Origin of the sequence: Pseudoalteromonas sp. SR45-6 (genome assembly GCF_014163545.1) — a bacterium.
GTDB classification, from domain to species: Bacteria; Pseudomonadota; Gammaproteobacteria; order Enterobacterales; family Alteromonadaceae; genus Pseudoalteromonas; species Pseudoalteromonas rhizosphaerae.
Window position 1 is genome coordinate 10,125 of record NZ_JACJDM010000035.1, and the last position, 41,582, is coordinate 51,706.

Consider the following 41,582-nt stretch of genomic DNA (forward strand, 5'->3'; position numbering starts at 1 on the left):
TCACTGGTTCAAGTCCAGTATCACCCACCACATATAAAACCTCACGTTTAATTAATAATTAGCTCAGTTGAAAAAAAGAGCATCGCCACCCTTCACAAATAATGGCGAGGATCACTGGTTCAAGTCCAGTATCACCCACCACATATAAAACCTCACGTTTAATTAATAATTAGCTCAGTTGAAAAAAAGAGCATCGCCACCCTTCACAAATAATGGCGAGGATCACTGGTTCAAGTTCAGTATCACCCACCACATATACAACCTTTTAATATCATCAATCAAACCTTACGTTATATTCTTTAATCGATAATTAGCTCAGTTTAAAAAAAAGCATCGCCACCCTTCACAAATAATGGCGAGGATCACTGGTTCAAGTCCAGTATCACCCACCACATATAAAACCTCTTAATATCATCAATCAAACCTTACGTTATATTCTTTAATCGATAATTAGCTCAGTTGAAAAAAAGAGCATCGCCACCCTTCACAAATAATGGCGAGGATCACTGGTTCAAGTCCAGAATCACCCACCACATATAAAACCTTTTAATACCCTCAATCAAACCTTACGTTATATTCTTTAATCGATAATTAGCTCAGTTTAAAAAAAAAGCATCGCCACCCTTCACAAATAATGGCGAGGATCACTGGTACAAGTCCAGTATCACCCACCACATATAAAACCTCTTAGTAATTCTGTTAAAAATAAAATTCAAAAAGCCTCTAAATACGCTAATTCTTTTCCAAACCTGAAACTCTTTTAATGTGTTCCTTGATGGATAATTAAGTTTGAAAAGCATCAACCTAGGCGCTTTACAAAGCTAGGGTCTCCTATCTCTATAAAAATCCTCAAGCAATAACTAGCGCTACCTAAATTTGGATAATCAAGCTGCTTGAAAATTCATAACTGATCAAATAAACGAAGTCTGCGGTATTAAATTTTAAATTCCCTTGTCAGCGACTAGACTGTTTATTATAGTCTCTGATACGTTCATGTGGTCACAAGTCTAATGCCAGCAAAGATTTTTTCTAATGCAAAAATACTTATAGTTGAAGAGCAACCTCTTGCTCAAAGCTATATGAAACAGTCGCTCGAAAAACTTGGCTTTCGACAGCTGCGCTTTGCTGAACATGCAAATTCGGCTAAAGAGCAGTGCACCAGTGAACAGTTTGATCTGATTGTTTGCTCTTTTAATTTAAGTAAGCAGCAAGACGGCTATCAGCTATATGAAGAGTTACGCGTTAAGCGTTTAATAAAAAACTCTACTGGGTTCATTTTTATTTCAGCTGAAACCAGTGGTTCTTTGGTACACAGCGTGCTTGAACTGCAACCCGATGACTTTTTAGTCAAGCCATTCACCATATATGATCTTAAAACACGTATAGAACGAATTTTGCTGCGTAAAAATCATTTACAAGCAATATATAATTTCATTGACGATGGGAATGACTCTAAAGCGCTAAAAGCAATCAATACTGCGCTTGATGAAAAAGGCAATGCTTATAGTGCAATATTATTGCGTTTAAAAGGTGACGCCCTACTTCGCTTAAAACGAGCAGATACCGCAAAAGCTTTCTTTAAATCAGTTCTTGATATTCAAAAATTTACATGGGCAAAGGTAGGTTTAGTTGAAGCATTAATTGCGAATAACGAGCATATTCTTGCGCAAAGAATGCTAAAAACGATGCTGCTACGTCATGAAACACGATTAGTCGCACTCGATTTACTTGGTAAGCTGGAGATTAAATTAAACCAATTTGAATTAGCGCAAGATTTTTTAAGCCAAGCCGTTGATATAGCTCCACGCAATATCGAGCGCCAAAAATCACTTAGCCATGTATCGCTGGTAAATCATGATTATGAAAAAAATTACCTTACACAAAAAGACATCGCCAACTTTGCCAAACATTCGATTCACGATCACCCTGACGTATATTTAAATGCAGCACGGGCGGGTATTGATTTTGCATTAACAACAGATCAAAGCGATCAAATTCAACGTATTTCAAGACAAACCAATAAATACTTAGCTGATTTAAAAAGCCAATTTCCAAATAGTCACAATCAGGCGCAAATAGATGTTTTAAATGCCCGTTTACACTATTTGAAAGATGAGCATCAAAAAGCGAAAATGTTGATTGAGCAGCTCGACGATGACGATAGCCACATTCGCTCTGTAGACGGCGCACTTGATAAAGCAAAGGCATTTCATGAACTGGGGTTTCACCACAAAGCACAGTCATTATTTAACCAAATTATTAGTCATTGTGAACGTCATCCAACAGTGAGTGATGCTGTTTATTTACGTTATATTCAACAACAACAAAGTGAACGCCGTGATATAAAAATGGGCCCTAAAGAGCTGAATAACCATGCAGTTACACAGTTTAACCGTGGTCAATTAAATACCGCTCTTGAAGCATTCACACAAGCATTTAGAGTAATGCCTCGTAATCCAAGTATTGCTTTAAATTTATTGCAGTGTCTATTTGATAGTTCCAAGCAAAATGGCCAAACGTTAAACCTAATGATGGCAAAAAAATGCTATGCGTTACTCAATACGACAACATTAGACAACGAGCAGCAACAACGCTTTAATAAAATAGTACAACAAGCAACGAGTATGGGGCTAACACTTGCTAATCTAGAAGAGCCAGGTAAAACCAAATAGAATAATAAATAGTTTAGATAAGGTGTTGTTTATAAGAATGAGGAATTCAAAATATCGCTGATAAGCGGTGATATGACTTTTAAAATCCAGCCTTACTGGAATCGGATCATGTAAATTCAGTAAGGCATTGGTTATTGTCAATTACGAGCTAATAAATTACACCTTCTTCAATGAGACCGCATTTATACAATAACGCAGACCACTTGGCATTGGTCCATCTGGGAATACATGACCTAAGTGCGCATCACATACATTACATACAGTTTCTATTCTTTGCATACCATGGGTCTTGTCACCATTGTAAGCAATCGAGTTTAGTTGCGCGGGTTGAGTAAATGATGGCCAGCCAGTGCCGCTATCAAATTTTTCATCACCATCAAATAATAAGTTATCACAACATACACAGGCGTACTTACCAGGTTCAAACAAGGTGCAGCTATCTGAGCTATGTGGGCGCTCTGTGCCTTTATTACGAGTCACATAAAAGGCTTCTTCGGTTAATTGTTCACGCCATTGCTGCTCGGTTTTTACTACTTTACGGCTCGGCTCTGGATTGCCTTTATTGGCAAAGTTTAGAATATCATTCCAATTCAACATAACTGACCTCATTGAGTAAGATGGGTTAATTTACTGCTATCCACATTATCATGGTATCGCGCTAATAACATTGTCAGCTTGGATTTATCCGCACTGCACAAAATGGTTTTGTAGGGGGTGAAAAATAATAATTTTGATACTGGCTACGGGAATGTTTAAACTCACTAGCTACGTTTATCTGCACTGTTAAACCAGCCATCTCAACAGACTCAACGCCTATTAGTGAGCTAAATAGCTTCAGTACACCAATGACAGCTTCTTACTAAGCCTATTTGCTGTTGCATACTATATATACCCTGTTGATCACTATTTAGTTTCATACAATGGTAATTAATTTTTTTTCATTTTCAGTCAATAGTGTATTAAAGTATTGTGTTAGCTCTGCTTTAGTTGCCGGTAAGCCTATTGAGCATTGACGCTGTTCGCTGGAGAGAATTAAAAATTGGTCATCATGGCACTGTATTTCCTTGATACTATCAATAAGTAGCCATTGTGGGCCGTGAGTACGGTCAAAAAAACCTGAAAGGGTAAATACCAAAAGGTGCTGTTGTTCGCGTCGAATAAACTTATCTATCCCATTACGTGCTTTAAATAGTGGTGTTAGCCGATAACAGCATGAGCTAAATACAAATAGCCATACAGCTATTAACAATACAAACCACGCTTGCTGAAATAACATGGTAAATACACTCAACAATAATAACACGATACCGAAACAGCCGACGATCAGCGCCAGTAATTGATTAATTTTACGCATCAAAGACTCCTTGCAACGTTAACCTAAATTACTTACTTGCACTTTTTTCATCGGTTTCAGGATCGGGCCAATCATTAAAAAACACCGTTAAATAACGACTTTTTGCTAAATATAATAATACCCACAATACCGTCACCATTTGCAGCGCTAAAAACATCGAAAACTGATAATAACTATGAGCGGCTTGAATAATCAGCCAGCTTAAATCTATCGCTGCACATGCTAATAATGGCCACCGCATAAAACGCCACACTCGCGCTAACCATGCTGCACTGTCTGCGCTTTTTTGTGGCCTGCGCAAACAAAAAATTACGGCAGGAATAATGGCTATTGCACCAATAGCCAACGCACTGAAAAAGTCAGCTTTAGATCTAAACACTAATGACATTAAATCAAGCTCAGGACGCCTGCTCAGTGCCGCAATGATCCAAATAAAGTAGGCACGAAGTAATACCAGTAAACTCAAATGAAACGCGATTGGAGTGCGATAGGTGCCATATTTGTCCCAATACTCTGGTCCATAACGCTTCATAACTGGTTTTTCCTCTCGGCTACTACGCCAAGTAATATGAATGCAGCCACGGCTGTAACACCTAACCAGCGCACACCAAAGAACATCAGTAACTGGCTTAGTAATGGAGTGACAAATACTACTAACAAGCCAAAACCAAACCCGGTTACCAGTACAAATGCACATACTCTGAGTATAAAGTGGCGCCTTGCTACAAAGCGTTTCGTGGTTTTGATAATCTCATTTGCATACAAAGACACCAAACACACCACCAGTAACAATGCGATATTATATAAGTAAGGCTTTAGCCACTGACCAAAGGTCAGTGCTAAATCCTGAAAAAGCGTAATAATGCTATCCATTATGTTGCGCCAGTAATGCAATTAAATCATCTTCGGTCAGTATTTCAATGCCTAAATCTTGTGCTTTCGTGAGCTTAGAACCGGCTTTTTCACCCGCTATTAACGCATCGGTTTTAGCTGATACACTACCTGAAACTTTCGCCCCTAACTGCTGCAAGCGTGCTTTTGCATCATTTCGATTAAGCTCGTTCAAAGTACCCGTTAACACATAGGTTAAGCCTGCTAACGGTTGTGAGTCTTCACTTGGCGGCGTGAGTTCTGGCCAATGAATACCCTGCTCCAGCAAGGCAGTTACGACATCTAAATTATGTTGCTCAGCAAAAAAACCACGCACATGCTTGGCTACAATTTCCCCAACATCACTAACTTCGACTAACGCTTCGGTTGTTGCCGCAGTTACTTTATCTAGCGTTAAAAAGTGATTAGCTAAATTTTGCGCCGTCGCTTCACCGACTTCACGAATACCTAATGAGTATAAAAACTTAGCCAACGTCGTTTGTTTTGCATCATCAAGTGCTGCTACTAGGTTTTTCGCCGATTTTGGCCCCATGCGCTCAAGCGATTCAAAATGTCCTTGTTTAAGTATGAATAAGTCTGCTGGCGTTTTAATGAGCTCTCTGTCCACCAGCTGTTCAACAATTTTATCGCCAAGGCCATCGATATCGAGTGCTTTGCGTGAAGCAAAGTGTTTGATCGCTTCTTTACGCTGTGCTTGGCACACCAGGCCTCCTGTACAGCGCGCTACGGCTTCGCCTTCAATGCGTTCAATATGGGAGTCACAAATTGGACAAGTAGCCGGAAACTCAATCTCTTTGGCATCTGTTGGACGGCGCTCTAATACCACTTGAGTAATTTGTGGGATCACATCACCAGCACGGCGAATGATCACAGTATCGCCAATTTTTACCCCCAAACGCTCTATTTCATCACGATTGTGTAACGTTGCATTTGAAACCGTGACACCACCAACAAATACCGGCTCTAAACGAGCCACAGGGGTAATTGCGCCAGTGCGCCCTACCTGAAATTCAACATCCAGTAGCTGAGTGATTTCTTCTTGCGCAGGAAACTTATACGCAATCGCCCAACGCGGAGCTCGCGCTACAAAACCTAACCGCTCTTGTAGTGCTTTGTTATTTATTTTGATCACCACACCATCAATTTCATACTTTAAGCTGCTGCGGCGCTCAAGTATATCTTGATAGTAATCCAAAGCAGCTTGCTGGCCTTCGACTAATTTTGTTTCCGGGCAAAGTGGTAACCCCCAGTCAGTTAGCTTAGCCAATTGCTGGTAATGATCACTTGGTAATTCACCATTTGTTACTACGCCAATACTGTAGGCATAAAACATCAAAGGTCGCTTGGCGGTGATTTTTGAATCGAGTTGACGCAAGCTGCCTGCGGCTGCATTACGTGGATTAACAAATACTTTGTCGCCACGCTTTTCGGCTTCAGCATTAAGTTTGTCAAATCCGGCGCTATCCATGAACACTTCACCACGAATTTCAATTTCCTCGGGAAAGTCATCGCCACGTAATTTTAGCGGTACATTACGAATCGTTTTAACGTTAGTGGTAATATTTTCGCCGGTGTGCCCGTCGCCACGCGTTGCCGCCTGCACTAACACACCATTACGGTATAAAATCGATACCGCTAAACCGTCAAGTTTTGGTTCACAGCAAAAGGTCAGCTCATTGTTATCCATCAAACGTTCTTTAATGCGGCGATTAAAAGCGCTGAACTCTTCTTCACTAAAGGCGTTATCAAGTGACAACATCGGCACTTGATGAGTGACTTGCTCAAACTTAGCAAGCGCCGCACCGCCTACTTTCTGGGTCGGTGAATCAGTACTCAAGTACTCAGGATTTGCTACCTCAAGCGCACTTAATTGTTGTAATAAACGATCATACTCTGCATCAGGAATGCTTGGGTTATCAAGTACATAATAATTATGATTGTGATCTTCTAACTGCTGACGAAGTTGCGTTATTTGCGCTAACACTAAAGTGGACATACTGACCTCAAAAAACATAAAAAAGCCACTTAAACGAGTTATCGCCAAGTGGCTTATAAAATTCTTAATTAATTAACTGTATATTGCAGGTGATTAAGCTGAAAAGCGTCTCACTTTTTCAACATAATTGCGCACACTATCAACGGTCATTTCTTCTCGTTGTGAGTCTAAAATAACGGCGCCAAATTCATCTGCTAACTTTTTAGCCGCACTGTGCAACATATTAAATGCAGCAAGCCCGTCACCATCACACGGCAAGGTCATAAACAAGCTAATTCCAGCGGTGCTAAATTGTTCCATATTATCTATATCAAAAGTACCAGGGTTGTACATGTTCACTAACCGAAACAGCACTGGACCATGACCAGCAGGATCTAAATGGCGATTAAAAAAGCCTTCTTCAGAGTACTTAAAGCCAAGTGTGTTTACTGCTGGCAATAATTTGCTGCCTTCCATACTCAAGCCTTCAGGCATTTGAATATGCACAATGATAAAATCACTTGCAGCCGGTTGCTCAGCTTCATCCTCGACGCTTGCATCTGTTGCAGTAGTCACATCATCAACCTCAGCGGCAGGTTCGTCATCTGACGCTGTAAAAGAGTGTGGTTGCTTTTCATCAGCACTGAAACTTAAATCCCCAAACTGCGGTTCATCACGCTCAGTATGAGATGCTGGCTCAGCTACGCTTTGACGCTCAGTAGGCGCTTGATCTGCAGGCTCAACCCGCTCATCATTAGTCGCAACGGGTGCATCTTTTTTACGAACTGACCATAGGCCATGTATTAATAATCCACCAATGACAATTACACTGATAATGATTAAAACCCATCTTAATTGTTCGGCCATCCCCTCACCTTTTATTATTTATCTACTCAAATATTAATATTTATGCATGTGCCATTTGCACCGCTTGTTCAATATCTACAGCGACCACACGCGAAACGCCCGGTTCAGCCATTGTTACACCCGTCAACCTGCCAGCCATTTCCATGGCAATTTTATTATGACTGATATAAATAAATTGCACCGATTGTGACATTTCTTCCACTAATCGGCAAAATCGTCCAACATTCGCATCATCCAATGGTGCATCAACTTCATCCAGCATACAGAACGGAGCTGGATTGAGCCTGAATATTGAAAATACCAATGATAATGCGGTCAGCGCTTTTTCTCCACCACTTAAAAGGTGAATTGTTGAATTTTTCTTGCCCGGTGGGCGTGCCATTATACTAACACCACTTTCCAGTAAGTCATCACTGGTTAATTCAAGATATGCACTGCCGCCGCCAAATACTTTAGGAAATAACTGACCAAAATCGTGATTTACTTGATCAAAAGTCATTTTAAAACGCGTTTTGGTTTCGCGATCAATTTTTCCAATTGCACCTTCAAGTGTCGTCAATGCTTTGCTTAAATCCTCGACTTGACGATCTAAATACTGGCTACGCTGCTGCGCTTGTTCAAACTCATCAATCGCCGCTAAGTTCACCGCGCCCAAGTCACTTAAACTTTGTCCTACTTTATTAAGCTGTCCTTGATAAGTGTTTATACTGGCGTTTTCAGGGAGCTGTGCTAATACTTCTTTCAAGTTTTGCTGTAACTCACCCAGAGGTTCAAGAGCTGCCTGTGCTTTAATTAATAAGCTCTGCTCTTCGAGGGCAAGTTGTTGTAATTGTTCTTGTAAAAGTACCAGCTCCCCCTGCGACGCTTTAAGCGTTGTTTGTTTATCTACAAGAGCTGTTTTAGCTTCCGTCAATGCACTTTGCAAATTTTTGAGTTCAATGTCACTTTGTTGATGTTGCTCCAACAATAATATTATTTGCTCTGCGACCTCTTCTAATGGGATCACCAACTCTTCAATTTGCGCGGTTAACTCACTGACAGCTTCACTGGCGGTTTCGCTGGCGGTCGTTGCATGCTGTAATTTAGTGTCACTGAGTTGGCATTCACTGCGCGCTTTTTGCTCACTTAGTGTCGCCTGATGGGCAAGCGTTTTATAGTGTTCAAGCTGAGCGTTTGCCTGTTTATATTGCTCATCAGTGTGTTGCTGCTGCACTTGAGCATCATTAAGCGCAACACTTATTTCATCACGCTGTTTTGCCACACTTGCTATATGTTGCTGTTGTTCAAAAACTTTATTCTCTATGCTCGTGTGTTCAACGTTTAACTGCTGTAGCTTCGCTTGTAATTTATGTTGTTGATTCTGAAACTGCTGTAATTGCTCTTTGAGCATATCGCGACGAGTGCTTCCTGAGGCCACTTGTTGAGCAAGCTGATGTACCGCTGCTTTTAACTCTTCGCTTTGTGCCTTCAATTGCTCACAGACTCGCTGTTGTTCTGTAAGCTTATTGCTTTGTATAGCTAGTTCGTCACTGAGTTGAGATGCTAACTGGGTTGCTTCGGCCAACTGTTTATGTTTGATCAGCAACGAATTTTCTGCACTTTTACTGGCTTGTTGATACCAATTGCGACCCTGAATATTACCTTGGCGATCTATCACTGCAAGCCAATACTCATCCGCTAAATCATTATATTCAAAATCATTTTTATACTTAATACGATGTAATAAATCAGGGTAAACCCCTTGCTCTATAAACACCGCTAATGAGCTTTGCGGTGCGGTGTCGGTAGTTGGCCATACTCCGTTAGGTGTTGCTATAGATGACACATTTAATTGTTCAAGCCCTTGTAATGCTTGTTCAACCACATGCTCAAATCCAGTACGTACAACTAACTGTGCCAAAACATCGCCACTACCTTGCGCTGGAGTATCTGCGAGTATTGTATTCAAGCCTGCTATTTTGGCTTTATTCTCGTTTTGTTGTTGTGCTAGTGTTTGATGTGCATCTTGGCAGGTGCGTAACACGGTTTGAGCTTGTTGATGATTACTATTTACTTTGTTTAAGGCAGTTTGTTTTGCTGCTAACTCTTGCGTTAGTGACTGCATTAACTGCTGCTGCTGCGCTACTTGTTCAGCAATTGGGTTTTCTGCCAGCTCTATTAATTCGCTTTCTAATGCCGTTTGCTGGTTTTTAATATAGTGCAAATTTTGCAGCTGTTGATCTGCTATATTTTGTTGCTTGCTATATTGCGTATTAATAGCCTGAAACTGTTCATTAACTCGTTGCCAATCAGTAGCACTGCGCTGCTTGGCACTGTGCAACTGTGCCACCGCGTCGGCCATCTCAGTGACTTGTTCTGTACATATTAAAGTATGTTCAATTGCCTCTTGTAACGCATTTTGTAGCTCATCAGTATGGTCTTTTTGTTGTTGTTGCAGCTGCTGATTTTGTAACTGCAACTGTTGCTGTTTGATCAGATTGTGACTAAACGCTTGTTGTTGTTGTTTTAAGTTTATTTGCTGTTGCTCAGCACGAGTCAATTCAGTGTGCGTTTGGTGCTGGGCTTGCTGCGCATCATTGAGTTTTTCAAGTTGCAATTGCACTTGGTTTTCAAGGCTTGCTAGTACATCGTCATGACCTGAATGAGCAGTTTTAAAAAAGCTAATTTGCTCATTCAGCTTGGCCATTGTGTCGGCTTTAGTCACTTGTTGCTGATGTAGCTTTTGCCATTTTAAGACCGCTAGTTGCCCTTTTAAAGTGCGCTCTTGGGTTTTTAACTCGCGGTATTTTTTTGCTTCAACTGACTGTACTGCCAGTTTATCAACTTGTGCTTGCAGCTCTTGGCGAACATCGAGTAAGCGTTCAAGGTTTTCGCGGGTACTTTTGATCCGGGTTTGCGTTTCACGACGGCGCTCTTTGTATTTTGAAACGCCTGCTGCTTCTTCTAAAAACACCCGTAAATCTGCCGGTTTACTCTCAATTAAACGCGAGATCATGCCCTGCTCGATAATCGCATAACTACGCGGACCAAGACCTGTGCCTAAAAATATATCGGTAATATCTCGTTTGCGGCATTTACTGCCATTGAGAAAATACAGCGATTGCCCGTCGCGTGTTACCAAACGTTTAATCGCCACTTGATTTCGATCAGCAAAAGTATTCGGTAAGTGCCCTTGGGTATTATCAAAAATCAACTCAACCGACGCTTGAGAAATAGGTTTGCGATTGGTTGAGCCATTAAAAATAACATCGGTCATGGCATCGCCACGCAGATTTTTAGCAGAGCTTTCGCCAAGCACCCAACGCACAGCATCGATGACATTAGACTTGCCGCAGCCGTTTGGGCCAACGACACAGGTCATTTGATCTGGGAATGGAATTTTAGTGGGCTCTACAAAAGATTTAAAACCCGCTAATTTTATGGTGCTCAAACGCATCTAATTGGTTTACCGATTGTTATTGTTATAGCTTGAGTATTTAATTTAACCGTTCTTGACGATAAAAGTAAGTACAGGGATTAAGCTTGGCGTTTAAAATTATCTAAAATAATACCCGTTGCCATGGCTACATTGAGAGATTCTGCACCACCAAAAGCGGGGATGGTTATTTTATCTGTTACCAATGCTGCGCAAGCTTGACGTATTCCATGAGACTCACTACCCATTAACAAAACACCTTGGCCTGTAAATTGAGTTTTATGCACGCTTTTTCCATCTAAAAAAGCGCCATAAATAGGTAAGTTTAAACCACTTAAGTACGCAGGCAACTCAACTTGACTCACTGAGACTCTAACAAACGAGCCCATAGTGGCGCTAATAGTTTTAGGGTTATAAGCATCGGCACTATCTGTGCTGGTGACAATATGCTTGATCCCATACCAATCAGCTACTCTGATAATGGTACCTAAATTGCCTGGATCAGATACGCCATCAAGGGCTAAGATTAAACCGCTTGCCTGCGGTGCACTCGCTGTTGGCATGTCAACTATCGCAATAGCTGCATTATTACTCACTAAAGTACTTGCTTTAGTTAACACATCTTCATCGGCTTCAATCATGTTTACGTGAGTAAACTGCTGCTGGAACTGCGCAATAAAGGCTGCTGTCGCAAATATATCAATAATTGTTAAACCACTTGCCAATAACTCAAGTACGTTTTTTTCACCTTGCACAAGGTATTGATTATGTTGCTTTCGGTACTTTTTTTGACCTAATGCACGAATTAACTTGAGTTGGTTTTTTGAAATCATAACAGCCCCATAAAATGATGGGCACAGTATAGCAGATTTAACATCGAGTTCTGAACTTGAAAAAACCTCACAGGATCAATTAATGCTGTTTGCGCTGCGTTCAAAAGTCATATTAATACGGATAAACATACCTTTAATGGCTTCAAGCTGATATGTATCACTCACATGTATCATCAGTTCGTTGTAAAGCTCATCACAAGCCATTGTAAACGTATCATCGCACTGGCCTTTTGTAGCCAGCAAAAAGGCTCTAGCCAGTGAGCTTTGCCACCGTTGTAAATATTTAAGCTGATTATCACCCACTGCCTGTTGGCAAATTGAGTGTAAACGCACCGACGCATGACCTAGATTAAGCCCAGTTAAAGCAAGATCGGTAATAGCACGTGATTCTGAGCCTTGATCATAATTGGTTAAACGCAGTAACCGATCAGCCATACGTCGGTTATACCAAAGAGCGGGTGAGCTATGTTGATGAATTTCTGATAAATCTTTATAGGTTGCTTTAAACACGCGATGCACTAACAACTGCACACTCGGACCTGTAAATAGTTGGAAAATCCAAAATAAAATACATACTCCAAGAAAAATAGCCAAAGCTGAGCTGAGCGTATAATTGATTGAAAACGCAAGGCTCATGTCAGTACTGGGCTTAACTAAAATCGTAAATGGAATACAGAACCCTAGCCCGTAAGGTAACGTTTGCTGATCGCCTAGTAGCAATAAGCCAATAAAATATGGCCCAGCTAACACCAACAATAATATTTCAAGTTGCCCACCACTTTGTGATAATAAGTTTAAAGCATAAAAAATAGCCACAAACGAGGCTACCACAACACCAACTAACAATCGCTTCATAACTATTTGTAAAATTGCCAGCGGGATACGGGCCAACATAATCGAAAAAATAACGGGTAAAATCATGATCAATAATGCAGCGGATGATCCAGTATTAACCCAAATAAATGCCCCGATTGAAAATACCAAGCTGGTTCGAAAACCAACAATAATACCTGCTAATGGATCTCGGTATGTCAACATGCTCGGAGCATTAAGCAGTGTTTTATCTCGTTGCTCTAATGCTTTATATGCCCGCAATAAAATTGTTAATTCATTCGCGATATCTAAACTGACATTTAAAATATGTGATTCAAATGGCAGCTCACAGGTTTGTTGCGCCCGGTGATCAGTTAATGCGCGCCGCAACTGTTTTACTTCTTTAGCACAGTATTCAAAACAGTCTGATTTTTCTATTAGCGTAAACATATCTTTTAATTGCTTGATTAACTGAGTAATCTTTGGTGTGATTTGCTCAGGATGATTACGCTGTAAGCGCCCCATTATTTGTACTAAGGCAAGAAGAGATAAAACTTTTTGTGCGATTTGATTGGCAGCCCGTGAACGCCCTGGACCTTTTGGCCCTTCGTAGCGAACTGCACTTGAGTCTTCACTAATACTGCCAAGCGTTGCCATTATGCGATCTATTTGCTGATGACGGTTTTCAGAAGAGCCCGCTTTATCAAGCTCAGTTACCAAATAATGTAACGTTTGATTAATGACAGACTTTGCCTGCGTTTGTAAGAGCTGCTTGACCTTAACAGGCCATAATAGATGGCTCACTAACCCTGCGCATACCGAACCGACTATAATTTCACTTACTCGTGATTGCGCCACCGCGAAGATACTTTCACTACTGACCGTTGCTGGGTTTACCATCACTAACAAAATAATGATAGCAGCCGTTACGCCGGCCATAGCAAATGCGTAAACAAAATTTGCTTGGCGCACCATAGCTGACAATGCAGAGTTTAAACCGAGCCAAAAAGCCAATCCACCCAGCGCTAAATAAGGGTAAGCACTGAGCTGAGTGAGTACTAAAATACCAAATAGGCCACCCACCAAAGTGCCTACAATCTGACAAAGCGCTTTTTCAATAACGAGACCACTTTCAGGGCGGATCTGTAAAAACACCGCAGAAACAAGTGCCCAATAAGGTCGATCTAGATTTAAATAAATGGCAATTGTCAACGACATTGCCATGGCAATCACCCCTTTTAATGCAAACTTGATAGCCTGTTCTTTGGGGCATAGAAGATTATTTAAAACAAGATGCAAAACTAATACCTATTCCGTAGCAAGGTGAATAGTCGCTGTCATACCTGCGCTTAGCTGGATCCCTTCTGGCAAAGCATCTAGCTTAATATCAACCGGAATACGCTGCGATAAACGTACCCAATTAAATGTCTGCTGCACTTGAGGTAAAAGTTGGTTATTACTTTGCGTATTGATATTCGCGATTGCTTTACCAATACTCACTACCTGACCGGTTAATGGCTTTGTATCGCTCAGTAATTCTATTGTCGCTTTTTGATTGGTGTGGATCAGTGGGATTTTGGTTTCCTCAAAATAGCCTGTTACATAAAATGAATCTGATTGAACAATAGCGAACACAGGCATGCCCTGTGCAACATAATTGCCTTGGCGTAGATTTAAATTAATAATTGGCCCGGCAACTGGAGCCGTAACTTGCGTGCGAGATAAATTTAATTGCGCCACCGTTTGATCCGCTTTCGCTAAGTCGTAATTTGCTTTGGCAATTTCAGTACTAATGCGGGTCGCTTCTAAGCTTTCCTCACTGATAGCTTGTTGAGTATTTAATGCTTTACGTCGTTCATACTTATGTTTAGCCAGTTCCCAGCTATATAAACTATTGTTAGTATTTGCTTTACTTTTATCATAAGCCGCCTGATAACGTTGTTGGTCAACACTAAAAAGCAGTTCACCTTTTGCAACTTGCTGCCCATCTTTGACATTTAATTTTGTTACCCAGCCTGATACATCTGGCACAATAGTAACAATATCAGCTCGAATGCGACCATCGCGTGTCCAAGGTGTGTGCATATAATCAGTCCATACCCAACGGCCTGCAAAAATAGCCGCGATAATAACGACGATAGTAAGCATAATACGTAAATATCTAACCATTCTATTTATCTTCCACTTAATAAAAAGACACTCAAGGCGAGAAAACACATAAATAAAGACACTTCAAACCAGGCCACTTTCCAGATGCGATCATGCCAATCCAAACGATGTAAAATAAAGCGAGTCAAAGCGGTTAAAATAAATGCCATTGGGAAATAAATCACTAACGGGCTAAATTCTAAGCCGCCAATAACTACAGCGTGGTGCATAATCAATCCCCTGTTATATGTACTTTGACAACAAACTAAAAAGCATCACAAGTAAAATTTTTGCGACAGTGTCTATCAATATAGTAGCAGCTAATTATCACATTATCTTACTTAACATGCTGTTAATAGCGGTAATCGTTACACCATACTCAGCAAATTAATCAGTCGCGTTATATTATAAATTAAGCTTTAAGCAAAATATTGAGGATAATAAGGATCTGGTAAATAAAAAACGTGCCTAGAGCACGTTTTGAGGGATTACTACTGGAGCTATTGCTCAGTATTTATTTTTATAGGTCCACAAATGCAGTAGCTCACTGGCAATGGTGGCTGCGGCAATCGCAGTAAGTTCACTTTGGTCGTACGAAGGTGATACTTCAACAACATCCATACCAATCATATTAATGCCTTTAAGGGCACGTAATATCTTAAGTACTTTATCTGATGTTAATCCACCACATACCGGTGTTCCAGTACCTGGGGCAAACGCCGGATCTAAGCAATCAATGTCAAAAGTGATATACACAGGTAAATCACCTACTCTCGCTTTAATCTGCTCAGCAATCGTTTGCGCCGATAAATCATTGGCCGCCATCGCATCAATCACTGCAAACTCGTGTTTGCTTTGATCAAAATCAGTACGAATACCAATTTGGATACTATGATCAACATCAATCAGCCCTTCCATCGGCGCATGGTAAAACATGGTGCCGTGGTCGTAGCGTGAGCCATTGCTATAAGTATCAGTATGGGCATCAAAATGCACCAACGCCATTTTACCAAAGCGCTTAGCGTGCGCACGTAACAACGGTAAAGTTACAAAGTGATCGCCCCCTAAACCTAAAATTGCTTTACCTTGGCTTAAAATACCCGCAGCAGCTTGTTCAAGCTTAGCGGTAAAGTATTCAGCGTCACCGACAGGGTAAGTAAAGTCTCCAGCATCAGCCAGTTTTAGGCGTTCGAACAATTTGAACGTCCATGGGTATTTTGTTTCTTCCCATGCTAAATGCACTGATGCACGACGAATCGCATCAGGGCCTAAACGAGCACCTGGACGTCCTGAGGTTGCCATATCAAATGGCAAACCTAACACCACAACATCAGCATTGATGTCAGTAATATTTTGTACCATTGGCTGACGTAAGAACGTCATGCCATTGGAATACAATGAGTGATCTGGATGATCAAACAAAGTGGTCATATTAAAGCTCTTCTAAATAAGTATAACCGTCTAAACCTGCTTGCAATTCATCAAGTACACTTTGCTGCTCGTCTGCTGGTAATTTTGCAGCCACCAGCTGTGCGTACGATGATTGAAAACCTTCTACATCAAGGTGAACATAGCGCATCATGTCAGCTACAGTGTCACCTTGGTTTATTTCTACAATACTTGCATCGCCTTGCTCATCCATGTGTACCATTGCACTGTGGGTGTCGCCAAATAGGTTATGCATGTCACCTAAAATTTCTTGGTATGCACCCACTAGGAAAAAGCCCATTAAATAGGGTTTTTCAGCACTAAATGCCGGCACTGGTAAGGTGCTCTCAATGCCTTGCCCATCTACATAGTGATCTAGTGCACCGTCAGAGTCACAGGTAATATCTAACAATACTGCGCGTCTTTGTGGTGCCTCAGTTAAGCCACTTAATGGCAATACCGGAAACACTTGGTCGATCCCCCACGCATCAGGCAATGACTGAAACAATGAGAAATTAACAAAAAACTTATCCGCCAAACGGGCATTAAGTTCATCTATTATCGGGCGATGAAAACGGTTTTTGTTATCCATGTGTTTATTAAGCTCATAACACACACGTAAATTTATTTGCTCAGCCCAGGCGCGTTGAGTTAAATCTAATAATCCCATCGCAAACTGGTTATGTGCTTCAGCTAAATCACCTTGGCTATCATGATATATCTCAATTAATGCACGGTCGTCTGTCAGCACATGAAGTTGCTGCCACGACAGCCACATGTTATTAAGCAATAATGGCGCGTCATCTGCTGGCGCTTGAATTTCTTCAGGCTCATAACTTTCAGTGCCAATCACATTAGAGATAAGCACTGCATGATGCGCTGTTAATGCACGCCCAGACTCAGAAATAATAGTCGGGAATGGTTGCTCGTACTGCTTACAAATATCACCAATGGTGTAGACAATATTATTTGCATACTCAGCTAAGCTATAGTTCATCGAGTTGTGAGACTGGCTCCGTGTGCCGTCGTAATCAACCGCTAAACCGCCACCGACATCTAAACATTCAATTTGTGCACCGAGTTTGCGTAGTTCACAATAAAAACGCGCCGCTTCGCTAACACCTAAACGCACATCGCGAATATTCGCCATTTGCGAGCCTAAGTGAAAATGCACCAACTGAACTAAATCAAGTTGATCAGTCTCTTTTAAACGATTAACAACATGTAATACTTGTGAAGCGGATAAACCAAATTTTGATTTTTCACCGCCGCTAGCTTGCCATTTTCCTTTACCCTGCGACGCTAAGCGCACGCGAATACCAATACGCGGTTTTACGTTCAGCTCTTTAGCTTGGCTTAGTACCATGTCCAGCTCAGACAGTTTCTCAAGTACGATGTACACTTTATGGCCTAACTTTTCGCCAATTAATGCTAAGCGCACATATTCTTTGTCTTTGTAGCCATTACAGACAATCACTGCACTGGTTTTTTCAGCTAATGCCAATACTGTTAATAGCTCAGGCTTGCTGCCCGCCTCTAAACCAAGTTGTTTCTTTTCTACGTTCGCTTGGCTTGCCACAATTTCTTCGACCACTTCGCGCTGTTGGTTTACTTTAATTGGATAAACAAGCAAGTAATCTTTTGGATAACCATAGCTTTCAATCGCAGTATTAAATGCAGCACATAAGCTGTGCACGCGGTGATGCAAAATTTGTGGAAAACGAACCAACGCAGGTAAACTCAAGCCTTTATCTTCAAGTTGTTTTGCAATATCAATAAGTGCGATGGTTTGCTCTGGGGCATCAGCCTTGGGCGCAACATACACATCACCTTGATCATTAATACCAAAAAAACCTTGGCTCCAATGACGAACATTGTAACTCGTGCGAGCTTGTTCTAGTGATGTTGTCTCTTTCATTTATCTTTCTCTTTTATTTGATGAATGCCTTGCGGCTGTTGCGCGCATTAAAGGAAAAATAGCTTATCAAGTCCAACAAGTATTTTTGCTCGTAACGAGTGAGTTTTAGTGTCGATAACAACGGCCCTTTTATTTGTTGGGCACTGGAGTATTTAGTATAAAAAATAGAAGGCTGAAAAGGGAATATATATAAAAAAGTTAGCCGAAAACGTGACTCTCAATGATAAAAGTGGCGCTGACCAAGGCCATTTACGACTTATATCCGTTTATAAGCCGTAGTTGTGTAGGAGATTAAATCGATGAAGTAATCAAAAACTAAAACACAAAGCGTAGCCAGTTTCTAGCCACTAATTAGCCTTCTTGACTGAGCCCTAACTCCATAAACAAGCTATGTGGATTATCGGTATAATTACCAAAACTTGTACAGCGTTGAAAACCTAAATTTTCATACAGACTAATCGATTCAGCCTGTTTCGGGCCTGTTTCTAACCGGATCAAAGGGATCTCTTCTTCGCCAGCATGATGCAATAAAATTTGCATTATACGCCGAGACAAGCCTTTACCACGATGACTTGGTTTGACATACAGACGGCGAATTTCACCATAAGGTACTGTGTCAAACTGTCTGACAATCGCACCACATGCAACAATACCCTCCTCGCTTTTTAAGCCAATGGCGTAAACATTAGCTTGACCAAGCTCACTCACCGACAGCGATTGTGCCGTGGCTACTGGGTACAGAGAATTTATAAGCCTATCGATATCAGAAAAAACATTAATCACATCCGGATCATCAGGGGTTAAGTCGACTAACTGCATAAAAGCTCTAATTATATTTATTGTTTGATAACAAACTATACCGAATTGTTGCAAATGAACAACCCAGAACTTTGGATTTTTCATTTATTTGCTATCTTATTAGTCACAACTTTGTCGTATGTCAAAATAACAACACTTAGCTATTTTCTAAAAAGTAGCAAGCACGTCAAAATAATAGTTTGCTGTGGTGTTAAACGTTAGCGCCTTTTATAAAGTACGGGTTAAAAAATAGATTAACGACTAAAGTTTTAACGCCCTGCGTCGATAAATAACTAAGTTAACGTTAAAGGAATAACAATGAAACTCCCCAATCTTGGTCAAGCGCAGCAAATAGCTTTGCAAACGGTGTCGGCCAATCGCGCCACGGAGTTTAAAGCCGCCGCTTCTCTTGTCGAACCACACGATCACTTTTCAACGCTCGAAGACGCAGCAAGTACGCCCCTTTATGATCCATTTAAAGGCCGCAAACTTAATCAAGATTACACCCCCTCTTCTTATATTGGTATGAACCGTTATAGAGTCACCTCTAGCACCACCATTAACATAGGTGAACCGATTAAAGAGCCGACCTATCGCTATGGTGACTTTACAGATCCCGATGATATAAATGCTTTTTTAGATCAAGTAGACCGGCTTGAAGGTGAACATAAATTTATGTTCCAACACCTAAAACCAACACAAGAACTACTTGATTTGGTGCAAAAAATGAGTGATGAAGAGCTTGCTGTATTTAGTCAATTTGTTGTTACAACATCTAGCTATCACTTTGGCACAGAAAACAACAACAACAGTGCACAGTTAATTTCATCTTTAAGCAAACTGTCAGATGATGCCTTGAGCAGTACCCTTGCAACAATGGATAAATTATTACAACAAGGGAATGATTATAAGAAGCCGGTGTCACTATTAGGTGAAAATGAGCATGGTAATGAAAGAGTCGAAATGATCAGTATGCCTGAAGCCATAAACTGGTTTAAATCAAACTATAAGGCTAACAGTGCAAAATATGAATTGGCAAATGACTACACCAATTTATTAATAGAAAAAAACCTCAGCGAAGATCAACTTATGCAGTTAAATGACCACTTATCTGACAGTACGCTTACACAAAGCAGTGGTATCATCGACATGATGAGCTTAGTTAAAAACCATCAAACGGATGATGTATTGGCAATGCTCAATGAAGTTGATAAAGACCAAGAACCTAACTTATTTAGTTACCTTGCACAGCAAACTAATTATCAAGCCAATAAGCAGTATTACCAAATGGATAATGGTAAGTTTGTTGCACAGCAAGATAATATTAGCTCTGACTCTAATAGACGTGAGCTTTATAACAATATCCTAAACGCCTATAACGACATTGGCATGGGCTGGATAAACGATGCGCTAGAGCAATTCACAGGGAGTCCCGCACAGATCCAAAACGAATTATGGCAAACACTACTTGATGATAAAGAAAAAATGCCCGAGCAGTTTACTCGCTCAGATTCAGTTGAGGCATGGGCAATAAATAATATTGCTCGGATAGAAGGCGCATTCCACGTAACACAAATGAATAAAATTTATGATTATAATAGCGAGCGACTAGTTCCTGAATTAATCGGTGATCTTACCTTTTACAGCAGTGGCAACATTCGTAGTTCAGTAGATAGTGAAGAGCCACAATCAGCTGAAAATCAACCGTAATTAAAGAACTTACGGTGCTCTGCTCCTGCTAAGTTGGCATTCACCTTATTAGGGTGTTTATACTCACGCCAGTTTGCCACATTACGGCCAACATTTAATTTCGCAAAGTCAGTATCGCCCTCTGGCGACATTCCCAAAAACTGTTTTAGCTTCAACAGGCCGCCAGGTTCGCTCACATCTAGCGATAAGAAATCATCACGATCTTTAAAATACTTAAATACCGCCTGCTGATGTTTAGTATAACAAGCAGCCAAATCGCGCTCACTCAACGGGTAAATAGAGGGAAACGTTTGATGAAAGCTGCGCTTTAGAACCGGGCTAAAGTGCCCTGTTTTAAGATCAAGATGTGGCGCCATTTTTTCAAGCAGCATCGTGATGGATGGCAACCATGCTTTTAGGTCTCGGTTTAAATAAATAAACTTAGCACCAGGAAATAACCCGTCTAAATGCATATAGTCACTAAAACACGGTGCGTCAGATATAGCATCAGCTATTTCAAACGCTTTTTTAGTAAACGCGGTATGCGCAACCAACAAGCCCATTTCTAACAACGCAACACTGATGCTCGTGGTGCCGGTTCGAGGCAGACCGATAATAAATATCTTAGACATCTAACGTCACTCATTTTTAAAAGGCTGCTAGTATATACCTAAATGACAGCATCACCCACAGAGCAACAACATAGTTAAGCGGTAGTTTAACCGCAAGCTCCCTTATTTATTATCCATATTACTACGGTGCCCATAACTCAATACTCGAGTAATTTCTAATTTGTCGCCTAAGTCATGCCAAAGCATCACAAAATCAGCTTTACCGTCACATTTATTGCCGCCATTTTGACAGAATATGTGAGTTCCTTTGGTCATCACACCAAAATCTTTAATGGTAAACACTTCAAACGTGCCGCTGACCAACTCCCGCGTATACTTGCCACATGCATATTGTTTAGTATTAGCTATCATGGAATTGCGATCCCAGGTAACTCCACCGTTATCATGATAAAACTCAACACCTTCTGCGAAGTAGCTAGCGTGCTTAGCAAGTTGTACTGGGTTATTACAATGATTAAAAGAATCAAAAAGTGCTGTATCTAAACGCATCATTTTACTTTGCAAATCAGTAACATCAGCCTGACTTACCAGCGGCATTAGTAACAATGCAAACAGATATAACTTTTTCATAGTCATTTAAAGCTTCCTGCGTAATAAACGAGCCGATAACATCTCTCGTTTAATTTATTATTGTTGATATATAAACCATATCCCAGTGTTTGTTGCGATTCAATCAGTAACTCCGATTTTTCTATCAATATAAAGATAATGCTTTTTAGACCATACACTCTATTGCTCATTAGATATTAAACACTTTGTTACGCAAAAATACTGTTCAAAATATCTGAGCAATTTATACTGAGGGCAATGTCGATATGATCAGAGGTTTTAGCGTGCAGTTTACACAAGGTATGGAATATTTTTTTTCGGGCTTCAAATTAATTACCCAAAAAGGCTTGAAGCGATTTGTATTTATTCCTTTATTAATCAATATCGTGCTTTTTGGTAGCTCATTATTCTTTTTATATGGCTGGCTTACCGATGGGTTTGCTTATTTAAATGATCTATTACCAACGTGGTTAAGTTGGCTGGAGTGGCTGATGTGGCCTATTGCAGTATTAGTGATTTTATTTAGCTACAGTATGCTGTTTTCGGTGATCACTAATTTCATCGCCGCGCCCTTTAACGGCTTACTCAGTGAAAAAGTAGAGCTGTATTTAACAGGTCAAAAAATTAATGATGATGGCTTAGCGGATATAGTGAAAGATGTGCCACGAATGCTTGGCCGTGAGTGGACTAAGTTGTGCTATTACCTACCACGTGCCATTGGCTTTTTTATCTTACTGTGGATATTGCCTGTTATCGGCCAAGTGTTATGGGTGATGTTTACCTGTTGGATGTATGCCGTGCAATACAAAGATTATCCGTTTGATAATCACAAAATTTGCTTTAAAGAAATGAAAGAAGACTTAAAACAAAAACAAACTCTCTCGTATGGATTCGGCTTAGCCGTATTGTTGCTTACAGCCATTCCTATCGTGAATTTAATTGTTATGCCAGTCGCTGTGTGCGGCGCAACTCGCTTGTGGGTTGATCAATACCGCCCTAAGTATCGCGAATAAAACGCTCAGAGGGGACGACAATATAAGCCATTATTAAGTCCCCTATTTGCAGCACTATTTACACTAAAACTTGCCGTGTATTAGCGATGAAATGATGCACTTCGCGCTCAATTTTAGGATCAACTGGCTGCTCTGGAGCGCGATCATTTGGGCATGGCATCCTTGGAGTTGTGCCAAACAAACGACAAATTAATGGCCGTTCATCATATACAGTGCATCCCTTTGGACCTAAGTGTACACAATTAAATTCATTTAATGCCGCTTCGTGCTCTGCATCGCTTTTTACCGGTAATCGCGACATTTCTTCAGATGATGTTGTCACTGGACCGCAACAATCATGACAACCTTCAACACATTCAAACGATGGAATGTTAGCGCGTAATCGCAAGATTACTTTTTGGTTTTTGTACATTTATATTTACCTTTTATAATGCAGTGCACTCATGCCGCAACTTAACTAATTCTCCATAACCCCTATATTACGCGTTATATGCTGTAACTTGCAATGCTATGTTAGTGCAGACTTACGCCATAACGTAAAAGCACAGCTAATGCTGTGCTTTTATATATCTAAACTTTGCAAGCTTATTAACTATATAGACTTTGTGGCACTTTAGTGACGTTCAGATGTACTGTGATCTCTTCTCTGTCATGATATAAATGCTTAGCTTGTAATTCATAGCTTATACCGTATTTATTAAGCTCTTCTTTGATCATCGTTAAGCACTCATACACACTGTCAAAGCGCTTTTTCATTGGCAGCTTTAAGTTAAAGATAAGTTCTTTCGCGTATGCGTTGACCGCCCAATCAATCATAAGACTGGTTACTTTGGTTGGTTTTTCTACCATATCGCATACTAACCAAGTAATATTTCTTTTCTCAGGGCGGTATTTAAAACCATCAACACGGAAGTGCTTAACTTGACCTGTTTGCATTAAATCATCATTCATTGGGCCGTTATCAATGGCGCTAACAAACATACCGCGACGCACTAGTTGATACGTCCAACCACCTGGGCAGGCACCTAAGTCAACACTGCGCATACCGGCTTGAACCCGCGCTTCACGATCTTTTTCCGCAATAAACACATTAAACGCTTCATCCAGTTTTAAGGTCGAGCGACTCGGTGCATCACTTGGCATTCTTAGTCGTAATATTCCCATAAAAAATGGGGAATTATTATAACTATATGAATGACCGACAAACGCGGTGTTATTAGTTAAAAACATGATGTGCATTACGGGGCGATTGGCTTTAGGTTCGCGTAACACGGTGTTTTGTTTCTCTAAAGCCTTTTTAAGTGGGGTAGAGATTTTTTTGCAGAAAGTTAACAACTCTTTGCCTTCATTGGTATCGGGTGTTTCTACCCGTAGCTCTGAGCAAAGTGGAAAATCGACCGCTGCTTTTACTATTTCGCCAACACGGTCTTCGACGGGCATGTTTTCAAGTAAAGTGCCGGCAAACCACTGACGGGCAAATACCATATTTTTGAAATCAACCTTTTTGATGATTTCATCACTATGCTGCGCTTCAAAACATTCGTAAATAACATAGCCGGTATTTGGCTTTGCTTTTACATACCCAGCAAAACCTTGCTCTGCGGCATGAAATGTTATTTCTGCAGCGGCATCATTTTCAAAACCACTACGGCAGTAAATCACTACACTTGACATAAAAACCCTTTAATTGCTCTTTTGAGCGATATTCTCTATTAAAATTTAAACCGTGCTACTTGCACTAATAAAATAGTCCAACCAATAATAAAACATAAACCACCAACGGGTGTGATGGGGCCAAGCCACTTATAACCGGTGATTGCTAATAAATATAAACTGCCACTAAACAACAAAATACCAGCAATAATAAACCAACCAGCCGATGTGAGATTAATTCCCCATTTTATTAAAATGGCAATCGCAATTAACGCAAGGCCATGCACCATCTGATACTCTGCCGCAGTTTTAAATACGCCAATAGCATATTCAGAAACACGGCTTTTTAAACCATGAGCCGCAAAGGCGCCCAACACCACTGATAGCATGCAAAATAAACTGCCAGTCATTAAAAATAGTTTAATCATGATTTTTTTCCTGCTAAAGATGCCTTTAAATATGCTGTTTAATAAAACTAGCAGCGTGCTCAGCGGCAGTTTGCACATTACCTAACTCTGTAAAGCCACTGCGTTTGCGTGGTATTAAGGAATGATCGCCATCAGCTAGCCACACAAACTCTGGGCGTTTATCCAGTTGTAGTAGCTGTGTTAATTCGTCACGGGTACCAAATGTATCGCGCTCGCCTTGGAGCACCATAAACGGGCATGGTATTTTACCAAAATGATCAATGCGTAATTTATCAGGCTTGCCTGGTGGATGAAATGGATAGCCAAATGCCAATACGCCTGAAATTGGTGGCATTGTTACTCGCTCTTCACTGACAAGCATTGATGCCATCCGCCCGCCCATTGACTTGCCACCAATAAATAACGGTAAGCTTGGCTGTACAAAGGTTAATATATGTGCAAAGTATTGCAGTAATTTAGGCGCACGATCTGGCGGGCGACGCTTATTGTTTTGCTTGGCTATTTGCATATATTCAAAGTCAAATAAGCCAACATCAATACCTTTTTCTGCCAGCAAGCTTGCCATTTTCTGCATAAATTCTGAATCACTAGCGGCTCCAGCACCATGGGCAAAAATAAATTGTGCCAAAGCGGGTTGTTGGTCACTTTTAATCCATTCGATAGTCATATTAATACTCTTGCTCTTGTTCGACTAAACTCAGCATCCACTGCTTAAACGATACTATTTTTCCTAATTCAGATTGCGTTTCACGACTTACTAAATAGTACGCATTTTTACTTTCTAAACTGTGGTTAAACGGAATAACTAAACGTCCTGCATCAATATCAGGTTTAGCAAGCACACTGTTACCAATAGCAACCCCTTGACCATGCACAGCTGCTTGCAGCACCATTGATGAGTGACTGAATATTGGTCCTTGGTTTACTTGCACATTACGTACACCGGCGGTTTTCATCCACGTTTTCCAGTTCTTACGGGTGGTATCGTGTAATAAAGTATGGTTTGCCAAATCACTTGGCTGATCCAGCGGCTTTGGCCCTGTTAATAGCATAGGACTACACAAAGGCACTAAGTATTCGGTATGCAGTTTATGCGTTTGCACGCCACTCCAATGACCACGGCCATAATAAATAGCCACATCAACATCATCGGTGAGTGAGTTTTCGTCTTGATCTTGGGCTTTTATTCGTACATCTATCTCAGGGTGCAGTTCGTTAAATAAGCTCAAGCGTGGCACTAACCATTGAATAGCAAAGCTGGGCGTTAAACTCACGGTTAATGAACCTTTTGCACCACGGGCTAATAGCTTTTCGGTAGCATCAATTAGCTGAGTAAATATTTCTTTAATATCTAAAAAGTAACCTTGGCCTTCTTCGGTGAGTAATAAAGAACGGTTTTTTCGCAAAAATAGTTTTAAGCCAAGATGCTCTTCTAAAGTTTTTATTTGATGACTTACCGCCGCCTGTGTGACGTATAACTCTTCAGCCGCTTTAGTAAAACTCAAATGGCGAGCAGCAGCTTCAAATGCTTTTAATGCGTTTAGTGGCGGAACACGTCGAGACATAGTGATCAAACTTAGAATTAGTTTTTCTTATGGATAAGATTATATACACATGCCAAGGAAGTGTATATTCAAGACATAAAAAAAGCGACTTTCGTCGCTTTTCTTATCACGCTTTGCGATTACAAGTCGCTGGCGCTGGTATCCAATGGGCCAAAGCTTTTAACTAAATCATCCACGGCTTTCATTTGACTTAAATAGCCTTCCAACTTACTTAATGCAAGTGCACATGGGCCATCACATTTAGCTTCATTAGGATTAGGATGCGCTTCAATAAATAAACCCGCTAACCCTAATGCCATGCCGCTGCGAGCAAGTTCTGCCGCTTGTGCACGACGACCATCGGCAGAATCACTGCGCCCACCTGGACGTTGTAAAGCATGAGTGGCATCAAAAATAACCGGAGCCATTGGTTTCATGTCATCCATACCCAGCATATCAACGACTAAGCTGTTATAACCAAAGCTTGAGCCACGCTCGCACAATACAACATTGTTATTACCCGCTTCATTAAATTTAGTAATGATGTGGCGCATTTCGTGCGGGGCTAAAAATTGTGGCTTTTTAACATTAATAATTGCACCCGTTTTCGCCATTGCGACTACTAAATCTGTTTGGCGCGCCAAAAATGCTGGTAATTGGATCACATCAACCACTTCTGCCACAGGCGCTGCTTGATGCGGCTCATGGACGTCAGTGATCAAAGGAACATTAAACGTTTTTTTGATTTCTTCAAAAATCCTTAAGCCTTCTTCCATGCCTGGACCACGGTATGAATTAATTGATGAACGGTTTGCTTTATCGAATGACGCTTTAAACACATAAGGAATATTAAGCTTAGTGGTCACTTCTACATAATGCTCAGCGATACGCATTGCTAAATCACGAGACTCAAGTACATTCATGCCACCGAACAATACAAACGGTTTTTCGTTTGCCAGTTCAATATCATTAATTTTAATTAAATGGTTGTTCATTTTTATTCCTTAAGGTGCAACTGCTTGCATCATTAAACCACAAATATATGCCATATACGTGCCTACGCCATAGCCCAGAACGGCTAATAATACCCCAACTGGCGCAAGCGATGGGTGAAATGCCGAAGCAACTACTGGTGCCGATGCCGCACCGCCCACATTCGCTTGTGAGCCAACGGCCATATAAAATAGCGGCGCTTTAATTATTTTTGCCACAATTAACATTAAACTGGCATGGGTAAGCATCCAAATTAAGCCAATAACGAAATACATAGGTGATTCAAATATAGCCGTAATATTCATATGAAGGCCAATTGATGCCACTAAAATATATAAAAAGCTGGAGGCTACTTTAGATGCGCCAAAGGCTTCAATATGACGTACTTTAGTAAACGACAATGCAATACCTATGGTCGTCGAAATAACAATTAACCAAAAGAACTTACTGTTTAAGCTATATTCTTGTGCCCATGGAAAGTTAGCGCCAAAGTAAGGTCCTAAAAAGTCTGCACAAAAATGCGCCAGACCGGTAATACCAAATGCAATTGCAATGATCAGCATATAATCATTGAGTGTTGGCAGACGTGCGTGCTCGGCTTGGTATTTTTCAACGCGATTTTTTAACTCTTCAATCGCGCTAGTATCCGCGCCTGTTTTCGCATCAATGGCTTTATGGTTGGCAGCCATTAACAGTAATACTGCCATCCATAAATTAGCGACAATCACATCTACCGTAACCATTGCTGAGAATATATCTCCGCCAACTTCAAACATTTCTTTCATCGATGCTTGGTTTGCACCACCACCAATCCAGCTTCCAGCAATCGTGGTCATGCCACGCCATACTGCATCGGGGCCATGACCACCGACTGCTTCTGGATACACTGCGCTCATGATCAAAATGGCCAACGGGCCGCCGATCACAATACCCGCAGTACCGGTTAAAAACATAATTAATGCTTTCGGACCAAGATTAATAATGGCACGTAAATCAATACTAATGGTCAGTAAAATTAAGCACGCCGGAAGCAAGTAACGTGATGCTACAAAGTACACATTAGATGAATGACCATCAACAATGCCAAAAGTATTCAATAGTGAAGGTAAAAAATAGCACAGTAATAATGCTGGGACATATTTGTAAAACTTTTTCAGTGCGCTATTTTGACTGTTCGATGTTTTAAAAATAAAGCCTAATATTACTGCTAATAAACCAAAGACAACCGCGTCATTGGTGATCAGGGCAGTATGGGCGTCAGCCATGTAAATTCCTTAAAAGTTAATGGTGAGTTTTGTGATTATCTTCAAGTTCTTCAAGTTGATGCTGAATAATATCAATTGCAGGATCATCTGGACACTCATCGATAAAAAATTGTAAGTCGTCACGTGCCATTTTCGGACAATCAAGCTGGTTAAGTAAATAGCCTCTGTCGCGTCTTTCGTACGGGTCATCGCCTATTAGCTCCATCAGCATCTCAACACAGCTCAAAGCATGACCAAATTTATTACTGCTAATAAAGGCCCACTTTTGTTGTGCTAGATAAAGCTTATACACTTCTTCGTCAAAAATGAGCTCAAGCGGCTCTTGCTCATCACCATTTTCTTCACTGGCGTTTTCAGGAATAATATACCAACTTTGTTGACCTGAACTCGGCTCAAGTAAATAACCTTCCTCATCGCTAATAGCAACATGGACATTTATTTCACTATTATTAATCGTTACATTTGCATCAAAACCTGCATGGTTCAGCAAATGGCATAATAAAATACCCAGTGTTGTTTCAGAACCACTGCGCATACTCAGCATATAGCTAAAGCTATTTAAGGTGTATTCTGGGACTTTTAAACTGGATACGCTAAATAACCACTGAGTAAAAAACATATCAACTAGCGCATCAAACCGTTCGTGAATATCAGGGTATTGTTGGCATAGTTCGGTGACTTGATTTTCAAAGTCGCTCAGTGTGGCAAAGCTATCACTTAAATCAGCTTGAGGATCCCACTTCGCTTCAGCGCTTATACAACGATACAACGCTTGGGGAACGAATGTGTCAAAAGCCTCATCTTGATAGGATTCATTTTGATCTTCAAACCAAGGGGTGGTCATTAATACGGCAACATCTTTAATAGAAAATGAATGACTAGTTTACCTATTTTTTTACACAGATACCAACGTAGCACGTTAGATTAACGTTCAAAGACTGTTTAGTGCAGCCTTTGAACACCTTTAGTTACAAAATAAACGCTGTTTTGGCAACCGCTAGCTTACCAATGAAGGCAATGACCACAGTCGTAACAACTAAAAACACAATTTTTATACTGGTTTTTTGCTGTTTACTGGCAATAATACCCAGTGCAATATACGCCACTACAAGAATAATCTTTTCAAGCAGCCAGGTTTGTTCTAGTGGATTAATTTTTGCAATAGCCATCAGCGCGAAGGCTGAAATAAGTAAAAACGTATCGGTTGCGTGACTACCAATAAATACCAATTTATTTTTAGCGATTGCACCACTGCCGAGGCGAGAAAATGAACGTAGATAAAATAGAACAATGCTTAAAACTGCAATTGCCATGTGTGTGTGTTTGACTGCTAAATAATCCATATGCCCCTAACTACTCATTAATGTTAAAAAAGAAATTGTACCAATGTTGTTAAACATGCCTATTCTAATGCGTTAAATAACTCACCAGTTCAATGCACTGGGTATTATTTTTTAATCTGGAAAACGCATTAAAATTTCTTCAAGCTCCGCTAGGTTGTCGTTAAATGCATCGACCAGTTTAGGCTCAAAGTGTTTGCCTTTTTGCTGATTGATTTCATTAACGACATCATCAAGCGTCCACGCTTCTTTGTAACAGCGTTTATGGCGCAGCGCATCATACACATCGGCAATCGCCACTATACGGCCAAAAATATGAATGTCTTCTCCTTGGATCCCTTGTGGATAACCTGAACCATCCCATTTTTCATGGTGATCACGTGCAATTTGAGCACCTGCATTAACGATTTCACGACGAGAATCTTGTAAGATGAGGTAACCTTTTTGAGTGTGCGTTTTCATGATGTCCCACTCTTCGGAGGTCAATTTACCCGGCTTATTTAAAATAGCATCAGGAATACCCACTTTTCCAACATCATGAAGTGGCGACGCTAAACGAACTAAGTCAGCCTCACGTTTCGATAAACCATACGCCAGTGCTAAAGTATGACATATATGCGAAACCCGCTTAACATGATTGCCCGTTTCGGTTGAACGCTGCTCCAGAGCTTCGCTTAAACGAAGCACTAATTCTTGCTGAGTTGCTTCGACCTCGGATTGTAATTGCACATTCTCATACGCTAACTGTACATTTTGCGAAAATATTTCAATCAAATGGCGCTGTGTATCCGATAAGTCGTGTGGAATACCGGATATAAAAAGCATTGAATTATGATTATGTTCGCTGCAACAGTATGCAAACAAATAATTGTCTTTATAAACAATGTTTTTATCTCTAAATGCTTGTTTACATGCTGATAGCTGCTCGGTATTTAATACCTCTTCAATTGCTTTACCTTCGCTGCGTTCAAAATCGCCTCGCCCAGAAAATACCACTAATTTATGCTGATTATCTTGTGGGTTACCTGCCACTAAACTGGTGGCGTACATTGCTTGATCAACAGTGCCGAGCAACGATGTTAATTGTTGCATCACCCCTTCAATAAAATGATCAAGTGAGTGCGCTGAAAAAATATCTCGAGATGCTTTAATGATTTTTTCAAGCCCTTGACGAGATTGTTCAATCGATAAAATATCGCGATAAGAACGTAAGCTCGACATCACTACAGTAAATAGTTTTTGTGCGGTAAGTTCAGTTTTTGATTTGTAGTCATTGATATCATAACTAACAATGACTTGGCGCTCTGGCGCTTGGCCGGGTTGACCAGTACGAAGGATAATACGGATATGATTATTTTTAGCGACTTCACGAATATATTGCGCGACTTTTAAGCCTGCATCGTCGGTTTCCATCACTACATCGAGCAGTACGATTGCAGCATCGGGATTATTATCTATTTGTACTTTAGCCTCAGCCCCTGAGTATGCACTAATAAACTCTAAACGCTTGTCTTGAAACTCAAAATCACTTAATGCCAATTTCGTGACAGCATGAACCTCAGGCTCATCATCAACAATGATGACTTTCCATGTCCCCTTAACTACTTCACTTTCTACTTCTTGTGGTTCATCCGAAAACAAAAAATCATCCATCATACTGAGTCCTCAAAGGCGTTTATTTTGCTCTCGCACTGTAATTTTTATAATTATCCCGGCCACTGTGCGAGCGTTACACGATCGTTATTTGCTAAGTCTTTAACTGTAAGTATATTTGTATACGCCATTTGTGCAAAAAAACTATGCACTTTAGTACTTTGTTGATAACCATGCTCAATGACAAGGTAACCATTTGACGTTAAAAAATTGCGTGCTTGAGTAATAATATACTTTATATCAGCCATACCGTCATCATCGGCAACTAACGCAGAAAGTGGTTCAAAACGTACGTCACCTTGATTTAAGTGAATATCATCATATTCGATATACGGCGGATTACTAACTATTAGATCAAACTGTTGTGCTGTAACTTGGCTAAACCAATCACTTTGCACAAAGTCTACATTAATAAAGCCTAACCGCTGCTTATTTGTATTCGCAAGCGCTACAGCATCAGTAACCCTATCAACCCCTGTGATTTGCCAAAGTGGCATTTCGCTGGCAAGTGCAAGCGCAATTGCACCAGTCCCAGTGCCTAAATCAAGCACTTTAGCGGCCACAGGTAAAGGCAAACTGAGCGTATATTCAACCAGTGTTTCGGTATCTGGGCGAGGGATCAGCGTAGTGGGATTAACCTGCAGTGGCAAACTCCAAAATTCACGCGTGCCCGTTATATGAGCCACTGGCTCACCTGTTAAGCGACGTTGACAATAACTTTCAAATAGCTGTTGTTGTTGCGGTGTTAACTTTTGTTCTGGCCAGCTAAATAAGTAGCTACGTGGTTTTTGTAATACGTCGAGCAATAATACTTGAGCGTCTAATTTAGCACTATCGCTGCTACTTTGCAGCAGCAAAGTAGCACGCGAAACAGCACTTTCAATCGTGTCGGTCACGATTACTCATCACCCATAGCGGCTAGTAAATCAGCCTGATGCTCTTGCATTAGCGGCTCAATCACACAACCTAAGTCGCCGGCAACTACCTCATTTAAACGGTATAAAGTGAGATTGATACGGTGATCTGTAATACGTCCTTGCGGATAGTTATAAGTACGAATACGTTCCGAACGGTCACCGCTACCGACTAAGTTACGACGCTCTGATGCTTCAGCCGCGTGGCGTTTTTCATCTTCCGCTTGTTGTAAACGTGCAGCAAGCACTGACATCGCTTTCGCGCGATTTTTATGCTGTGAACGTTCATCTTGACACTCAACTACTACACCTGTTGGTAAGTGGGTAATACGAATTGCCGAGTCAGTTTTATTAACGTGCTGACCACCGGCACCTGAGGCACGGAACGTATCAACTTTAATATCAGCGGTATTAATTTGAATCGCTTCAGCTTCTGGCACTTCAGCCATTACCGCAACAGTACACGCAGAGGTATGTACTCGTCCTTGCGATTCAGTTTCTGGCACACGTTGTACCCGGTGAGCACCTGATTCAAACTTCAATTGCCCGTACACGCCTTCACCACTAATGTTAGCAATGACTTCTTTGTAACCACCGTGCTCACCTTCATTGGTGCTCACAATCTCTACTTTCCATTTTTTAGTTTCAGCATAACGGGTATACATACGGAATAAATCACCAGCAAAAATGGCCGCTTCATCGCCTCCCGTGCCGGCACGTACTTCTAAAAACACATTATTATTGTCGCGCGGATCTTTTGGTAGCATCAACACTTGTATTTGATCTTCGATAGCAAGGATTTGCGCTTTGGCTTCTTTGTATTCTTCTTGCGCCATCTCACGCATATCAGGATCCGAATCCTTTAGCATTTCTTCTGCTGTAGCAACATCATCTTGTGTTTGCTGATAGCCTAAAAATGCTTTAACAATTTCTTCCAACTCAGAATATTCTTTTGAAAGCGCACGAAAACGATTTTGGTCGCTAATAACTGACGGATCACTTAGCAGCGCTTGTACTTCTTCATAACGCTCTACTAAGGTTTCTAACTTACGATAAACGGACTCTTTCATGTAACTGCTATTCCTGATCAATACCTAACATTTTCTTTAATTGGCTTAACTGAGCAACTTCACCTTTTTTAGCCGCATCTTGAATTGCACGGGTAGGCGCGTGCATTAGGCGGTTGGTTAACTTGTTGGCCAGCTCTAAAATAATTTTTTCTGCGTCTTTACCGGTATTTAATTGGCTTATTGCCTTATCAACCAGCTCAGACTTAATATCGTGTACATCTTGGCGATAAGAACGGATCAGATCGACAGAGTCGAGTGAACGCATCCACATCACAAATTCCGCACAGCGCTGGGTAATAATCACTTGCGCTTCATCGGCGGCTTGTTCTCTTGAAGCGATATTTTCGCTTACTATTGCCTGTAAGTCATCAACCGAATACAAATAGGCCGCATCTAATTCACCAACTTGGCTTTCAATATCGCGCGGTACTGCAATATCAATAAATAACATTGGCTTATTACGGCGTTGTTTTAGCGCTTGTTCAACTACCCCTTTACCAATAATTGGCAAAGTACTTGCTGTCGAACTGATCACTATATCCGCCTGATGTAAGCGTTCAGGTAACTGCGCTAACGCAATAACGTCGGCATTAACATCTTCTGCCAGTAGGCGTGCACGCTCTATGGTGCGATTCGCCACGGTGATCTGTTGTGGTTCATTTTGATATAGATGTTTCGCTACCAGCTCAATTGTTTCCCCGGCACCAATTAATAGCACTTTGGTTTTATCTAACTTGCCATATATATGTTTAGCTAAATTAACCGCAGCATAAGCAACAGACACCGCACTGGCGCCTATATCGGTTTCCGTTCTTACTTGTTTTGCTACCGAAAAGGTTTTTTGAAATAACCGGTCAAATACCACACTCACCGAATTGTGATTTTTGGCGCTATTATAAGCTTGCTTTATTTGACCAAGAATTTGCGGTTCACCTAGCACCAGAGAATCTAGGCCACATGACACACGCATTAAATGATTGATAGCATCATTATCTTGATGACAATATACATTACTGCTCAGTTCGTATTCATCCAAACCGTGGAAACTAGCTAACCATTGCAACAGTATTTGGGAATTTTGCTGAGCGAGGCTACAATAGATTTCTGTTCGGTTACATGTGGACACAATAACCGCTTCATTAAACTGATCGTGATCGCTCAGTTGCTGTAATGCTTCTGACAATTGCTCAGGCGAAAAGGCAACCTTTTCGCGTAATTCTACAGATGCGGTTTTATGATTAATACCAAGTGCTACTATGGTCATATGTGCCAAATATTGCTAAGCCGTGCTCGAAAGACGATAATTTTACCAAAAATCAGCGGAATATGGAAAGTAAGGAACGACATTTGATTCGACTATATTTGATTTTACTCATATTTTTTTTATTTTTAAGTGGTTGTGCGCAGCAAATTAGCCCTCAAACAGCTCTTTATGACGATTGGAAGTCGCAATTATCACAACAAACCAATTGGCAAGTTGAAGGAAAACTGGCTTTTATTAGTCCAGATGAACGCCAATCAGCAAACTTAAATTGGCAACAACAAGAACAGTTAAACCAACTTATTCTAACGAGTTTTATCGGTACCCGTGTTTTAGCATTAACACAAAATACTAACGGCGCTGAACTTGAATACGATGATCACATTTACCATGACATTAATGCATCGCGCCTGCTTGCTAGGCTCACTGGTTTTAATATACCGATGGACAGCGCCGATAATTGGTTAAAAGGCACTGTTGACGATCCAAGTTTGCAAGTTGATGAACTAGGCCGAGCAAAAAATGTAACTTGGCACGCACCCGATGGCGATCAATGGCAAATAAGCTACGCTGATTACCAACAATACGCCGGATTTTGGTTACCTAAAAAGCTCACGTTAAAACACCAAGATATTAAAATAAAAATTCAACTTTACGAGTGGCACTTTAACTAACATGACTACGCACACTATGACTTCATTTTCGTTATTGGCTCCTGCCAAGCTCAATTTATTTTTACACATTAATGGCCGTCGTGAAGATGGCTATCATGAACTGGAAACCTTATTTACTTTTTTAAATTATGGCGATCAACTCACATTTACTTTGACTGAAACAACTGAAATTGAAGTCACTGGTGACACCACCGATATCCCCCTAAAAGATAATTTGATCTATAAAGCGGCCGTTTTATTACAAAAACACACAAATTCCCTTTTTGGCGCAAAAATAAATTTAACTAAAATATTACCAATGGGAGGCGGCGTTGGTGGTGGTTCTTCAGATGCGGCCAGCACACTTTTAGCGCTTAATAAATTATGGCAATGCCAGTTATCACTATCTGAATTAGCAGCGCTTGGCGTGCAGTTAGGCGCAGATGTGCCGGTGTTCATTAACGGCAAAAGCGCCCTAGCTCAAGGCATTGGCGAGAAGTTAGTGAATGTAGAGCTGCCGTCAAAATGGTATTGTGTAGTGCATCCAAGTGAACATGTCAGCACCGCGAAAATTTTTACTCACCCAGATTTAAAACGCAATACACCGAAGCTAAAAGGCCACTGGCAACAACAAACATTAGCCAACGATTGCGAGCCTTTAGTTAAAAAGCTCTGCCCTGAGGTTGAAAAGACCCTCCAGTGGTTGCTAAAATACGCTCCGTCGAAGATGACTGGCACAGGTTCATGCTGTTTTGTTGAATTTGCCACGCAAAAAGAAGCGCAACATGTTCTTGAAAATCTCCCCCATAACTGGGACGGTTTTATTGCCAGCAGCGTTAATATCTCTCCTGCTCATACGCAGTTGGACGCTATACATTGAAGCAATGAAGTAATGTACAAGTAAATAAAGTTTAAGTTAATAAGCTATACTTTTTTTATCGCTTATTAGTCCAAAAATTCAGTGCCTGAGGAACCCTACCGTGCCTGACATGAAGCTCTTCGCTGGTAACGCAACACCTGAGTTAGCTCAAAAAGTTGCAAAACGTTTATATATTGAAGTTGGCGATGCTGTTGTTGGCCGTTTTAGCGACGGTGAGATCAGTGTTCAAATTAATGAAAATGTTCGTGGCTCGGATGTTTTTATTGTGCAATCAACCTGTGCCCCTACTAACGATAACTTGATGGAGCTTATTGTAATGGTTGATGCCTTACGTCGTGCATCTGCAGGTCGTATAACAGCCGTCATTCCTTATTTTGGTTATGCACGTCAAGATCGCCGCGTGCGCTCTGCTCGCGTACCAATCACAGCAAAAGTTGTTGCTGATTTCTTATCAAGTGTAGGTGTTGACCGAGTTCTAACGGTTGATTTACACGCTGAGCAAATCCAAGGCTTCTTTGATGTACCAGTTGATAATGTGTTCGGTAGCCCAGTGCTACTTGAAGATATGAAAGAGCGTCAATTTGATGATGTTGTTGTTGTATCACCTGATATCGGCGGTGTAGTTCGTGCCCGTGCTATTGCTAAGTTATTAAACGATACCGATCTTGCCATTATTGATAAGCGTCGCCCACAAGCGAATGTTTCTCAAGTAATGCACATTATTGGTGACGTTGAAGGCCGTGACTGTATCATCGTTGATGATATGATCGATACTGGCGGTACCTTATGTAAAGCAGCTGAAGCACTTAAAGAACACGGTGCTAAGCGAGTATTCGCTTACGCTACTCACCCTGTACTTTCTGGCCAAGCATTAGAAAACATTCGTAACTCAGTAATTGATGAAGTGATTGTAACTGACTCAATTCCACTGTCTGCTGAATTAAAAGCAATTGATAAAATTAAAGTGTTAACACTTGCAGACATGCTAGCTGAAACAATTCGCCGTATCAGCAATGAAGAATCTATTTCAGCGATGTTCGAACACTAAACTTGGTTTAGTTAAAATATCCTGATGTAATAAAGCGCCTCGTTGGCGCTTTTTTTATGTATCGTGTTTCTTTTAATTAGTCGCGGTGGTATGATAGCGCGCCTTTTGGCTAGGGACCTTGGTCGCAAAGGCCCTACACTATTTAATTATTGGAGACATCATGTCTAACGAAACATATACATTTAATGCAGAATTACGCACAGCTACGGGTACAGGTGCGAGCCGCCGCCTACGTCGTGAAGATAAAATCCCTGCGATCCTTTACGGTGCTGACAAAGAAGCTGCATCACTTACTTTTGAACACAAAGATATTATCAAAGCACAAGAAAGTGAAGGTTTTTACACTCACATCCTTACTCTTGATATCGCTGGTGAAAAAGTTGAAGCTATCCTTAAAGATATCCAACGTCACCCGTTCAAGCCTAAAATCACTCACCTTGATTTCCAACGTGTAGATGCTACTCACAAACTTAACACTAAAGTACCAGTTCACTTCATCGGTGAAGAAGCGGTAACTAAAGCGGGTAACACTGTAGTTCACCAATTAACAGAAATCGAAATCACGTGTCTTCCTAAGTCACTTCCTGAATTCGTAGAAGTTGACGTAGCTGGCCTAGTTGCTGGTGACTCAATACACATCTCTGACGTTAAACTTCCAGCAGGTGTTTCATCTGTTGATTTAGCGAAAGGTGCTGATCACGACCAGTCTATCGTAACTATCAAAGCTAACAAAGCTGCGCCAGTTGAAGACGAAGCTGCAGAATAAATTTTAAGGTTTGCACCTTGAATTCTATTCAAATGCTTGTGGGCCTGGCTAATCCAGGCCCCGAATACGCAAACACACGCCACAATGCAGGTGCTTGGTTCATCGAGCAACTCGCTGCACGCTACAACTGTACGCTAAAACACGATCCTAAGTATCACGGCCTTACCGGCAAAGTGATCATCCAAGGTCAAGAATTCAAATTACTGATCCCTACTACTTATATGAATTTAAGTGGTAAAGCTGTCGGTAGTTTAGCCAACTTTTTCAAAATTCCTGTTGAGAGCATCCTAGTTGCCCATGACGAAATGGATTTAGAACCCGGTGTTGCCAAATTAAAAAAAGGTGGCGGACACGGTGGCCATAATGGTTTAAAAGACATTATTGCAAAGATGGCAAATCAAAAAGATTTCATGCGTTTGCGCGTTGGCATAGGTCATCCAGGACACCGTGAAATGGTGACCGGATGGGTGCTTGGAAAAGCAGCCAAAGAAGACCAAGAGAAAATGGATGCCGCAGTAGATGAAGCAGTTCGTTGTATGGAAATACTTGCAAAAGACGGTGTGTTAAAAGCACAAAACAGACTACATTCGTTTAAGCCATAATTGGTTAAGCGGATCTAAACAAGGTATCTTAACTATGGGTTTCAAATGTGGCATCGTCGGTTTGCCTAATGTTGGTAAATCAACACTTTTCAATGCATTAACCAAAGCGGGTATTGAAGCCGCTAACTTTCCTTTTTGTACCATCGAGCCAAATACGGGCGTGGTACCGGTGCCAGATCCTCGTCTAGACGAACTTGCAAAGATTGTAAAACCACAACGTATTCTTACAACGAGTATGGAATTTGTGGATATTGCAGGTCTTGTAAAAGGCGCATCGAAAGGGGAAGGTCTTGGTAACCAGTTTTTAGCTAACATTCGTGAAACCGATGCAATTGGCCACGTAGTACGCTGCTTTGAAGATGACAACATCATTCACGTTGCAGGTACCATTGATCCTGCTGATGATATTGATGTGATCAACACCGAGTTAGTACTTGCTGATATGGATAGCGCTGAAAAAGCCCTTTTCCGTAACGCGAAAAAAGCCAAAGGTGGCGATAAAGACGCAAAAGAACAAAATGCCGTACTTGAAAAAGTAAAAGTACACCTTGATGAAGGCTTAACTTTACGTTCTTTAGCATTAACTAAAGAAGAAAAAGCGGCTATTAGCTCTGTTAACTTCTTAACAATCAAACCAACTATGTATATTGCTAACGTAGCTGAAGATGGTTTTGAAAATAACCCATATCTTGACCGTGTACGCGAAATTGCTGCTGCTGAAGATGCTGTTGTTGTGCCTGTATGCGCCGCGATTGAATCTGAGCTTTCGGAATTAGATGAAGAAGATAAACTTGAGTTTATGGCCGATCTTGGTCTGGATGAGCCAGGTTTGAATCTAGTGATCCGTGGTGGTTATGAGTTACTTCATTTACAAACCTACTTTACTGCAGGTGTAAAAGAAGTACGTGCATGGACAATCCCAGTAGGTGCAACTGCGCCACAAGCTGCAGGTAAAATCCACACTGACTTTGAGCGTGGCTTTATCCGTGCACAGACCATCGCTTTTGATGACTACATCGCCTATAAAGGTGAAAGTGGTGCAAAAGAAGCAGGTAAGATGCGCCAAGAAGGCAAAGAATACATAGTTAAAGATGGCGATGTAATGAACTTCTTGTTCAATGTTTAACACCATCCCAGTGTGACCTATCACCTTTAGTGATTTTTAAAGGCTCGTTTTTACGAGCCTTTTTTATTTTTGCACTATCATTAAATATCAGCTGTTGTGAATAAGTCACAATAAAGCAGTTAAAAAAACACCATTTTTATTAAAATTTAGCCTGTTAGCCTATTTTTCCCGCAAACAAACCAAGATACGTGTTTTTTTGCAAAAAAGGTGTTGACGGATTTGGGTCATATCAGCATAATACGCCCCGCACTCAGCGATGAAGTGCTAACAAAAAAGATGGCTAAGTAGCTCAGCTGGTTAGAGCACATCACTCATAATGATGGGGTCACAGGTTCAAATCCCGTCTTAGCCACCATTATTTTTTGTTGCTCAATGAAGAGTTTAAAATAACTACCTAGTGTTTTATTACACAACGTATGCGGGAGTGGCGGAATTGGTAGACGCGCTGGATTTAGGTTCCAGTATCTTAGGATGTGAGAGTTCAAGTCTCTCCTTCCGCACCATATTCTTGATAAGAATTAAAATTATCAATTGTTATTGTTGGGATATCGCCAAGCGGTAAGGCACCAGGTTTTGATCCTGGCATTCCCAGGTTCAAATCCTGGTATCCCAGCCAACAATGGCTAAGTAGCTCAGCTGGTTAGAGCACATCACTCATAATGATGGGGTCACAGGTTCAAATCCCGTCTTAGCCACCATTTATTTTGAAATGGCTCTGTAGGAGTATAAACTACACTCAATAAAGAGTTTAAAATAACTACCTAGTGTTTTATTACACAAAGTATGCAGGAGTAGCGGAATTAGCAGTTGTCTTGAATTAGGCGCTGGATTTAGGTTCCAATACATTGTTACCTGTATGTTCGATGCGGGAGTGGCGGAATTGGTAGACGCGCTGGATTTAGGTTCCAGTATCTTAGGATGTGAGAGTTCAAGTCTCTCCTTCCGCACCATGTTCTTGATAAGAACTAAAACTATCAACTGATTCTTTGTTGGGATATCGCCAAGCGGTAAGGCACCAGGTTTTGATCCTGGCATTCCCAGGTTCAAATCCTGGTATCCCAGCCAACTTCTTCTACCAAAGAATGTTGTTAAAGAATAACTCTAGCTACGAGTATAAACAGCAAAAACGTATATAATTATACGGACTATGCGGGAGTGGCGGAATTGGTAGACGCGCTGGATTTAGGTTCCAGTATCTTAGGATGTGAGAGTTCAAGTCTCTCCTTCCGCACCATGTTCTTGATAAGAATTAAAACTATCAACTGTTTCTTTGTTGGGATATCGCCAAGCGGTAAGGCACCAGGTTTTGATCCTGGCATTCCCAGGTTCAAATCCTGGTATCCCAGCCAACTTCTTCTACCAAAGAATGTTGTTAAAGAATAACTCTAGCT

The 41,582-nt window shown here is 40.9% G+C and carries 38 protein-coding genes and 8 tRNA genes; 17 read left to right on the top strand and 29 right to left on the bottom strand.

What is annotated here, in order from left to right:
- Positions 1-1,010: 1,010 nt before the first annotated feature.
- Positions 1,011-2,672, top strand: a complete 1,662-nt coding sequence (locus H5158_RS14750) for a tetratricopeptide repeat-containing response regulator (protein WP_182719191.1) — start codon at positions 1,011-1,013, stop codon at positions 2,670-2,672.
- A gap of 156 nt (positions 2,673-2,828) precedes the next feature.
- Here H5158_RS14750 and msrB read toward each other — a convergent pair whose 3' ends face one another.
- The 14 genes from msrB to H5158_RS14820 form a co-directional block, all read right to left on the bottom strand.
- Entirely contained in the window at positions 2,829-3,269 is a 441-nt protein-coding gene (gene msrB / locus H5158_RS14755) for a peptide-methionine (R)-S-oxide reductase MsrB (RefSeq protein WP_145240697.1), read from the bottom strand.
- A gap of 316 nt (positions 3,270-3,585) precedes the next feature.
- A complete protein-coding gene (locus H5158_RS14760) occupies positions 3,586-4,026 on the bottom strand; it encodes a hypothetical protein (protein ID WP_182740330.1) in 441 nt (146 codons plus the stop codon).
- Between the two features lie 28 nt (positions 4,027-4,054).
- A complete protein-coding gene (locus H5158_RS14765; RefSeq protein WP_149980698.1) occupies positions 4,055-4,558 on the bottom strand; it encodes a DUF2919 domain-containing protein in 504 nt (167 codons plus the stop codon).
- A complete protein-coding gene (locus H5158_RS14770) occupies positions 4,555-4,899 on the bottom strand; it encodes a DUF3392 family protein (protein ID WP_145240691.1) in 345 nt (114 codons plus the stop codon). Before H5158_RS14770 ends, H5158_RS14765 begins: the two co-directional genes overlap by 4 nt.
- Positions 4,892-6,913: an NAD-dependent DNA ligase LigA gene (ligA, locus tag H5158_RS14775; RefSeq protein ID WP_182719190.1), complete on the bottom strand. Its 2,022-nt coding sequence runs from the start codon at positions 6,911-6,913 to the stop codon at positions 4,892-4,894. The genes H5158_RS14770 and ligA overlap by 8 nt, the downstream gene beginning before the upstream one ends.
- A 93-nt stretch (positions 6,914-7,006) precedes the next feature.
- Positions 7,007-7,759, bottom strand: a complete 753-nt coding sequence (gene zipA / locus H5158_RS14780; RefSeq protein ID WP_182740331.1) for a cell division protein ZipA — start codon at positions 7,757-7,759, stop codon at positions 7,007-7,009.
- Between the two features lie 40 nt (positions 7,760-7,799).
- The gene (locus tag H5158_RS14785) at positions 7,800-11,195 is read right to left on the bottom strand and encodes a chromosome segregation SMC family protein (protein WP_182740332.1); all 3,396 of its coding nucleotides are present in this window, start codon (positions 11,193-11,195) and stop codon (positions 7,800-7,802) included.
- 80 nt (positions 11,196-11,275) lie between these two features.
- A complete protein-coding gene (locus H5158_RS14790; protein WP_149980702.1) occupies positions 11,276-12,007 on the bottom strand; it encodes an RNA methyltransferase in 732 nt (243 codons plus the stop codon).
- 75 nt (positions 12,008-12,082) lie between these two features.
- The gene (locus H5158_RS14795) at positions 12,083-14,119 is read right to left on the bottom strand and encodes an FUSC family protein (RefSeq protein WP_182740333.1); all 2,037 of its coding nucleotides are present in this window, start codon (positions 14,117-14,119) and stop codon (positions 12,083-12,085) included.
- Positions 14,120-14,128: 9 nt separating this feature from the next.
- A complete protein-coding gene (locus tag H5158_RS14800) occupies positions 14,129-14,989 on the bottom strand; it encodes an HlyD family secretion protein (protein ID WP_182740334.1) in 861 nt (286 codons plus the stop codon).
- A gap of 5 nt (positions 14,990-14,994) precedes the next feature.
- On the bottom strand, positions 14,995-15,198 hold the full coding sequence (locus H5158_RS14805) for a DUF1656 domain-containing protein (protein WP_149980705.1): 204 nt from the start codon (positions 15,196-15,198) through the stop codon (positions 14,995-14,997).
- 277 nt (positions 15,199-15,475) lie between these two features.
- Positions 15,476-16,399 carry an agmatinase gene (gene speB, locus H5158_RS14810; protein WP_182740335.1) on the bottom strand — a complete coding sequence of 308 codons (924 nt, stop codon included), beginning with the start codon at positions 16,397-16,399 and terminating at the stop codon, positions 15,476-15,478.
- A gap of 1 nt (position 16,400) precedes the next feature.
- Positions 16,401-18,314: a biosynthetic arginine decarboxylase gene (speA, locus tag H5158_RS14815; protein WP_145240667.1), complete on the bottom strand. Its 1,914-nt coding sequence runs from the start codon at positions 18,312-18,314 to the stop codon at positions 16,401-16,403.
- Between the two features lie 351 nt (positions 18,315-18,665).
- Positions 18,666-19,133: a GNAT family N-acetyltransferase gene (locus H5158_RS14820; RefSeq protein ID WP_182740336.1), complete on the bottom strand. Its 468-nt coding sequence runs from the start codon at positions 19,131-19,133 to the stop codon at positions 18,666-18,668.
- 297 nt (positions 19,134-19,430) lie between these two features.
- On the opposite strand from H5158_RS14820, the gene H5158_RS14825 reads away from it, so the two are divergent.
- A complete protein-coding gene (locus tag H5158_RS14825; RefSeq protein ID WP_182740337.1) occupies positions 19,431-20,822 on the top strand; it encodes a hypothetical protein in 1,392 nt (463 codons plus the stop codon).
- Here H5158_RS14825 and H5158_RS14830 read toward each other — a convergent pair.
- On the bottom strand, positions 20,813-21,433 hold the full coding sequence (locus H5158_RS14830; protein ID WP_182740338.1) for a sulfotransferase: 621 nt from the start codon (positions 21,431-21,433) through the stop codon (positions 20,813-20,815). The two genes, H5158_RS14825 and H5158_RS14830, sit on opposite strands and share 10 nt — an antisense overlap.
- 102 nt (positions 21,434-21,535) lie before the next feature.
- Positions 21,536-22,009 (bottom strand): nuclear transport factor 2 family protein, encoded by a 474-nt coding sequence (locus H5158_RS14835; RefSeq protein WP_259398179.1) that lies wholly within the window; start codon positions 22,007-22,009, stop codon positions 21,536-21,538.
- Positions 22,010-22,284: 275 nt separating this feature from the next.
- Here H5158_RS14835 and cysZ point away from each other — a divergent pair, with 275 nt between their 5' ends.
- Entirely contained in the window at positions 22,285-22,995 is a 711-nt protein-coding gene (gene cysZ, locus H5158_RS14840; RefSeq protein WP_220491324.1) for a sulfate transporter CysZ, read from the top strand.
- Positions 22,996-23,053: 58 nt separating this feature from the next.
- Here the strand turns inward: cysZ and H5158_RS14845 are convergent, their stop codons facing one another.
- The 13 genes from H5158_RS14845 to hemA all read right to left on the bottom strand — a co-directional run bounded on the left by H5158_RS14845 (position 23,054) and on the right by hemA (position 35,119).
- A complete protein-coding gene (locus H5158_RS14845) occupies positions 23,054-23,407 on the bottom strand; it encodes a YkgJ family cysteine cluster protein (protein WP_145240659.1) in 354 nt (117 codons plus the stop codon).
- 176 nt (positions 23,408-23,583) lie between these two features.
- Positions 23,584-24,669: a 23S rRNA (cytidine(2498)-2'-O)-methyltransferase RlmM gene (rlmM, locus tag H5158_RS14850; RefSeq protein ID WP_182740340.1), complete on the bottom strand. Its 1,086-nt coding sequence runs from the start codon at positions 24,667-24,669 to the stop codon at positions 23,584-23,586.
- A 38-nt stretch (positions 24,670-24,707) separates the two neighbouring features.
- A complete protein-coding gene (locus tag H5158_RS14855; RefSeq protein WP_179959144.1) occupies positions 24,708-25,076 on the bottom strand; it encodes a DUF423 domain-containing protein in 369 nt (122 codons plus the stop codon).
- Between the two features lie 25 nt (positions 25,077-25,101).
- Entirely contained in the window at positions 25,102-25,743 is a 642-nt protein-coding gene (locus tag H5158_RS14860; protein WP_182740341.1) for an alpha/beta family hydrolase, read from the bottom strand.
- 1 nt (position 25,744) lies between these two features.
- Positions 25,745-26,641, bottom strand: a complete 897-nt coding sequence (locus tag H5158_RS14865; protein WP_145240653.1) for a transcriptional regulator GcvA — start codon at positions 26,639-26,641, stop codon at positions 25,745-25,747.
- Between the two features lie 119 nt (positions 26,642-26,760).
- A complete protein-coding gene (kdsA, locus tag H5158_RS14870) occupies positions 26,761-27,615 on the bottom strand; it encodes a 3-deoxy-8-phosphooctulonate synthase (protein WP_182740342.1) in 855 nt (284 codons plus the stop codon).
- Positions 27,616-27,624: 9 nt separating this feature from the next.
- A complete protein-coding gene (locus H5158_RS14875) occupies positions 27,625-28,878 on the bottom strand; it encodes a DUF819 domain-containing protein (RefSeq protein ID WP_145240649.1) in 1,254 nt (417 codons plus the stop codon).
- Between the two features lie 16 nt (positions 28,879-28,894).
- A complete protein-coding gene (locus tag H5158_RS14880) occupies positions 28,895-29,722 on the bottom strand; it encodes a tetratricopeptide repeat protein (RefSeq protein ID WP_145240647.1) in 828 nt (275 codons plus the stop codon).
- Positions 29,723-29,846: 124 nt separating this feature from the next.
- A complete protein-coding gene (locus H5158_RS14885; protein ID WP_182740343.1) occupies positions 29,847-30,221 on the bottom strand; it encodes a SirB2 family protein in 375 nt (124 codons plus the stop codon).
- A gap of 111 nt (positions 30,222-30,332) precedes the next feature.
- Positions 30,333-31,874, bottom strand: a complete 1,542-nt coding sequence (locus H5158_RS14890) for a response regulator (protein ID WP_182740344.1) — start codon at positions 31,872-31,874, stop codon at positions 30,333-30,335.
- Between the two features lie 50 nt (positions 31,875-31,924).
- Entirely contained in the window at positions 31,925-32,767 is an 843-nt protein-coding gene (gene prmC / locus H5158_RS14895) for a peptide chain release factor N(5)-glutamine methyltransferase (RefSeq protein ID WP_182719177.1), read from the bottom strand.
- Between the two features lie 2 nt (positions 32,768-32,769).
- Positions 32,770-33,855 (bottom strand): peptide chain release factor 1, encoded by a 1,086-nt coding sequence (gene prfA, locus H5158_RS14900; protein ID WP_145240641.1) that lies wholly within the window; start codon positions 33,853-33,855, stop codon positions 32,770-32,772.
- A 7-nt stretch (positions 33,856-33,862) separates the two neighbouring features.
- Entirely contained in the window at positions 33,863-35,119 is a 1,257-nt protein-coding gene (gene hemA, locus H5158_RS14905) for a glutamyl-tRNA reductase (RefSeq protein ID WP_182719176.1), read from the bottom strand.
- 83 nt (positions 35,120-35,202) lie between these two features.
- Between hemA and lolB the strand changes: the two genes are divergently transcribed.
- The 14 genes from lolB (at position 35,203) to H5158_RS14975 (ending at position 41,540) form a co-directional block, all read left to right on the top strand.
- The gene (lolB, locus tag H5158_RS14910) at positions 35,203-35,790 is read left to right on the top strand and encodes a lipoprotein insertase outer membrane protein LolB (protein ID WP_149980714.1); all 588 of its coding nucleotides are present in this window, start codon (positions 35,203-35,205) and stop codon (positions 35,788-35,790) included.
- 1 nt (position 35,791) lies between these two features.
- Positions 35,792-36,649, top strand: a complete 858-nt coding sequence (gene ispE, locus H5158_RS14915; RefSeq protein ID WP_257325560.1) for a 4-(cytidine 5'-diphospho)-2-C-methyl-D-erythritol kinase — start codon at positions 35,792-35,794, stop codon at positions 36,647-36,649.
- 100 nt (positions 36,650-36,749) lie between these two features.
- Positions 36,750-37,697 carry a ribose-phosphate pyrophosphokinase gene (locus H5158_RS14920; protein WP_145240635.1) on the top strand — a complete coding sequence of 316 codons (948 nt, stop codon included), beginning with the start codon at positions 36,750-36,752 and terminating at the stop codon, positions 37,695-37,697.
- 160 nt (positions 37,698-37,857) lie between these two features.
- Positions 37,858-38,463: a 50S ribosomal protein L25/general stress protein Ctc gene (locus tag H5158_RS14925; RefSeq protein ID WP_145240633.1), complete on the top strand. Its 606-nt coding sequence runs from the start codon at positions 37,858-37,860 to the stop codon at positions 38,461-38,463.
- Positions 38,464-38,480: 17 nt separating this feature from the next.
- Positions 38,481-39,065, top strand: a complete 585-nt coding sequence (pth, locus tag H5158_RS14930) for an aminoacyl-tRNA hydrolase (RefSeq protein WP_145240631.1) — start codon at positions 38,481-38,483, stop codon at positions 39,063-39,065.
- A gap of 34 nt (positions 39,066-39,099) precedes the next feature.
- Entirely contained in the window at positions 39,100-40,191 is a 1,092-nt protein-coding gene (ychF, locus tag H5158_RS14935; RefSeq protein WP_145240629.1) for a redox-regulated ATPase YchF, read from the top strand.
- Positions 40,192-40,469: 278 nt separating this feature from the next.
- Positions 40,470-40,546, top strand: a tRNA-Met gene (locus H5158_RS14940).
- Between the two features lie 63 nt (positions 40,547-40,609).
- Positions 40,610-40,694, top strand: a tRNA-Leu gene (locus H5158_RS14945).
- 38 nt (positions 40,695-40,732) lie between these two features.
- A tRNA-Gln gene (locus tag H5158_RS14950) sits at positions 40,733-40,807 on the top strand.
- A 5-nt stretch (positions 40,808-40,812) separates the two neighbouring features.
- Positions 40,813-40,889, top strand: a tRNA-Met gene (locus H5158_RS14955).
- A gap of 167 nt (positions 40,890-41,056) precedes the next feature.
- Positions 41,057-41,141 (top strand) — tRNA-Leu (locus H5158_RS14960).
- A gap of 40 nt (positions 41,142-41,181) precedes the next feature.
- Positions 41,182-41,256: transfer RNA gene (locus tag H5158_RS14965), tRNA-Gln, on the top strand.
- Between the two features lie 84 nt (positions 41,257-41,340).
- A tRNA-Leu gene (locus tag H5158_RS14970) sits at positions 41,341-41,425 on the top strand.
- Positions 41,426-41,465: 40 nt separating this feature from the next.
- Positions 41,466-41,540, top strand: a tRNA-Gln gene (locus tag H5158_RS14975).
- Positions 41,541-41,582: the final 42 nt, after the last annotated feature.

Excerpts from the sequence above, each read along its gene's own strand:
- H5158_RS14790 (WP_149980702.1), bottom strand. The coding sequence starts at position 12,007 with ATGATTTCAAAAAACCAACTCAAGTTAATTCGTGCATTAGGTCAAAAA.
- H5158_RS14750 (WP_182719191.1), top strand. The coding sequence starts at position 1,011 with ATGCCAGCAAAGATTTTTTCTAATGCAAAAATACTTATAGTTGAAGAG.
- H5158_RS14885 (WP_182740343.1), bottom strand. The coding sequence starts at position 30,221 with ATGGATTATTTAGCAGTCAAACACACACACATGGCAATTGCAGTTTTA.
- H5158_RS14925 (WP_145240633.1), top strand. The coding sequence starts at position 37,858 with ATGTCTAACGAAACATATACATTTAATGCAGAATTACGCACAGCTACG.
- zipA (WP_182740331.1), bottom strand. The coding sequence starts at position 7,759 with ATGGCCGAACAATTAAGATGGGTTTTAATCATTATCAGTGTAATTGTC.
- H5158_RS14830 (WP_182740338.1), bottom strand. The coding sequence starts at position 21,433 with ATGTCTAAGATATTTATTATCGGTCTGCCTCGAACCGGCACCACGAGC.
- H5158_RS14825 (WP_182740337.1), top strand. The coding sequence starts at position 19,431 with ATGAAACTCCCCAATCTTGGTCAAGCGCAGCAAATAGCTTTGCAAACG.
- H5158_RS14875 (WP_145240649.1), bottom strand. The coding sequence starts at position 28,878 with ATGGCTGACGCCCATACTGCCCTGATCACCAATGACGCGGTTGTCTTT.
- H5158_RS14835 (WP_259398179.1), bottom strand. The coding sequence starts at position 22,009 with ATGACTATGAAAAAGTTATATCTGTTTGCATTGTTACTAATGCCGCTG.
- rlmM (WP_182740340.1), bottom strand. The coding sequence starts at position 24,669 with ATGTCAAGTGTAGTGATTTACTGCCGTAGTGGTTTTGAAAATGATGCC.
- hemA (WP_182719176.1), bottom strand. The coding sequence starts at position 35,119 with ATGACCATAGTAGCACTTGGTATTAATCATAAAACCGCATCTGTAGAA.
- H5158_RS14820 (WP_182740336.1), bottom strand. The coding sequence starts at position 19,133 with ATGCAGTTAGTCGACTTAACCCCTGATGATCCGGATGTGATTAATGTT.
- H5158_RS14855 (WP_179959144.1), bottom strand. The coding sequence starts at position 25,076 with ATGATTAAACTATTTTTAATGACTGGCAGTTTATTTTGCATGCTATCA.
- H5158_RS14765 (WP_149980698.1), bottom strand. The coding sequence starts at position 4,558 with ATGAAGCGTTATGGACCAGAGTATTGGGACAAATATGGCACCTATCGC.
- msrB (WP_145240697.1), bottom strand. The coding sequence starts at position 3,269 with ATGTTGAATTGGAATGATATTCTAAACTTTGCCAATAAAGGCAATCCA.
- H5158_RS14805 (WP_149980705.1), bottom strand. The coding sequence starts at position 15,198 with ATGCACCACGCTGTAGTTATTGGCGGCTTAGAATTTAGCCCGTTAGTG.
- H5158_RS14865 (WP_145240653.1), bottom strand. The coding sequence starts at position 26,641 with ATGTCTCGACGTGTTCCGCCACTAAACGCATTAAAAGCATTTGAAGCT.
- speB (WP_182740335.1), bottom strand. The coding sequence starts at position 16,399 with ATGACCACTTTGTTTGATCATCCAGATCACTCATTGTATTCCAATGGC.
- ispE (WP_257325560.1), top strand. The coding sequence starts at position 35,792 with ATGACTACGCACACTATGACTTCATTTTCGTTATTGGCTCCTGCCAAG.
- H5158_RS14760 (WP_182740330.1), bottom strand. The coding sequence starts at position 4,026 with ATGCGTAAAATTAATCAATTACTGGCGCTGATCGTCGGCTGTTTCGGT.
- ychF (WP_145240629.1), top strand. The coding sequence starts at position 39,100 with ATGGGTTTCAAATGTGGCATCGTCGGTTTGCCTAATGTTGGTAAATCA.
- H5158_RS14845 (WP_145240659.1), bottom strand. The coding sequence starts at position 23,407 with ATGTACAAAAACCAAAAAGTAATCTTGCGATTACGCGCTAACATTCCA.
- H5158_RS14785 (WP_182740332.1), bottom strand. The coding sequence starts at position 11,195 with ATGCGTTTGAGCACCATAAAATTAGCGGGTTTTAAATCTTTTGTAGAG.
- H5158_RS14890 (WP_182740344.1), bottom strand. The coding sequence starts at position 31,874 with ATGATGGATGATTTTTTGTTTTCGGATGAACCACAAGAAGTAGAAAGT.
- ligA (WP_182719190.1), bottom strand. The coding sequence starts at position 6,913 with ATGTCCACTTTAGTGTTAGCGCAAATAACGCAACTTCGTCAGCAGTTA.
- speA (WP_145240667.1), bottom strand. The coding sequence starts at position 18,314 with ATGAAAGAGACAACATCACTAGAACAAGCTCGCACGAGTTACAATGTT.
- H5158_RS14800 (WP_182740334.1), bottom strand. The coding sequence starts at position 14,989 with ATGGTTAGATATTTACGTATTATGCTTACTATCGTCGTTATTATCGCG.
- H5158_RS14860 (WP_182740341.1), bottom strand. The coding sequence starts at position 25,743 with ATGACTATCGAATGGATTAAAAGTGACCAACAACCCGCTTTGGCACAA.
- H5158_RS14880 (WP_145240647.1), bottom strand. The coding sequence starts at position 29,722 with ATGACCACCCCTTGGTTTGAAGATCAAAATGAATCCTATCAAGATGAG.
- H5158_RS14770 (WP_145240691.1), bottom strand. The coding sequence starts at position 4,899 with ATGGATAGCATTATTACGCTTTTTCAGGATTTAGCACTGACCTTTGGT.
- cysZ (WP_220491324.1), top strand. The coding sequence starts at position 22,285 with ATGGAATATTTTTTTTCGGGCTTCAAATTAATTACCCAAAAAGGCTTG.
- prfA (WP_145240641.1), bottom strand. The coding sequence starts at position 33,855 with ATGAAAGAGTCCGTTTATCGTAAGTTAGAAACCTTAGTAGAGCGTTAT.
- kdsA (WP_182740342.1), bottom strand. The coding sequence starts at position 27,615 with ATGAACAACCATTTAATTAAAATTAATGATATTGAACTGGCAAACGAA.